The sequence below is a fragment of the Pseudomonas defluvii genome, from assembly GCF_001695625.1.
In the GTDB taxonomy this organism is placed as follows: Bacteria; Pseudomonadota; Gammaproteobacteria; order Pseudomonadales; family Pseudomonadaceae; genus Aquipseudomonas; species Aquipseudomonas defluvii.
Genome location: NZ_MBPN01000014.1, coordinates 1 through 56,740 on the forward strand (window position 1 = coordinate 1; position 56,740 = coordinate 56,740).

The window sequence follows — 56,740 nt, forward strand, 5'->3', positions numbered from 1 at the left end:
ATCGCCGATGGTAGTGTGGGGTTTCCCCATGTGAGAGTAGGTCATCGTCAAGATTAAATTCCGAAACCCCTATCTGCACATGCAGGTAGGGGTTTTGTCTTTGTGGCTTTGAAAAATTTCCGGTTTTTGCGGGCAAAAAAAACCACCCATCACGGGTGGTTTGCTGTTCGCTACGTGCGATTTAGTCGCCGTAATACTCGCAGCCGCTGGTGCAGGTTTCATGAATGCGGACCTTGGAAAGCTCCGGCAGCAACGGCTTGACCTGGTCCCAGATCCACTTGGCAATCACCTCGCTGGTAGGATTCTCCAGGCCAGGGATGTCGTTCAGGTAATTGTGGTCGAGCTGTTCATAGAGCGGCTTGAAGATCGCCTTGATCTCGGAAAAGTCGCGGATCCAGCCTGTATGAGGATCGAGAGGGCCGGTCAGGTGCAGTGCGACCTTGAACGAGTGGCCATGCAGGCGCCCGCACTTATGCCCGTCGGGTACGTGCGGCAGGCGGTGGGCGGATTCGAACGTGAATTCTTTGAAAATTTCCACGGTGTCTATAACTCTTAGAAGCGATGCTGGCGAGCAGTTTAACACCAAGGCTAGTGCAGTGGTTGCAGACGCTCATGTAGCTTGCCGGTTTCTACCCATTCAAGAAACTCGTCACCCAGACGTTGGCTTTCAGCCATTGCCTTGTGCCAGTAGCGTTGTCGCGCAGTCGCATCACCGATGAAACGTTTGAAATCGCTGCGATCGGGTAATTTGCCGTATGGCAGGCTGGCCAGGTACTGCGCTGAAGGTGCCACTAACAGCACATTTTTCAGATGCTCGGCATTGCCTCGCCGCCAAGGCAGGGCTTTGTCGAACCAGCCAGGTACAACCTTATCAGTGAAGTGCGGGTACAGGACTATGTCGTCACCGTTGTAGGGTAAGTCGAGGTGGTAATCGAGTAGGCCACCATCGCGAAAGGTCCCGCGGCCGACACCTGGTATGTCGCGTACGCCTTCCATCACCATTGGAATCGAGCCAGAAGCCAGCAGGGCTTGACGTAGATTGGTGGTGCTCAGCGGCAGCAACCGTGACGGAAAGTCGTTCAGCGGCTGTAGAGGCGGAGTAAGGCGGGCGTCATGGAGGATGATCCGTTCAAAATGCCGAGCCAAGCGCGAGCGCCCGAGTAAATTGTCGGCAATCACAGCGGATAGCCCTGCGCCCAATCGAGCGCGCTGATCGTGCGCGAGCAAGCCATGGCTCTTGACCAGCATGATGTTCAGTCGATAGAGCGGATTGTCGAGAATCTGCGCATCGCGTCCTTCAAGCAGCGCATCAAGCATTCGATGACAACTCAGGCTGACCTCCTCCTGGGTTACACCTTTTGGAAAGTCCAGGGCTGTGTACAGCGCCCCTAGACGGCGTAGCGCTTGCGCAGGCTGGGGGAGGCAGGCACTGGCGAAGCGCCAGGAGCCAATAGAGGCGCCGATCAATGACCGTTCACGCGGGGCTGAAGGTAGCCATTGCCCGAACAATGCCAGATCAAGGCCCTGAATACCGAGTGCTTTTGGGCCACCCGCAGCGCCGGGCACGATGCCCACATCCGCTGCCTGCAAGGGGCGCTGACGTAACCTGGCAAAGGCTTGCGTGCCTGCTTTGAAGGTTAGCGCCGGATACTTGATATGGATCGCACTCATACGGACCTCGCAGTCAGAGGCGCTGATTATAGAGAACGCCAGGCATTAGCGGGGTAGTGCTGCGCTATCATGGGGCCAGCCATTTTCAGTTTGAATTAAGTCCAGTTCGTTATTCTGCTCCCCGTGGACAAGATTAACCTTTATGGAGATGCACTATGAAAACGTTGACTGCCCTGTTCGCCACCGCTGCCCTTGCCCTGACCGCCAACATTGCCATGGCGAAAGACCTGGGGCCGGACCAAGCGATGAAGCTGGTTCAGGAGAACAAGATTCAGTCCTTCGAGAAGCTCAACGCTGCCGCCTTGGCCAAGCACCCAGGCGCAACAGTGACGGACACCGAACTCGAAGACGCCTACGGCCGTTACATCTATAAGGTCGAACTGCGTGATGCCCAGAACGTAGAGTGGGATGTGGACCTGGATGCAACTACCGGTGCAGTCCTCAAGGACCATCAGGACAAGTGATGAAACACGTTTCTCGAACGGGCTTGGCGCTGCTGCTCATACTTTCAGCGTACTGTGCGCAAGTGCTGGCCCGTGACCTTGATCAGGATGAAGCCCTGCATTTACGTCAGCAGGGCGTCATCCTGCCGCTCGAGCAGTTGATGCAACAAGCCCTGGGCCGACATCCCGGGGCGAGGCTGTTGGAGGCCGAGCTGGAGGAGAAACACAGCCAGTATGTCTATGAAGTGGAATTGCTGACCACCGAAGGTGTCGTGCGTGAAATCAAACTCGATGCGGCCTCCGGTGCGCTGCTCAAAGATGAGGAAGACGACTGATGCGTTTGCTACTGGTCGAGGACAATGTTCCGCTGGCCGATGAGCTGACTGCGGGTCTACAGCGTCAGGGCTACGCAGTCGATTGGCTGGCTGACGGGCGTGATGCGGTGTATCAAGGCGCGAGCGAGCCCTATGACGCGATCATTCTGGACCTTGGCCTACCCGGGCTGCCTGGGCTTGAGGTTCTGGCACAGTGGCGTTCCGGCGGGCTGGCTACGCCTGTTCTGATCCTGACGGCCCGCGATTCCTGGGCTGAGCGTATTGAAGGGCTCAAGGCTGGAGCCGATGATTACCTGACCAAGCCTTTTCACCCCGAAGAACTGCAACTGCGCATTCAGTCGTTGTTGCGTCGTGCGCGTGGCCTGGCCAACCAGCCAAAGCTGGAGTCGGCGGGTTTGCACCTGGATGAAGGTCGCCAGTGCGTGACGCGCAATGGTGAAGACGTGCAACTGACTGCGGCTGAGTTTCGGTTGTTACGCTACTTTATGCTGCACCCTCAGCAGATCCTTTCGAAGAGCCACCTGGCTGAGCACCTCTACGATGGTGAAACCGAGCGCGACTCCAATGTTCTGGAGGTTCATGTCAATCACCTGCGTCGCAAGCTCGGTCGCAGTGTGATCGAAACCCGCCGTGGCCAAGGCTACCGCTTCGGTGGAGTGGGGCAGTGAAGTCGATTCAGGCACGTTTGAGTCTCGGCCTGGTTGGCGTGTTAGTCGTCGTGGGGTTGGTGCTGGCTCAGTTGAGTTTGTGGTTGTTCGAGGTCGGGCTGCAACGCTACCTGGAAACCGGGTTGCGCAAAGAGAGTGAGAACCTTCTGGTTGCATTGGGGCGCGGCCAGTCCGGCCTGGAGCTGGATGAGCGACGGGTATCCTCTGCATACAAACGGCCATTTTCCGGCTATTACTTCCGCGTTGATTTCGAGGGCGGCAGTTGGCGGTCCCGGTCCCTGTGGGACATGGACATGCCCATGCCGAAAACCCCAGGCTTGCACGCGGGGCTTCAGCTTGGCCCTGAGGGGCAGCAGCTGCTGGTACTGCGGGCAGACTATCGACGCCTGGGCCAACTGATTTCCATCAGCGTGGCGCAAGACTATACCCCCGTACGCGATGGCTTTCGGCGCATGCAGCAGATCGGCTTGGGAATGGGGCTGATAGCCCTGTTGCTGGTCCTGATACTTCAGCGAATAACCGTTACCCGATCCCTGCGACCTCTGGAGCGTACGCGCGAACAGATTGCCCAGCTCCAGCAGGGCAAGCGCTCTCAGCTCGATACGCAAGTGCCGACAGAGCTGGAGCCTCTGGTTGCGCAGATCAACCACCTGCTGGCCCACACTGAAGACAGCCTCAGGCGCTCACGAAATGCCTTGGGAAACCTTGGGCATGCGCTCAAGACGCCCCTCGCGGTGTTGCTCAGCCTGGCCTCCAGCGAGAAGCTCAACGATCACCCCGAAATCCGTGAACAGTTGCGTGAGCAACTTGAGCAGATTCAGCAACGGTTGGGGCGGGAACTGAACCGTGCGAGGTTGGCGGGTGATGCCTTGCCAGGGGCTCAGTTCGATTGTGATGCCGAACTGCCGGGGCTGCTTTCAACCTTGAACATGATTCATGGCCAGGCGCTTATCCTTAACCATGTCTCGGCGCCGGGCCTGCTCTTGCCCTGGGACCGTGAAGACTTGTTGGAGCTCCTCGGCAACCTTCTGGACAACGCCTGCAAGTGGGCTTTCGCAGAGGTGTGCGTCACTATTCAGGAGTGTGCTGAGGGTTATGTGCTGTGGGTCGACGACGATGGCCCGGGTATCGCGGAACATTTGCGTGACGAGGTGTTAAACCGCGGTGCTCGGTTGGACGAGCAGGTCGATGGTCATGGCCTGGGGTTGGGCATTGTGCGCGATATCGTCGACGCCTGGGGCGGGCGCATGAGCTTGCAGGACAGTCCCATGGGCGGATTGCGTGTCAGTATTGAGTTGCCGCGCCAAGGCAAGCGGCAGGCGGCCCCATAGCGGCTGGGTAGCCGCTATGGGGTTTGGTTGTCACACTCGGAATTGATCCATCAGGCCTTGCTGCTGGTTGGCCAGGCTGTTGAGTGACTGGCTGACCCGCGCCGACTCATTGGCCTGACCGGCCAACGATTCGGTAACGTCGCGAATGGTTGCGACGTTGTTGTTGATTTCTTCGGCCACCGCACTTTGCTCCTCGGCCGCGCTGGCAATCTGCAGGTTCATGTCGGTGATGACCGTGACGGCATCACCGATCTGGCGCAGGGCGATGACGGCTTGGCTGACGTGTTCGACGCTGCCCTGGGCCTGGCGGTGGCTGCTGTCCATCGCGCCCACCACGTCATGCGTACCGGCCTGGAGCTGCTCGATGACCTGACGGGTTTCTTCGACCGACTCCTGCGTGCGTCGCGCCAGGTTGCGTACTTCATCGGCGACAACGGCGAAGCCGCGACCGGCTTCACCCGCTCGGGCCGCCTCGATGGCCGCGTTCAGGGCCAGCAGGTTGGTCTGCTCGGCGATCGAGCGAATCACTTCCAGCACCGAACCAATCTTTTCACTGTTTTCGGCCAGGCCTTCGACTTGACGCATGGCGGAGCTCATATCGGCCGCCAGGGTGTCGATGCTGCTGGTTGTCAGGTCGATAACTGCCAGGCCCTGGCGGGTGGCCTGATCCGCCTCGCGGGCCGCTTGAGCGGCTTGTGCCGCGCTGCGAGCGACGTCCTGCGCGGTGGCACTCATCTCGTGGGAGGCGGTAGCCACCTGGTCGACCTGGCGGTACTGCTGTTCCATGCCGGCACTGGTCTGGCTGGCAATCGCCGAAGACTGGTCGGCAGTATTACGGGCTGCCTGAACCGACTGTTTGACCTCTGCAATGGTCGGCTGCAACTTGTCCAGGAAACGGTTGAACCAGCCGGCCAACTCACCCAGCTCATCACGTTTGTCGTAGTTCAGGCGGCGGGTCAGGTCGCCTTCGCCACTGGCAATGTCCTTGAGCATCGCTGCAACACCGAGGATAGGGCGGGTGACGCTGCGGGCCATCAACCAGACGAGTAGCAGGCCCACCAGTGCCGCCAGCAGGCCAAGCCCCAGCTCGATCAAGGTGCCGCTGGTGTTGCGTTGATCCAGCTCCGCTTTAAGTGCTTCGGCCGGGCCTGTCAGTGCGCTTTCAGGCACATCCAGTAATACGCCCCATGACTTGGCGCCTGGGATGGGGGCAAACGATGCCAGTACCTTCAAGCGGTTGTTGTGGTGGATGCTGTGCATGGCGCTGGTATCGGCCAGCAGGCGAACCAGTTCGGCGCCGTTGGCGCTGTCGACCTGTTCAAAGCGCTGGGCCAGTTTGCTCGCGTCAGGGCTGTAGCCTGCCAACAGGCCGACAGGGCTGAGGATCCCGACCTGGGTACGGCCTTCATACAGGCTGCGGCTGGCTTGCTGGCTGAGCCCTTGCAGGCTGTTGAGATTGATGTCGACTGAGAGAGAGGCAACGACCTTGTCGGCCACGATCAGCGGGTAGACGATGCTGGTCATCAGCACCTGTTGACCGTTGATCTCATAAAAGTACGGTTCAACCACGCACGGTTGGCGAGTGCTGCGTGGGCAGGCGAACCAGGTGTTGGCGGGTTCCCCGCTCGGGCCGACGCTGGTGTCGTTGATGTCATGTTCGGGCAATGCCATGGACACCAGATTGCCTGGTGTTGGCTGTGACCAGTACAGCGCAAAACGACCTGTTTCGTTACTGCCCAAGTCCTTCTGGCCAATGAACAGCGCGTCTTTGTTATCCAGTGCATTGGGGTCGAAGACGAGCGACAGGCCCAGCAGTTCGGGGTTTGCCTGCAATGCCGAGCGCACTTGGCGGGTCATGTCTTCACGCAGGTCGAACGCATCCAGGAAGCGCTTTTCGGACTGCTCGCGCAGGAACAGGACCTGGCGGGCGAAACCGGCACCGTACTGGTAGGCGTCCATGAATTGACGACGGATGCTTGAGGCCTGGACTTCGCCCTGAGACTCGATGCGAGCCTGGGCAGCTTCAGTCAGCATCTGCATGCTGCTGGCCTTGACCAGGTCGGAGTTGTGTTCCATGCGGTACAACGAAAGTCCTACCAGCAGGGTGACAATGCTCGCGAGGCAAAGTCCGGCCAGCAGGGTGATTTTCCATTGAATGGAAAGTTGTCTGAGCGACATGGCGAAGTCCTTTGAATCAAAAATGATTGAGGCTATCGACTGTAACGGCCGCCAATACTGTTTCTTTATTTAAACGCTCAATTGAAAAGCGTCATTTTCGGATGTTCAGGCGACCCCGTTCGGGGCCCCTGCTTTGACAAGGCGGGGTGTCTGCTTCAGAGTGTGCGCCCTCCATAAAAATACTAATTCGTTCGGCCGGGCCATCCCGTTGCCGAAGCGCACGCTTTTTGTCTGGTTTTCAAGAGGTCTCTGGAATGAATGCAGTAATTGCCGGGGTCGGCATCATGCTGATATTGAGCCTGTCCCGCGTGCATGTGGTGATTGCGCTGATCATCGGTGCCTTGGCCGGCGGGCTGGCAGGTGGTCTTGGTATCGAGGGCACCTTGAAGGCGTTCAACGGTGGCCTGGGCGGTGGTGCAACGGTAGCACTGTCCTATGCATTGCTCGGTGCCTTTGCCGTGGCCATTGCCAAGTCGGGGTTGGCGCACGCACTGGCAGACAGGGCGCTGGCAATGTTCGATCAACAGCGTGGCAAGGAAGGCGGCAAGGTCAAATGGCTGCTGATTTCACTGCTACTGGTGGTGGCCATTTCTTCGCAGAACATTCTGCCGATCCATATCGCGTTTATTCCACTGCTGGTGCCGCCACTGTTGTATGTGCTGACCCGGTTGTCGATTGATCGTCGGTTGGTGGCCTGCGTCATGACCTTTGGCTTGATCACGCCCTACATGTTCCTGCCTGTTGGTTTCGGCAACATTTTCCTTAATGAAATTCTGTTGGCGAATGTCAGCCGCAGCGGTGTGGATGTGAGTGGCGTCAACGTGACCCATGCCATGGCCATTCCGGCGGCGGGCATGCTTTTTGGCCTGTTGCTGGCGGCGTTCTTCAGCTATCGAAAAAAACGCGCCTATGACCTGGAAAAGATCGAGCAGGTCGAGCAGGTCGCAGTACGTTACAACCCGCTGACACTGCTGGTAGCCGGCTGTGCCATCGCTGCCGCGTTCATTATCCAGCTATGGCTGGACTCAATGATCATCGGTGCCATGGCCGGTTTCCTGATTTTCTCGCTGTCGGGCATTGTCCGCTGGAAGGAGACTGACGGCCTGTTTACCGAAGGCATGAAAATGATGGCCATGATTGGTTTCATCATGATTGCGGCGTCGGGTTTTGCCGAGGTAATGAAGGCCACAGGCGAGGTGAAAACACTGGTCGAGGCATCGGCAGTCTGGATCAATCACAGCAAAGGGGTCGGTGCATTGCTGATGCTGCTGGTTGGGCTGCTGGTCACCATGGGCATCGGCTCGTCGTTTTCCACCGTACCGATCCTGGCTGCGATCTTCGTCCCTCTGTGCGTGCAGTTGGGCTTCGATCCTGTGGCTACCGTGTGCATTGTTGGCACCGCTGGCGCGCTGGGTGATGCCGGTTCGCCGGCGTCGGATTCGACCCTGGGGCCAACCTCAGGGTTGAACGTCGATGGTCAGCATCACCATATCTGGGACACGGTGGTTCCAACCTTTATTCACTACAATTTGCCGCTGTTGGCCTTTGGCTGGGTGGCGGCCATGGTGCTGTAGGTCGAACGCGACGGACCATCATTTTTGCGCGTGATACAGCGGGCAATCAAATGGACGTCTCTTTCAGACAAGACAACGGGGCCTTGGTACCTGCGCACCAAGGCCCCGTTGGTGGCCCGCCTTAGAACTGCTCGGCGGACAGCGTGTAGAGCGTCGTGCTGCCAGCGCGAATGCTGGCGTGCAGCGAGAGCACGCGTGGCAGCAGGCGTTCAAAGTAGAACGCTGCGGTGGCGAGCTTGGCCTGATAGAAGGCAGGATCCTGCGCACGGTTCTCGTGTGCGGTGGCTGCCATTCGCGACCACATGTAGGCGTAGGCTACATAGCCAAACATATGCAGGTATTCAACCGAAGCAGCACCCACCGCATTCGGGTCCTTGACGGCCTGCTGGCAAAGCCACTGGCTGGTACTTTCCAGTTGGGCCAAGGCTTGCAGCAATGGCTCGCTGAACGGTGCTGCGGTTTCGCAGAAGGCGCGGATTTCCCGGGCGAAGATCGCCAGCGACTGGCCGCCATCGGCAACTACCTTGCGACCGAGCAGGTCCAGTGCCTGGATGCCGTTGGTACCCTCGTAGATTTGTGCGATCCGCACATCACGTACCAGCTGTTCCTGGCCCCACTCGCGGATATAGCCGTGCCCACCAAACACTTGTTGGCCCAGCACGCAGCTTTCCAGGCCAGTGTCGGTGAAGAACGCTTTGGCTACGGGGGTCAGCAGTGCGACCAGGCGCTGTGCAGAATCACACTCGGCCGCGTTTTCACCGTATTTGCTGATGTCCAGTTGCTGGCCGACGTAGGTGGCGAAGGCGCGACCACCTTCGGTCAGTGCGCGCATGGTCAGCAGCATGCGCCGTACATCAGGGTGAACGATGATCGGGTCGGCAATCTTGTCTTTCGCCTGCGGGCCCCCGGCGGCGCGGCTTTGCAGGCGGTCGCGGGCGTAGGTGGCGGCATTCTGGTATGAGGCTTCGGCGCAGCCGATGCCCTGGATACCGATGGACAGACGCTCGTAATTCATCATGGTGAACATGGCGGCCAGGCCACGGTTTTCTTCACCGACCAGGTAACCAATCGCGCCGTCGAAGTTCATGACGCAGGTCGCGGAGGCCTTGATGCCCATCTTGTGCTCTACCGAGCCACAACTGACGGCGTTGGTTGCACCCAGGCTGCCATCCGCGTTAACCAGGCGTTTGGGCACCAGGAACAGTGAGATGCCTTTTGGCCCAGCCGGGGCATCGGGCAACTTGGCCAGTACCAGGTGAACGATATTCTCGGTCAGATCCTGATCGCCACCGGTGATGAAGATCTTGGTGCCGCTGATGGCGTAGCTGCCATCGGCCTGAGGTTCAGCCTTGCTGCGGATGATGCCCAGGTCAGTGCCGGCGTGAGGCTCGGTCAGGCACATGGTGCCAGCCCATTCGCCGCTGTAGAGCGGCGGCAGGTAGGTGGCTTTCAGGGCTTCGCTGGCGTGAGCGTCAATGGCCAGGCAGCAACCGGCACTCAAGGCCGAGTAAAGGCTGAAACTGCAGTTGGCGGCATACAGCATTTCCTCAAACTGCACGGCCAGCATCTTTGGCATGCCCATGCCGCCATACGCCGGGTTCCCGGCCAGGCCTACCCAGCCGCCGTCGCGGTAGGTCTGCCAGGCTTCCTTGAAGCCTTGCGGTGTGGTCACAGCGCCTGCCTCGAAGCCGACACCCTCTTCATCGCCACTGCGGTTGAGCGGGGCAATCAACTGGCCGGTAATCTTCGCCGCCTCCTCAAGGATCGCATCGGCAGTCTCTGCATCGACCGCGCCGGCCAGTGCTGGCAGGCGGGCCCAGAGGGCAGGGCCCTGGAAAACCTCATGAAGGACGAAGCGCATGTCGCGCAGTGGTGCATTGAACTCAGGCATCGCGGGTCTCGCAGAAATCGGGTGGATAGGGATCAGAGCGCTTTTGCCCAGTCACGCAGCAAGTACTTTTGAATCTTGCCGGTTGAGGTCTTTGGCAGCTCACTGAAAATCACCGTCTTCGGCAATTTGAAACCGGCCAGGTGCTCGCGGCAGAAGGCGATGATCTCGTCTTCTGTGGTGTCCTGGCAGTGGCCTTTCAGCGTGATGTAGGCGCACGGGGTTTCACCCCATTTTTCATCGGGACGAGCGACCACCGCGGCTTCAAGTACCGATGGGTGGCGGTACAGCGTGTCTTCAACCTCGATGGTCGAGATGTTTTCGCCGCCCGAGATAATGATGTCTTTCAACCGGTCCTTGATTTCGACATAGCCGTCCGGGTGCCAGACGGCGAGGTCGCCAGTGTGGAACCAGTCGCCACGGAACGCTTCTGCAGTGGCAGTCGGGTTTTTCAGGTAGCCTTTCATGACGGTGTTACCGCGCATGAAGATCTCGCCGATGGTGTTGCCATCGCGCGGTACAGGCTCCAGGGTTTGTGGGTCGGCGACCATCAGGCCTTCAAGCGTGACGTAGCGAACGCCCTGGCGTGACTTGATGCGGGCGCGCTCATACAGTGGTTTTTCGTCCCACTCGCTATGCCAGGCACACACGGTGACCGGGCCATACACTTCAGTCAGGCCGTAGACGTGGGTCACCTTGATGCCCATTTCCTCGACCGCGCCAATCACCTTGGCCGGTGGCGCAGCGCCGGCAACCATGGCATTGACGGGGTGGTCAATGGCGGCTTTGGCCGTGTCGGGCATGTTGATCAGTGCGTTGAGCACAATGGGGGCACCGCACAGGTGAGTGACCTGATGCTCGCGAATCATGGTCAGGATTTTCTGTGGGTCTACCCGGCGCAGGAATACATGGGTGCCGGCCAGTGCAGTGACGATCCACGGATAGCACCAACCGTTGCAGTGGAACATCGGCAGGGTCCAGAGGTAGACCGGGTGGTTGCCCATTGCCCAGGTGATCTGGTTGCCCAGCGAGTTCAGGTAGGCGCCCCGATGGTGGTAAACCACGCCCTTGGGGTTGCCGGTAGTACCGGATGTGTAGTTGAGCGAGATGGCCTGCCATTCGTCTTCCGGCCAGGCCCAGTCGTAGTCCGGGTCGCCTTCAGCGAGGAAGGCCTCGTAATCCAGCGTACTGACCGCACAGCCTTCGCCATACTCCGGGTCATCTACGTCAATGACCAGGGGTGGGTTCTTCAGCAGGGCCAGTGCTGCGGTGATCACCGAGTGGAACTCGCGGTCGGTGATCAGTACCTTGGCTTCGCCATGCTCAAGCATGAACGCGATGGCCTCGTAATCCAGGCGCACGTTAAGGGTGTTCAGTACGGCGCCGATCATTGGCACGCCGAAGTGTGCCTCCAGCATTGCCGGAATGTTGGGCAGCATGACGGCAACGGTGTCGCCTTTTCCGATGCCACGGCCGGCCAGAGCGCTGGCAAGGCGTCGGCACCGGGCATACGTGTCTTGCCAGTTACGGCGGATCGAGCCATGGATGACGGCAGGATATTGCCCATAGACAGCGGCCGTGCGCTCGATGAAACTCAGGGGAGTAAGGGCAGTGTGATTGACAGAGGCGGGCGCGAGGCCTTGTTCGTAGATCGACATGACAGTGTCCTGTGCAGGAGGCAGCCGCGCTTGGCGAACTGAAACCCCCGTTGGCTGATTGTTAGCTCTGATCAGGTTTCTACAGCGAGATCGTGGCCCGCTGGGTGTCGCATTTTTTACTCGAAACGCCATAGTATATGGAAGCTAGACTATAGCAATATGGTACTTATACTATAAAAAACGGACCTATTCTTGACGCTATCGACGACTGCCTTGTTTGCCAAGGACCCGCAGCCTACGCTCATACTCGATGCAGCGGCGCGGCTGCTCAGCGCTAATCCGGCGTTTGAGGCGCTGGCCCTGGGGCGCTCCCCGGCGACGGTGCTGCCCTCCAACTACGCCGCCTTGATCCAGGCCTGCCTGTTTCAGGATCGGGCTATTGCCGAGGTAGAAGCGCAGGTTGGCGAGCGTATTCTGCTATGGACGCTGATCCCTTCAGATGATTGCCGTCAGGTGATCGCCCGCTGCCGTGACGCGACCGCCGAGCGCCAGAGCGTGCGCGATGCCAGCCAGGCTCGACGGCTCTATCGGCTGATTACCGAGAACACTACCGACCTGATTTCTCGTCACACGCCCGACGGGTGTTTCCTTGATGCGTCGCCGGCATCCTACCGTTTGCTCGGTTACTGGCCTGAAGAGCTGCGTGGTGTCGCCGTGCAGAGCCTGTTTCATCCTCATGACTGCTTGCAGTCGCTACCCCAGGCTGGCGAGGCACTGGAGCAGGATGGTTATCAGACCATGACCTGTCGTGTTCGCCACCGGGATGGCCATTATCGATGGTTTGAGATTGCCAGCCGGGCGATCCGGGAAACCTACACCGGCGCGGTGGTGGAAGTGATCAGTGTTTCCCGTGAGATTACCCTTCGTGTTGAGGCTCAGGAGAACTTGCGACGACTGGCCGAGGTGGTAGAAGCCAACACGGATCTGGTGTTGTTTACCGACCCGGCGGGGCAACTCACCTACCTCAATCGTTCGGCACGGCGTGCACTGGGGCTGGTTGAACAGCAGGCGGCACCGGGCCTTCGTGATGTGCTCGATGATGAGGCCGTGCAGCGCCTGGATGCTGAAGGTTGGCAACAGGCCGAACACGAGGGCGTCTGGCAGTGCGAAGCGACCTTCAAGCCTTGCGGCGGCGGCAGCCTGTTTCCGGTGTCGCTGGTACTGTTGGCTCATCGTGCCAACGGCGGTGAGCGCTATTACTCGCTGGTGGCGCGGGACATGACGGAGCGCGAACTGCGCGAAGCTCAGCAGCGTCGACATCAGGACGAACTGGCGCATACTGCGCGCTTGGTCACCCTGGGTGAGCTGGCGTCGGGGATCGCCCATGAGATCAACCAGCCGCTGGCCGCCGTGGTGAATTACGCCAGTGCCAGTCAGCGCTATCTGCAGACACTGGAGCACGACCCCAAGGCTGTGCAGCGTGTAGCCCAGGGCTTGCAGCGGATCAATGAACAGGCCACTCATGCGGCTGAAGTGATCAAGCGCCTGCGTGCCTTTTTGCGCAAGGAGCCGCGCCGCCTGCAAGCCTTGCATATCGCCGAGGTTGCCCGTGAAGCCGTGCGCCTGTGTGCGTGGGAAGCCAATCAAGCACAGGTGACGATCGACCAGCGTATGGCGCACAATCTGCCGCCGGTTTACGCCGACCGCATCCTCCTTGAGCAGGTCTTGCTCAATCTGCTGCGCAATGCGTTCGAGGCTAACCGCGAGCAACAGCCCGGGCGGCCTTCTCGTGTGCTGCTGAGTGCTGTGCTAGAGGCAGGGTGGTTGACGATCCGGGTGTGCGACCAGGGGCCGGGTGTGGCTGCAGAGCGGCTCGACGGTATCTTCACCCCGTTCAATACCAGCAAGCCGGAGGGGCTTGGCTTGGGTTTGAGCATGAGCCGCAGTATCGTCGAGGGTTTTGGTGGAACGCTGCAGGCCAGTCCGGGCGATGGCGGCGGATTGATTCTGTGTTGTCGGCTGGCGCCGGCAGCTACTGTCTGAACAAGAGGTCTTGATGCAGGAACCGAAGGTTTACGTGGTCGATGACGATCAGGGCATGCTCGATTCCACGGTCTGGCTGTTGGAGTCGGTGGGCCTTCAGGCATTGCCGTTCACCAGTGGCCAGGCCTTTCTGGATGCCTGTGACGCGTGTCTGCCAGCGTGTGTGCTGCTTGATGTGCGAATGCCAGGTATGGGCGGGCTAAGCGTGCAGGAAGCATTGCGGGCGCGTGGGCTTGATTTGCCCATCATCTTTCTCAGCGGTCATGCCGATGTGCCGATCGTGGTACGAGCCTTCAAGGCCGGGGCCTGTGATTTTATCGAAAAGCCCTATAACGATCAGTTGTTGCTGGACAGCGTTCAAGATGCCCTGGGGCGCTCTCACCGGGCGCAGGCTGGCAGCAGTCAGCGTGATGCGGTGCAGGCACGCATTGACAGCCTTACCCCGCGTGAACGTGATGTGTTCCTGCCGTTGGTGCAAGGGTTTACCAACCGGGAAATTGCTGAGCAGTTGGCTGTCAGTGTGAAGACGGTCGACTTGTACCGCTCTCGGGTCATGAAGCGCATGCAGGCCGAACACCTGCCGGAGTTGGTGGGCATGGCGATTGCCTGTGCACAGGTCGACCCGCTGCAACTGCGCGGGCCCTGACGGTCGCGCAGTTGTTGCTTGCAGGCGTTAACCGCGACGTCCCAGCAGCAGGCCGACGATCAGGCCGACCCCGGCCGAAATCGCTACGGTCTGCCAAGGGTGGCCACCGATGTAGGTTTCAGTCGCTTCGACGACCGGTTTCGCACGCTCACCGACAGCGTTCATCGCATGGCGCGCCTGCTTGAGTTTCTGGCCGACCTGGGTTCGCAAGGTCTCGGCCTCTTCGCCAACCAGCGTGGCGCTGTCTCTCAGCAGCCTTTCCGACTCTTCAATCAGCGCCTGCAGCTCACTGAAGGCCTGATCCTTGATCTGCTCGGTATCGGCTTGCACAGTGATTTTCCTGGCCATGAACGCTTCCTCTATTTTGGTGAACATTGATCGATGGATGCTGGCGTCGCGGAAAGTTGCAGCGGTTTGGCCGACGCCAGCGGCTACAGTGTAAGATAACGCCCATTTTCAAGCGGTAGGAAGTCCTCATGAGTTTCAATCTGGCCAACAAGAGTTTTGCCGAACGGGCACAGATCGAAGACGAGAAGTCCCGGCTGTTCGAACTCTGGCAGACCAGCCTGGGCAAAGCCAAGGGCGAGGCTGCACGACTGATCGGCGAAAAGCCACGCCGCAAGGGCAAGTGGGCCGAGTGGGTGCGTACGGAGCTGGACGGCATGTCGCCGCCCGAATACGCCAACATGGTGCGCAGTGAAGTCAACAAGCTGATGGCTGCATCACGCTGACATTGGTGACAGCCGTCTCTACAACCTTGCAAAGCCTGCGGCTACCAGACACTGCTTGTGGGTTCTGGCAGGTTCAGGCGCCCGCGGTTGGTAAAGCGCACGGTACCCTGTGGCCCGCTGGCCAGTTTGCCGCGTAACTCATACGGCAGGCCATCGAGGCTGCGCGCCTGACCTAATCCATACGCCTGGCGCAGCATGGAAAAGGCGGTGATGCTTACCGGTACCACCAGTATGTCCTCGCTGTAGCGAGCAACGCTGCCGCGCTGATTACTGACACCGGCTGCCAGTGGTTGACCATTGACCTCAAGGTTCAGGGCAATGCCGTTGTAGTTGATAGGCGTTTCGTTTGGGTTCTGGATACGCAGCTTGACGGCCATGCGCAGTTCAAGCTCTTGTCCCGGTAGCGGTTCGATACCGATGACGCTGATGTTTACCGGGTCACGCCCCTGAAACAGCGCGCACGCGCTCAAGGCCAGGATCAGCAGCACGCTCAAGGTTTGACGCAAGGTACGGAACATGGGCAGTCCTCGGTAATAGGGCACAGGCTCAGTGTGGCAAATACACCGGGGTGGTGGTAGCCGATGTGAGCAGCAAACCACAGGTTTGTCGCTGAACCTGTAGTGTTCCGAGCTATCCAACGATTGGGCGCAACGCGTTGTGGAGGTGATTCGATGAACACATCATGGCTAGGCGTGCAGTTGCTTGGCTTGAGTCTGTTGCTGGCGGCAACCGCGCAGGCGCAACCGGCTGCTCCGTTGTACCTGGCTGCGCAACCCGATAACCCTTATAACAGCCCGATCCGCAGAGCCAACCCGAACAGTCGACAAGGTAGCGTGCCGGCCATGCCGCCAGTTCCTGGCCCGTCTACCCAACCCAATCCGCGCCCGCCGACCCTGGAAAACCGGGGCATCGGTAATGGCGATAACCTGCGCCGGGAACAGCAGGTGCCGAATCTGGAGCCTTCGCGTCCGCCACGCGACTCCAGACGTGTACCGTAACTGCACTGAGGGCAGGGGAAGGCTGGCGCTCAGGCACTGCACGGCGGTAGGCTTGGCGTTTTGCCTGAGACGCTCCTGATGTCTGGCTTCAGCGAAGCTTCACCGTTGCAGTTCTACCAACAGGCGGTCGCCTGTAACGGCTTTGTCGCCGATGCAGCCCAACTGCAGGCGGCGACAGCCCTGCAAGCCTGTTTCGACGCTGTAGAACAGGGTGCGTCAGCACGTGGCGTCTACCTGTGGGGGCCGGTGGGGCGTGGCAAAACCTGGCTGATGGACCAGTTTCATCGCAGCCTGAAGCAGCCGGCACGGCGCCAGCATTTTCACCACTTCATGCGTTGGGTTCACCAGCGGCTGTTCCAGCTCAACGGTACGGCTGATCCGCTACGGGCCCTGGCACGCGCCTTGGCTGACGAGATCCGGGTGCTCTGCTTCGACGAGTTGTTCGTTAACGATATTGGTGATGCGATCATTCTGGGTGGACTGTTCCAGGTGCTGTTCGATGAGGGGGTGGTCATCGTTGCCACCTCTAACCAGCCACCGCAGCAGCTCTACCACGATGGCTTCAACCGTGAGCGCTTTCTGCCGGCCATCGCGGCGATCGAGCAGCATATGCAGGTCGTCGCTGTGGACGGCGGGCAGGATCACCGCCTGCACCCTGGGGTGGCTAAACAGCGCTATTGGGTGCGCCAGCCTGGCGAGAGCAGTGTACTGGGGGCGGTGTTTGCGAGCCTTTGTGGTGATGCCCAATGGTCAGCCGAACCCCTGCGTGTAGAGCACCGCAGCGTGCAGGTAGTGCAACGCAGCGACCAGGTGCTCTGGTGTCGCTACGCCGACCTGTGCGAGCAGCCGATGGCCGCGCCGGAGTTCATGGCCTTGTGCGACCGTTTCCAGGCGATTCTGCTTGGCGAGGTGCCTGCCCTCGGCGCGGCTCAGCGCCCGGCAAAAATTGCCCGGGGCACTGAGGACGGGGTTGAGCGGGTTGCTGCAGGTGATCGCGAGTTGCCACAGTTATCGGTGCAGGATGATGGTGTGCGGCGTTTCATTGCATTGGTCGATGAATGTTACGACCGTCGGGTGGCGTTGTACCTGGAGGCGCAGGTACCGCTGGAAGCGCTCTACACTCAAGGGTATCTCGAGTTCCCGTTCCGGCGTACGTTGAGTCGCTTGCGGGAGATGCAACTGCAACGCTTCTGTTGAGGAGCCGATCATGGCCGAGCCACTGTCGCACCACCTGCTGACCATGGCCTACAACAATGCCTGGGCCAATCACCGCTTGTACAAAGCCTGTCAGCAATTGACTCAGGATGATTTCGTCGCGCCACGCTGCGGTTTTTTTCCATCGATCAAGGCAACGCTTGAGCACATTCTGCAGGTCGACACGTTCTACCTTCAGGCCTTGGAGCGTGAGCACCGTGGTGAGCCGCCGGACATCGAGGCAGAAGGGCTCTTCGAGCCACTGGAGGCGTTTGAGGGCTGTGACCAGTTGCAGCGCGAGCAGGCGCAGGTCGATCATCGGCTGATCGCCTACTGCAGCCAGTTGCACGATCATCAATTGCAGCGTGAAGTCAGTATCGTGCGGCCTGACCGTGTGCAGTGTGAGCAGCGCTTGCGTCTGCTGGCGCACCTGTTTCAGCACCAGATCCACCACCGTGGCCAGGTGCACGCGATGCTTGCCGAAACCGAAGTGCCGCCACCGCAACTCGATGAGTTTTTCTGTGCGCAGGAGTCTGAGCTAAGGGCTCAGGACTTTGCCGAACTGGGCTGGACAGAGGAGCAGATCTGGGGCTAGTGCCGTGCCAGTATCAACGGTGTATCCAGCCAAGGGTGAGCAGCGCAAGTATCAGGTAGCGACCACCCTTGGCCACACTGACGAGTAACAGGAAGCGCCAGAACGGCTCACGCATTACCCCGGCAATCAGGGTTAGCGGGTCGCCGATCACCGGCATCCAGCTCAGCAACAGTGACCATTGACCGTAACGTTGGTAGCGCTGCTGGGCCTTGTCCAGTTGCTCGGGTTTGAACGGAAACCAGCGTTTGTCGCGTAGCTGTTCGATACCGCGGCCCAGCAACCAGTTGACGATCGAACCCAGCACATTACCGAGTGTGGCAATCAGTAGCAGGCTGAGCACCGCATCGGGCTCGCCAATCAGCAAACCCACCAATACGGCTTCGGACTGCATGGGCAGCAGCGTCGCTGCCGCAAAAGCACTGAGAAACAGCCCCCAGTGGCTGAGCATGAACACGCGATCAGTACGTGGCGATCACTTCGTCAGTGCCGTCCTTGGTCAGGCCGATGACTTGGTAGGCGTCTTTGTGGTCTCCCATTTCCATGCCGGGTGACCCCATTGGCATGCCTGGGACGGCCAGGCCTTTCAGGTCGGAGCGCTTGGCCAGCAGTTTGACCTGTTCGGCGGGTACGTGGCCCTCGACGAACTTGCCGTCGATCACACCGGTGTGACATGAGGCCAGGCGGGGGGCAACGCCCAGGCGTTCCTTGACCGCGCTCATGTTCGGCTCGACATGGTCATTGACCGTGAAACCGTTGTCACGCAGGTGGCTGATCCATTCCTTGCAGCAACCGCAGTTGGGGTCGCGGTAGACATCAATGGTCTGGCCGGCTTGAGTCAGGGTGCTGAAGGCCAGCAGGCCAAACAGGGCGATTTTCTTGGTCAGCATGGTTAATCTCCAGATCCAGACGCTGGTGTGTCACGTGTGTTCGAGTGCCCAGCGGTTAGCCGGCAGAATAGCGGAATTGGCGTTCAGGTGCAGCGTGGCCTGTTGCCGCTGGCTCATCCCCCGGTGTGGCGAAGCGGGAGACAGCGATCACGCTGAGGGCTCGATTCTAGCCCGTTTGGCCTGTCAGAAAGCTGAGCGTTGGATTACAGGTTTGTAAGGTGTTGTCAGCGGCCTGATCGGGGCGTTAGCCTTAATTAAGCAAAGGTTATTTGGGCAAGGGGTTTTCATGCAGCAAGTCATCGTCATAACCGGCGCAAGCCGTGGCATCGGTGCCGCTACCGCACGTCTTGCGGCGCTTCAGGGCTATCGGGTTTGCATCAACTATCACGCCGACGATGAGGCGGCCGAGCGTGTGTTGGCTGAGGTCCGTGAGTTGGGTGCCGAGGCGATTGCCGTTCGCGCCGATGTCAGTGTCGAAGATGAAGTCATCCAGTTGTTTCATCGGGTCGACAGTGAGTTGGGGCGGGTGACGGCGCTGGTCAACAACGCCGGGACCATCGGGCACACCAGCCGGCTTGAGGACATGTCCGAGTTCCGTCTGCTCAAGCTGATGAAGACCAATGTGGTGGGGCCTATGCTCTGCGCCAAACATGCGCTGCAGCGCATGTCGACCCGCCATGGCGGGCTGGGGGGCAGTATCGTGAACGTATCTTCAGTGGCCGCCCGGCTCGGTTCGCCCAACGAATATGTCGATTATGCCGCCTCCAAAGGTGCGCTGGACACGTTTACCGTGGGGCTGGCCAAGGAGGTCGCGAGTGACGGTGTGCGGGTCAACGCCGTGCGTCCTGGCTACATTCACACCGATTTCCACGCGCTCAGTGGCGACCCGGACCGGGTCAGCACGCTGGAGGCCAGCCTCCCCATGGGGCGCGGCGGGCGGGCTGAAGAAGTGGCCGAGGCCATTATCTGGTTGCTGTCGGACAAGGCGTCCTATTCCACCGGCAGTTTTATCGAGTTGGGGGGTGGGCGCTGACGCGCCTGCAGATCAGAACGAGCGGACGATTCGCCCCAGTGTCTCCATGGCCTTTTCCGATTGCTCGGTCCAAGGGCTGCCGTAGTTCAATCGTATGCAGTTACGAAAGCGCTGAGTGGCTGAGAAAATCGGCCCCGGTGCAATGCTGATACCTTGTGCCAAGGCCATCTGAAAGAGCTTCAGAGAGTCCATCTGCTCCGGCAATTCCAGCCACAGGAAGTAGCCTCCATCCGGGTGGCTGACCCGCGTTTGTGCCGGAAAATGCCTGGCAATGGCCGCGAGCATGGCGCTCTGCTGTTCTTCCAGGGCATAGCGCAGTTTGCGCAGGTGGCGGTCATAGCCGCCGTGCTGCAGGTAGTCGGCAATGGCTGCCTGCGCCGGCATTGAGGCGCACAGCGAGGTCATCAGCTTGAGCCGTTCGATCTTCTGGGCGTAGCGTCCGGCGGCCACCCAGCCGATGCGATACCCCGGTGCCAGGCTTTTGGAGAAGGAACCGCAGTGCATCACCAGGCCATCGGTGTCGAACGCCTTCGCCGGTTTCGGTGCCTGTTGGGCATAGTAGAGTTCGGCGTAGACGTCATCTTCAATCAGTGGCACCTGATGCTGACGCAGCAGTTCCACCAACTGTTTCTTCTTCTCCTCCGGCATGCTGGCGCCCACCGGGTTCTGGAAATTGGTCATGCACCAGCAGGCTTTTACCGGATGCCGCTCCAGTGTCTGGGCGAGGACGCCAAGGTCGATGCCTTCGCGTGGGTGAACGGGAATTTCCACGGCCTTGAGTTTCAACCGTTCAAGAATCTGCAGGCAGGCGTAGAACGCAGGTGCCTCGATCGCTACCAGATCGCCGGGTTCGGTGACGGCTTGCAGGCACAGGTTCAGCGCCTCCAGGGCGCCGTTGGTGATCAGCAGCTCCTCCATCGGCAGCATCAAGCCGCCGACCATATAGCGCAGGGCTATCTGCCGCCGCAGTTGCGGGTTGCCTGGCGACAGGTCGGTGACCACCATGCGTGGGTCCATTTCCCGGCTGGCGCTGGCCAGCGAGCGGGCCAGGCGCGGCAGTGGGAACAGGTTCGGGCTCGGGAAGGCCGAGCCGAAGGCGACGGTTTGCGGGTCTTTGATCGAGTCGAGGATGGAGAACACCAGTTCGCTGACGTCAACTTCGGTGGACTCGGTGGCCTGCTCGATGATCTGCGGCTCATTGAACTGGCGTGGTGCGTGGGCGTTAACGAAATAGCCGGAACGTGGCCGGGCGCGGATCAGCCCGCGACGCTCCAGCAGGTAATACGCCTGGAACACCGTGGACGGGCTGACGCCGTGGGTCTGGCTGGCATAGCGCACCGACGGTACTCGCTGGCCAGGGCCGAGCACCCCGGAACGGATCAGTTCGGCAATATCGTCGGCGAATTTCTCGTAGCGTTTCATCATGGCTCGGCAGGTTCTGGGTACACGGAGTGTATGTGATCAGCGGTTCAAAGGCGCAACAAAGCGGCTGCGGGCCACGCTGCGTACGCTGGGTTCATCGCTGTCGACAACCTCGAAACTGATCTCCTGGGCGCTGCTGTCCGGACGGTCGGCGAGCATGGCCACCGAGACCGGCAAGTCGCTGATCTCGCCCGGTGCCAGGTTGAACTCGGTCTGGCCGTGGAGCACGAAGCCTTCGCTGTCGACCAGGCGCAGGCGGTAATGCTGGCGCTGTTGGGTTTTGTTGATGACCTTGAGGGTGTAGATGTTCTCGATCTGCCCCAGGTTGTTTTCCCGGAACAGGCCGCGGTCCTTGCTGACATCGAGCGAGACCATTGGGCGCTGGTTCAAGGCAATCACCAGGGCACCGATCATCACCACCAGCACGGTGCAGTAGCCGAGCAAGCGTGGGCGCAGCCAATGGGTTTTGCCCCCTTGCAGGGTGTGTTCGGACTTGTAGCCGATCAGGCCACGGTCATAGCCCATCTTGTCCATGATCGAGTCGCAGGCGTCGATGCAGGCCGCACAACCGATGCACTCCATTTGCAGGCCATCGCGGATGTCGATGCCGGTGGGGCAAACCTGTACGCACATATGGCAGTCGATGCAGTCGCCCAGGCCCTTGGCCTTGTGGTCGACGTCTTTCTTGCGTGGGCCGCGTGACTCGCCGCGTCGCGGGTCATAGGCGACGGTCAGGGTGTCTTTGTCGAACATCACGCTCTGGAAGCGGGCGTAGGGGCACATGTGCATGCAGACGGCTTCACGTAGCCAGCCAGCATTGATGTAGGTTGCCCCGGTGAAAAACAGCACCCAGAACAGGCTGACGCCGCCCAGTTGCAAGCTGAAAAGTTCTTCGGCCAGTGGCCGGACCGGCGTGAAGTAGCCAACAAAGGTCAGCCCGGTCAGTACGCTTATGGCCAGCCACAGGGTGTGCTTGGCTGAACGGCGGGCCAGCTTGTTCAGGCTCCAGGGCGCAGCATCCAGTTTGATTCGCTGGTTGCGCTCGCCTTCGGTGATCTTCTCGCACCACATGAAGATCCACGTCCAGGAGCTTTGCGGGCAGGTATAACCGCACCAGATGCGCCCGGCAAACACGGTAATGGCGAACAGGCCAAAGGCGCAGATGATCAGCAATGCCGAAAGCAGGATGAAATCCTGCGGCCAGAACGTGGCACCGAAAATATGGAACTTGCTTTCGGCCAGGTCCCAGAGCACGGCCTGACGACCGCCCCAGTTCAACCAGACCGTGCCGAAAAACAGCAGGAAAAGAAAGCCGGCACCACCGATGCGCAGGTTGCGGAACAGGCCGGTGAAGCTGCGGGTGTGGATATGTCCGTCGCTGCTGGCGGCCTTCTTCTTGAAGGGGGAGGGCTCGGCAATCTCAACGATCTGGACGGGGATTCTATCGCTCATGGTTCGTCGCTCATCAGGCCTCGATCAGGCCAGAGCACTATGGCGAGCGTTCTGTTTGCATAACAGGCTCAGGTATTGCGATAAAAACCGTATCAGATTCAGTTGGGTGGGGGCGCAGGCCGCAGATTGCCTGGCTCGGGCCGTTGTGCGCGACGTGCCTGCGACTATCCACCGCACCCGTTGCAGAGGCGTGGATCTGTGGGCGATTTTTGAGGAGGCAGGAAGCACTGAGGGGAGCCTAGGCTCCCCTCAAAGATTGTTGCGTGCTCTTTTTATTATTGTGAGGGTGGCCTTTTGTTGTTTTTGTCGGCCACGACCTCTGTGTTGCGGGCGATCCCCATCCGGGATCAAGAGCAAACGTATTTTTTTGAGCGCTGATCTGCTTTCATCATTGCTGATACAACCTGACGGGCGCTACCTTGGGGTAGTTTTATTGTTCTCTGCCTGGTCGTGGGGGCACGCCCCCGAAAAGCACATCATCTCCAAAAAAATCTGTTAGCTGCGTCTCTGCCGTGGTTGTTCTTGTTATGCCAGAGTCGTTGCGTCTTATTTTTATTGGGTTGTCGCATTTTTTATTGTTGTTGTACCGAACATATAGCAGGTGGCGTGCCAACTTTTTAAAACTCAATAAAATCAATGGTTTAGAGATTTTGTTGAAAAGGTTGGCCGGGAGAATCTGTCGATTTGTTTCTGTGTTACCCGTTTTTTCCCTGAAAAATGTGGGGGCGGTAACACTGGCTGCGAGGCCGGCTGTTACCGTCACGGGATTACTGGGCGTTACGTGCACGCGCAACACGTGAACCGCTGGCGCGGCCCAGAACGTTGCTGATCCGCTGGCCGGCTGCAATCAGTGCGTCCAGGTCGATACCGGTCTTGATGCCCAGGCCCTGAAGCATGTACAGCACATCCTCACTGGCCACGTTACCGCTGGCGCCCTTGGCATAAGGGCAGCCACCCAGCCCTGCGACCGAGCTGTCGAACACGGCAATCCCTTCCAGCAGGCTGGCATAGACGTTGGCCAGTGCCTGGCCATAGGTGTCATGGAAGTGCCCGGCCAGTTGTGCCCGTGGTACCTGCGCACCAACCACCTCGAACATCCGGCGGGTTGCGCCTGGGGTGCCGGTACCGATGGTGTCACCCAGCGAGACTTCATAGCAGCCCATGTCGTAAAGCTCGCGGGCTACCGGGGCCACTTGCTCGGCGCTTACCGCACCTTCATAAGGGCAGCCCAGTACACACGACACATAGCCGCGTACACGCACGCCGTGCTGTCGTGCGGCTTCCATGATCGGTACGAAGCGTTGCAGGCTCTCGCTGATCGAGCAGTTGATGTTTCGCTGCGAGAAGGCTTCAGAGGCCGCCGCGAATACCGCGACCTCCTTGACTCCGGCGGCCAGTGCGTCCTCGAAACCGCGCAGGTTCGGTGCCAGGGCGGCGTAGGTCACGCCGGCTTTTTGTTTGATGTGCGCGAACACATCGGCGGAACCCGCCATTTGCGGTACCCACTTCGGTGAGACAAAGCTGCCGACTTCAATGTAACCAAGCCCCGCAGCAGTCAGGTCATCGACCAGCTGTACCTTGTCTGCCACGCTGATCGGCTGGGCTTCGTTCTGCAGGCCGTCGCGTGGGCCGACTTCGACCAGGCGGACATTCTCGGGCATTGTCATTGGGAGGGTTCCTGTGAGGCCTCAACGGCGCTTTTCTGATTGTTCAGGGTGGTTGCCAGCGCCTGTATGCAGCGCTCTTCGGCGGTGTCCAGTTCCAGTTGCATCTGTTGGATGTCGAGTAACTGCTGCTCAAGCTGGGCGCGCCGCTCGGCAATCTTTGCCAACATGCTGTTGAGCTGCTTCTGGTTACCGCTGCTGGGGTCGTAGAGCTCGATCAGCTCGCGGCACTCTGCCAGCGAAAAGCCGATTCGCTTGCCACGCAGGATCAGCTTCAGGCTGACTTTGTCGCGAGCCGTATAGATACGCTCCAGGCCCCGGCGTTCGGGGCTGAGCAGTCCTTGCTCCTCATAAAAGCGAATGGCACGGGTGGTAATGTCCAGTTCGCGGGAAAGGTCGGAAATACTGTAGGTCTGGCTACTCATGGCAAGGCTCGGCTAGGTGCATGCGCTAAACCTAAAGGCAGCTTTACGTATACGTCAAGCTGGATTGTGATTGTGCATGCGACAGGGTTTGAGTTCAGGCGTGTACGGGCTGCGTTTCTTGCGCGACGACCCGTTGGCACAACTCGATGATCTGCTCGCGCATCCAGCGGTTGGCGGGGTCCTGGTCCGTGCTCTCATGCCAGTACAGGTGGGTTTCCAGCGGCGGAACATCGTTGACCGGCAGTGGTGTGAAATTCAGATGATGGAGCCGAGCAAAGCGTTCTGGCACGGTCATCACCATGTCGGTCTGTTGCAACACCTGCGAGGCCATCAGGTAATGTTGTGAACGCAGGGCGATCTTGCGTTGCAAGCCCATCTTGCCCAGTGCCAGGTCGACATAGCCCAGCCCGTTGCGGCGGCTGGAAATGTGGATGTGGGTCAGGCCCATGTATTCATCCAGGCTGAGCGTGTCTTTGGCCAGCGGGTGGCCCTCGCGCATGGCGCAGACGTACTGGTCTTGCATCAGTTTTACATGACGCACTTGCGGGTCTGTGTTGAGCGGCGCGTCGACGGCGAAGTCAAGGCGCCCGGCCGCCAGCTCCTTGGTGGTCTCTCGGCGTTTGCAGAGGAAACTTTCGATGGCCACTGCCGGGGCCAGACGCCGCAGGCGTTGGAACAAGGGGGGCAGAATCACCGCTTCGGTCAGGTCCGTCATGCTGATACGAAAGGTCTTGTTCGCCTGCAGGGGGTTGAAGATCCGGCTCTCCTGTACCGACACACGCAGCAACGACAGGGCGTTACGCACCGGGCCGATAATGTTCTGGGCCATGGGGGTAGGCACCATGCCCTGAGCGGTACGCACGAACAAGGGATCGTTGAAGGTATCACGCAGCCGTGCCAGGGCGTTGGAGACCGCTGGCTGGGTAATGCCGACGATCTGCCCGGCGCGGGTCAGGTTGGCTTCGGTGTAGATCGCATCGAAGACGATAAACAGATTGAGATCGACCTTGTTCAGGTTCATGGGCGCTGCTCTTGTAGGTGTTATCTGCTGATCATATATCGCTTATGAATGTTTATACACGGTGAGAATAGGCTAGGTGGATTTTGGCCGGTGAACTACAGTCTGCTCAGCCCCTTTTTACGCAGAAGGTACTGCCGATGGATTTCGCCTATTCACCCAAGGTCCAGGCGTTGCGCGAGCGCGTCATGGCGTTCATGGATGCCTATGTTTACCCGGCCGAAGCGGTCTTCGAGCGTCAGGTCGCCGAGGGTGATCGCTGGCAGCCGACTGTAATCATGGAGGAACTCAAGCGCAGGGCTCAGGCTGAAGGCCTGTGGAACCTGTTCTTGCCTGAGTCGGAACTGGGGGCGGGGCTGACCAACCTGGAATATGCGCCGTTGGCCGAAATCATGGGCCGCTCATTGCTGGGGCCGGAGCCATTCAACTGCTCTGCGCCGGACACCGGCAACATGGAAGTGTTGGTGCGCTATGGCAGTGAGGCGCATAAGCAGCAGTGGCTGGTGCCCTTGTTGCGTGGCGAGATTCGTTCTGCGTTCGCCATGACCGAGCCGGACGTGGCATCTTCTGACGCCACCAATATGCAAGCTACGGCGGTGCGCGATGGCGACGCGTGGGTGATCAATGGGCGCAAATGGTGGACCTCCGGCGCCTGTGATCCGCGTTGCAAGGTCATGATCTTCATGGGCTTGAGCAACCCGCAAGGGCCACGTCATCAACAGCACTCGATGATCCTGGTACCTACCGATACCCCCGGGGTGAACATTGTCAGGCCGTTGCCGGTGTTCGGTTATGACGATGCGCCCCATGGTCATGCTGAAGTGCTCTTCGAGAATGTCCGCGTACCCTACGACAACGTATTGCTGGGCGAGGGCAGGGGTTTTGAGATTGCCCAGGGCCGTCTCGGCCCAGGCCGCATTCACCACTGCATGCGTTCGATCGGTATGGCCGAGCGTGCCCTGGAGTTGATGTGCAAGCGTTCAGTGGCGCGCAACGCCTTTGGCAAACCGCTGGCGCGGCTGGGCGGTAACATCGACAAGATCGCTGATTCGCGGATGGAGATCGACATGGCCCGACTGTTGACCCTCAAGGCGGCCTACATGATGGACACGGTGGGTAACAAGGTGGCCCGCAGCGAGATCGCCCAGATCAAGGTGGTGGCACCAAACGTTGCGTTGAAGGTGATCGATCGGGCCATTCAGATACATGGCGGGGCTGGCGTTTCCGGTGACTTCCCGCTGGCCTACATGTACGCCATGCAGCGCACGTTACGATTGGCCGATGGCCCGGATGAGGTCCACCGCGCCGCGATCGGCAAGTACGAGATCGGCAAGTACGTACCGCGCGAGCCACTTCGCAGCGAGCCTCAGTAAACCCAGACCTCGACCCGGCGGTTGCGGATTCGGCCTTCGTCCTGGTCGTTCGCCGCTACCGGCAGTTCGGCGCCCAGGCCAAGGATCTCCCGAGCGGTCACGCCTTGCCGGGCCAGCTCGCGGCGCACGGCCATGGCGCGCAACTTGGACAGCAGGGTGGCGCGCGCCGGGTCGCTCTTGGCATCGCCGAACCCCACCAGGCTGATCTTCTGGTCGAGCTTGCCGGTGCGCTTGAGGTACGCGACCACCCGTTGCAGATCGGCTTGCGCCTTGTTGTCCAGCGTGGCGCTGCCTTCGGCGAAGCGAAAGTTCACCGAGAGCCGTTGTGCCTGTTCAAGCAGACCTCGATAAGCCGCAGGCATCTCGGCATTGGCCCGTACCGGCATCGCCTGGATGGTCTGGGCAATGAAGCCGCTGGCGGTGACGATGGCCTGGCCGGGTTCGCTTTGTGCAAAGCGAATCAGCGCCTGGGCCCAGGGGTTGTGCTGGCCGGGTGGCAGGTAGAAATACAGCCGACGGGCCAGCGGATAATCTTCGCTGGCGATCAGCCCGGGTGTCGGCAACATCGCACTCGCCGCGCCGTCGGCGATGGCCAGGACTTTGGCGCCGTGCACTGAGCTCAGGCTGCTGAAACCGATTGCCTGACGATCACGACGAACTTCGGCGGCCAACTGCTCACCCGACTCAAACCGTGTGGTACTGGTTGCCAGCGTCAGATCATGGGGGTCGAGTACCAGGCTCTTGAACGTCTCGAACGTACCGGAGCGATCGTCGCGAGCGTACAAGCGGATCGGCCCGCTGCCGAGACCTAGCGCGTCCCAGGTCGTAATGCGGCCAGCGAAAATTTTTGCCAACTGTTCGGTGGTCAATTGTGGCAAGGGATTGTCCGGGTGGACGATTACCGCCATGCCATCAAGGGCGATCACCTGCTCGGCATCGGCACTTTTCAGATCGCCAAGCGCTTCCAGGTCGACCAGTTCGCTGTCTTTGATCGGGCGCGAGGCCGCCGCCAGGTCGGCGTCACCGTTTTTAAGCGCGGTAAAACCGGTGCTCGACCCGTGGGCCGCAATGTTCACCTGGATCAACTCGCCCTGAGCAGTGTGGCCTTGTACCTGGACTTCGTTGGCAACCGTGCCGGGCAGGATCTGGATGTCCTGCACGGCTTGCGCTTGCAGCATGCCGCGCACCAAGGCTGGCGCCAGCACGCTGCCGATAGTGTTGGAACCCTGCAGGCGTAGTACCGTTTGCCCGGCGTGCGCGGCGATGGGGAGGGCGGCTAACAGGCTGAGGAGCAGCCGAAAAACAAGGGGGAACATGCCAGTGGGTGCTCGCGGCTATAGGTCGTGCCGGGAGATTAAGACAATACGATGACCGCAAGATGACGAAGGGTCAGAGGATCTTGGCTGAATGGTACGCCGGCAACATTGCTACTACCCTCTGAGAAACACGCATTTTGCGTGGTTCCCTGTGGCCAAACGCCTGACGTGAGGATCGACCGATGCTGCAACGGTTAAGCGTGACGTTACTGGTTTCTTCCTTTGCACTGCTTGCGGCGTGTGCGACGCACGTCGACAGTACCAGTGAAGCATCATTTTCTGCGTCGATGGTGGCCATAAGTCAGGGCTTGGACCTGGAGCAGAAAGCGGCGTTTGATCGGGCGCTGACAGTGGTCAGGGAAGCATATGGGCTTGACCGCGCGCGAATGGCCAAGGCGTTGGATGGCAAGGACGCCGAGGATGTCCTGGACCTTGCTGCGGATATCCGTGAAAAACAGGATGAGGCGGCCCTGGCGCAAGCCGAAAAGGATCAGGCGGCTCATCTTGAGTCATCGAAGGCGAACCTTGCGCAGTACACGGAACACTGTGAAGCGCTTGAAGCCAAGCGCCTGGCCGAGGATCCGGACAGCCGCGGCCCCAGTCGTTTTGAGGCACACGTGTGTGCGTCCGCAGACAGCTATGAACGCACGGTCGACAATCTTGAAGAGATGACGGCGCAGCAGTACAAGGACGCTGATAAAGACACGATCAGCCAGCTCAAGCTGGACTGAACATCGGCGTTGTCTGCCACCGGGTGTCGGTGGGGTGCCTTGGCGTTCGCGGTGTTTGCATCGCGGGCAAGCCCGCTCCCACATGTGGGATGCAGGCAAGCCAGGGGCGGGGCTTAGCTCAATTCCAGCCAGATCGGTGCGTGGTCCGAGGGCTTTTCCATGCCGCGCAGTTCGTAATCGACGCCTGCATCCTTGAGCCGTGGCAGCAGCCCTTGAGAGGTCATGATCAGGTCGATGCGCAGGCCACGCTTGGGTTCATCCTCGAAACCACGGCTGCGGTAGTCGAACCAGCTGAAACGGTCGCAAACGTCAGGGTTCAGGTGGCGGAAGCTGTCGACCAGGCCCCAGTTTTTCAGCCGTGCCATCCACTCGCGCTCTTCCGGCAGGAAGCTGCATTTACCGGTCTTGAGCCAGCGCTTGGCGTTGTCCGGGCCGATACCAATGTCGCAGTCTTCCGGGGAGATGTTCACGTCGCCCATTACCACCAAGGGCTGCTGGTTCTGGAACTGGCTTTCAAGCAGGGTTTGCAGGTCGCTGTAGAAACGCTGTTTGGCCGGAAATTTGGTGGGGTGGTCGCGACTTTCACCCTGGGGGAAGTAGCCGTTCATGATGGTGATCGGTGTGCCATCGACGTCGGCGAAGGTGCCCCAGATGAAACGGCGCTGGGCGTCTTCCTCGTCGGTACTGAAGCCCTTGAACAGGCTCAATGGCGCTTGGCGCGAGAGCAGGGCGACGCCGTAGTGGCCCTTTTGACCATGGAAGTTCACGTGGTAGCCCAGCGCCTGAACTTCAGCCAGTGGGAATTGCTCGTCAGCCACTTTGGTTTCTTGCAGGCCGATCACGTCCGGTTGGTGCTTTTCGATCAACGCGGCCAACTGATGGGGCCGGGCGCGCAGGCCGTTGATGTTGAACGAGACGATCTTCATGGAAGCAACAATCCTGGTAAAAGTCAGGATGCTAGCTGACATCGTCGGCCACGACCAGCGTGGCGGCCCTGTCGATCGCCTGCTAACGTGCTTCACGAGGGCGCGCCAGCGTAGCGAGTACCTCACTGGCAATGAATGCCCAGGCCTGGAGGTTTTCACGATGTCCGAATCGACTGCTGTTACGGCTGAAGTCCGCTTGCTCGATGGGGGCTACAGTCATGAAACCCGCTCGTTGCTTTACCATGCCTACCGCCGCGAGCCGACCTTTGCCTACCTGTTCGAAGCGGCGCGCCCTGGTTACGACCACCGCATCCGCGCCACGGTGCGAGAGCTGGTGCAGCAGCACTTCTATCAAGAACTGCCCGCGTTGGGGTTGCTGATCGGGGAGCGTTTGATTGGCGTTGCACTGATTGCACCACCACAACGTCGGCTCAGCGTCACGGAAAGCTGGGCCTGGCGTATGCGCATGTTGCTGAGCACCGGGTTCAACTGCACGCGCCGTTACCTGGATTACCAGGCGGCACTGATGGCCTGCCTACCCACTGACGCGGTTCACATGTTGCCGCTGCTGGGTGTCCATCCGCAGTTTCAGGGCCAGCACTTTGGTGAACAGTTACTGCAGGCGTTGCACGACTGGTGTGCCGAAGATGAGCACTCTCAAGGGATTGTTCTGGACACCGGCAATGAGCATTACCTGGCGTTTTATGCGCGGCAGGGCTATCAGGAGATTGGTGAAATTGCGGTAGGGCCTGTTCGTGAGCACGTTTTTTTTCACCCGAACCCCCAGCATTCCCGGCAAATCGGGGCGTAATCGAGCAATGAGCGATGGCCGCGGTCGCCCGGCTGCCGTAAAGCTCTGGTAGCATCGGTGCTTATGACGTATTTAGCACCTTTTACCTGTGGTTTGATTCTATGCATCGCCAGCTTCGCCGTTTGTGCACAAAGTGAACTGGTCGTTCGGATAAAGCCTGCCAACAGCGAGCTCAAGGACAATATCGAAGGTTACATTGGTAGCCTGGGTGACCGTGACGAAGAGGCTTTGATGCGCTTCAGTCGCGGTGCCGTCGAGCAGGCCAGAAAAGCGGCCCAGGCCTTGGGTTACTACCAGCCCCATATCGAAACCGAGATCAAACCCCCGGCCAAGGCGAACAAGGGGCCACGCCTGGTGATGACCGTTGAGCCGGGCGAGCCAATCCGGATTCGCGACATCACGGTACGTATTCAAGGGCCGGCCAGTGAACTGAAAGCCTTTCGGATTCCAAATAGCCGTTACTTGCGCTCGGGCGAAGTGCTCAATCATGGGCATTATGAGGACGCCAAGCGGCTGATTCAGAACCAGGCTTCCCGCTATGGCTTCTTCAGTGGCCGGTTTCTCCGGCAACGTCTGACGGTCGATCCACTGGCTGGGGTCGCTGATATCGAGCTGGTCTACGACAGTGGCCCGCGCTACGCCCTGGGCAAGGTCCAGTTTACCGGTGACAGCCCGTTCGATGAGGACCTGTTGCGCAGGATGGTGCCGTTCCAGGAAGGTGCGCCCTATGATTCTGAGCTGATCGCCGAGCTCAACAATGCGCTGCAGTCCAGTGGTTACTTCGAGAGGGTGCGTGTCGATGCGGCACCGACGGCAGCCGTCGGCCAGACAATCCCGGTGGCGGTTCAGTTGCAGACCCGCAAGCCCCGTACCATGGGCTTGGGCCTGGGTTTTTCGACGGACGTCGGGCCTCGTGCCAAGGCTAACTGGACGCGCCATTGGGTTAACCCTGAAGGTCATAGCTACGGTATCGAGACCGAGGTATCGGCCCCCCGGCAGAACGTCGGCCTGTGGTACGACGTGCCTCTGGATCCTCCGCTGACCGACAAGTTTCGTTTTGCCGGCGGTTACCAGAACGAAGAAATCGCCAATACCGACAGCCTCAGTAAGCTGCTGACGGTAGGCCCGGAATGGCACAGCAAGTTGCCCAGTGGTTGGCAGCGGGTGATCTCGCTGAAATGGCAGCGTGAAGAGTATCGCCTGGGTGACGACTCCGGGTTGAGCAACCTGCTGATGCCCGGTGTCAGTTATGCCTACCTGCGCAGCGACAACCGCATTGATCCGCACAATGGCTACCGCCTGCAGTTCGACACGCAGGTCGCGAAGGAAGGCCTGCTCTCGGACACCAATCTGGTGCATGGCAATGTCCTGCTCAAGGGCTTGACCACCCTTGGGCGGAACCACCGTTTCCTGGGCCGGGTACAGTTTGGCGGCAGCGCCACCAACGGCTACAAATCAATGCCGCCGTCGTTGCGGTTTTTCGCCGGTGGCGATCAGAGCGTGCGCGGTTACGACTACCAGACGCTGTCGCCGAAGAACTCGGACGGTGACCGTATCGGTGGCCGCTACCTGGTGGCCGGCAGTGTTGAGTACCAATACTCGATTGCCGAGAAGTGGCGCGTGGCGACCTTCGTCGATCAAGGCAACTCATTCAACAGTCTGGAACTGCCTAGCCTCAAGACCGGCGTCGGTCTTGGTGTGCGCTGGGTATCTCCGGTGGGCCCACTGCGCCTGGACCTCGCCCACGCGCTGGATGACGAGGGCGGTATTCGTTTGCACTTTTCCATGGGGCCGGAACTGTGAGTCGTGTGTTTAAAGGGATTGCCATCGGCCTGGTCGGCCTACTGCTGATTGTGGTCTTCGGTGTGGCCGCTGTACTGGGTACGCAGGCGGGCAGCCGTTGGGTACTGAACCGGGTGCCAGGGTTGCAACTGGACGAGTTCCAAGGGCGGCTGGCAGGGCAGTGGCAGGCCAAGCGCCTGTTGTGGGAGCAGTCGGGTAACCGGGTCGAGTTGACGCAGCCGTTGCTGGCGTGGTCGCCCGCCTGCCTGTTGCGAATGACGTTATGCGTAACCCAGCTACGCGCCGAGCGGGTGGACCTGGCGTTTGCCCCCGGCGAGCCCTCGACAGACAGCGGCCCGCTGCAGTTGCCGGCCTTGGCATTGCCGCTGAACATCGAGCTGGGTGAGCTACAGATTGGTCGACTGACGCTGGATGGCAATGAGCAGTTGAGTGAGTTGCAACTGGCGGCGCGTTGGAGCGTCGAGGGCCTGCGTATTGATCGCCTGCAGGTTCAGCGCGAGGATCTGCACCTGGCCCTGCAGGGGATGCTGAAGCCTGAAGGCGACTGGCCCATGCAGGCCAGCGGCCAACTGCAATTGCCTGTAGTGGATGGGCAGCCGTGGCAATTGGCCCTGAAGGTGGACGGTGACCTGCAGCAGACGTTGCGGGTAAGCGCGGACAGTACGGGCTATTTGCAGGGACGACTCGATGGGCAGTTGCAGCCGCTGGCGGCGAACCTGCCGGCCAAGGTGCGTATCAGCGCCGACGCCTTCAAGGCGAGCGCCGACCTGCCGGATACCCTGCAGCTCAATCAGGTGTTGCTGACCGGTGAAGGCGACCTGAGCGCGGGTTACCGGCTTGCGGGCAATGCCAGCCTGCCGGCCTCGCAGGGCCCGATCGCCCTGGCCCTGCAAGGCCGGGTCGATGCCCGTGGTGCCGAACTGTCAGCGCTCGACCTGAACGCTTCCGCAGAACAGTACCTCAGGCTCAAGGCCACCGCCGACTGGCAACAGAGCATCAAGGCCAGCGCTCAGCTTGAGTGGCTGGACTTCCCCTGGTTGCGCCTTTACCCGCTGGATGACGCGCCGCAGGTCACCCTGCGTCGTTTCAATGGCCAGGTCCGTTACCAGGAAGGCCGTTACGAAGGGGATTTTGCCGGTGACCTGGACGGCCCGGCCGGTGCGTTCAAGATCAGCAGCCCGTTCAAGGGCGATCTCACGGCTATCGACTTGCCGCAGCTTGTTCTGAGTGCGGGGCATGGTAAGGCCGCCGGTAACCTGCGGGTGCAGTTCGCTCAAGGCATTGCCTGGGATACGGCACTGGAGTTGTCCGCGCTTAATCCTGCGTATTGGCTGGCCGAGTTGCCCGGTACATTGGCTGGGCCGTTGCGCAGCACGGGCGAGTTCAAGGATGGCCACCTGCGGCTGGATGCCGACGTAAACCTCAAGGGCCGCCTGCGTGGCCAGCCGGCGCTGCTTCAGGCCAAGGCTGGCGGTGCAGGGGAACAGTGGACCTTGGGCACCCTGGACATTCGGCTGGGGGACAACCGTATCAACGGTAGCGGCAGCCTTCAGCAGCGTCTGGCCGGCCAGCTCGACCTCGACATGCCCCGTTTAGGGCAGCTCTGGCCGCAACTGCAGGGGCGTTTGAAAGGGCGCCTGGACGTTGCGGGCACACTCAAGGCCCCACAAGGGCAATTGACCGTGCAAGGGCAGCAGTTGGCCCAGGCCCAGAACCATCTGCAACGCCTGGATCTCAGCGCGCAGATGGACTCGGCACAACGTGTACGGATTGAGTTGGAGGCCGGTGCGATCCAGTTGGGTGAAACGGGATTGGGTACGCTTACTGCCAAGGGGCAGGGCGACAGGCGTCAACAGCAATTGCGCCTGGGCCTGAAGGGGCCGCAACTGGTGCTTGACCTCGAACTGGACGGTCAGCTGGACAAAGACAACTGGCGGGGGCGCCTGGCCAGTGGGCGTATCCAGGCCGGAGGCCAGGATTGGCAGTTACAGGCCCCAGCCCGGCTACAGCGCCTGGCGAATGGCCAGATTGACTTCTTTGCTCATTGCTGGCGTTCGGGTGATGCCAGCCTGTGCGGCGAAGACCAGCGCCTGGCCCCCGAGCCCAAGCTGCGTTATCACCTCAAGCAGTTCCCGTTGCAGAGCCTGGCCCAATGGTTGCCGAAAGACTTTGCCTGGAGCGGCCAACTCAATGCCGATATCAACCTCGACCTGCCGGCCAGCGGGCCCAAGGGACGGGTTCAGGTTGATGCCAGTGGTGGCACCCTGAGGTTGCGCGAGAAAGGCCAGTGGCTGGATTTCCCTTACCAGACCCTGCGCCTGGACAGCACCTTGGGCCCACGGCGGGTAGATTCCCGTTTGGCGTTTCGTGCCGAGCGACTGGGTGAGCTGACCCTGGACACGCGTCTTGATCCGCTTGCGAAAAACAAACCTGTCAGTGGCACGTTCAGTTTGAATGGCCTGGACCTTTCCATCGCCCGGCCTTTTGTTCCGATGGTCGAGCGCTTGGCCGGCCAGTTGAATGGCAGCGGCAGGTTGTCCGGCACGTTGCTGGCGCCACAGGTCAACGGTAGCCTGACCCTTTCGCAGGGCGAGGCCAGCGGTGCAGAACTGCCCATCAGCCTGCGTGAGCTGACCTTGCGTGCCGTGATCGCCGGTGAGCAGGTTCAGTTGCAGGGTGACTGGAAAAGTGGCGAGACTGGCCAGGGACAGTTGAGTGGTCAGATCGGCTGGGCGCGCGCGTTGGCGGTCGACCTGCGTGTTCATGGCCAGCGCTTGCCAGTCAACGTCGAGCCCTACGCCGTGCTGGAGGTAGCCCCGGACCTGAACATCGGCCTGCAAGGCGACAAGCTGGCAATCACAGGCAAAGTGCTGGTGCCCAAGGGCAAGATCAGCATCCGCGAGTTGCCGCCATCCACCGTCAAGGTATCCGATGATACGGTGATCGTCGGCCACCAGACCGAAGCGGGTCAGGCCCCCTTGGCGATGGCCATGGACGTCGACGTCGAGGTAGGGCAGGACAAGCTGTCGTTCAGAGGGTTTGGTTTGAGTGCCAACCTGCGGGGTGCCGTGCATATCGGCGACAACCTCGACACCCGTGGTGAGCTGAGCCTGGTTGATGGCCGTTATCGCGCCTATGGCCAGCGCTTGACTATCCGCCGTGCGCGATTGCTGTTTGCAGGCCCTATCGATCAGCCGTATCTGGACATCGAGGCCGTACGCAAAACCGATGACGTGATCGCGGGTATTCGCCTCAGTGGCAGTGCTGAACAGCCGACCACCCAGGTGTTTTCCGAGCCGGCCATGAGCCAGGAGCAGGCCTTGTCGTATCTGGTATTGGGGCGGCCATTGGGCAGTACCGGTGAGGACAACAACATGCTTGCACAAGCGGCGCTGGGCTTGGGGCTGGCGGGCAGTTCGGACCTGACCGGTAGCCTGGCGAAAAGCCTCGGTATCGACGACTTCCAACTCGACACTCAGGGGAGCGGCGCCAGCACCAGCGTGGTCGCCAGCGGCAACCTGACGGAACGCCTGAGCTTGCGTTATGGCGTGGGCGTATTCGAACCGGCCAACACCATTGCCTTGCGCTACCTGTTGAGTAAAAAGCTCTACCTGGAAGCCGCCAGTGGGATCGCCAGTTCGCTTGATCTGTTTTACAAACGCGACTTCTGAGTCAGCGAACGGTTGCAGCGGCGATGAACTCGTTGTCCGCGGATGGCGGTGCAGGATCGGGCTGGCGGCAGGGGGTAATCAGTTGGGTGTACTCTTCGATCAGACGATTCAATGCCTCGGGCGGTTCGCAGGCCTGAAACTGCATACGAATCTGTACTTCGTCCGGGTCACGATGATCGCCTTGGCGCTTGTTCTGAGCGCCTACGGTGACCATGAACCGTTCGTGCTTGAGTGCGCTGTTTTCCAGTACATGGCTTGCATCGGCCAGTTCGGTGTTCTGGATCTTTACCGAGAGGTCGACTTGCATCCGCTCCAGGGCCAGGCCGCGTGGTGACACCAGCGTGATCAGGGGGATGCTCAAGGTATGTCGGTCATCCATGGCGACATCAACCATCTTGGCTTTCATCGGGGCGCCCAAGGCTTCGGCGTCATAGTCAAAAAACTGGTCAAACAGCTTGATGTACTGTTGTGCGATCAGGTTGTTCGCCGCCGCTGCGGCGTCCTGCAGACCTCGGGTAATGTCAGCCAGGTCGCAGGTGGCAAGGGGCTCTTTGTCGTTAGGACTGCGTTCCAAGAGGCTGGGCTCCTTTGGCGAGGGACGGGGAGGCTCCGCTCATCAGAGCGGAACCTGTTGTCGCGTGTCAGTTAGTGGTTTGTTGTACCTGGTCTGGCATTGGCAGTTTGGATTCAGGCAAGGCGTCCTTGTTCTGCGCCTCGGTGTTGGGAAGCATGACCGGCTTGGTGGCGGCATCGGTCAGGAAGTCGATGACGCGCATCAAGGCTTCTGGCGGATCCTGGCGTTTGACGCGGGTGTTGAACGCGTAACGCGCGCGGGTGTCGGTCTTGCGAGTTTGTGTTGACTTGTGGCTGACCTGGCCTTTGACGCTCATCTTGAACGGGCCCCAGCCAATGGAAGCGCCAAACTCAGCGCTGCCACCGGTTTCAGAGCTGCTTTCGGCCTGCTGGCTGATGGTCAGCTCGAACTCGATGTTACCTTCTTCAATGGCGATGTTCGGGTGGGTGATGGCCGCCAGCAGAGGGATCTGCATTTTCTTGGCGACGGTACCCTGATAGACACCCTGTTCGTCCGTGAGAGTTTCTTCATAGTCGAATTGGATGGCGACAGCCTTGCCATCCTGGATACAGACGCCCATGAGGAAGTCTGCGTAGGATTTACTGGCGCTAACCTGCGCCTGAATCATGGCCTGCAGTGGCCCGGAGATCATCCGGTCCAGTGGCAGTGCGTTCATGACCGAGCCGATGAGGCTGTTATCGATAGTTGCCATGGTGAGATTTCCTTATCGTGAAGTGCGCGTGAGTGCGCGGTTACCGTTACGCGGTGTGGCGGGCGTGAGCCTCTTGACGCCGGATATTGCCGATCTGGCGCAGGCTCAGGCCGTATTTGTCGGCCAGCACGCTACGGGACAGGCCGTGCGAGCTTTCCTGTTGAATCTGTTGGTTGCGCAGTTGCCGGTTGAAGTGGTCGGGTTTGGGAATCTCCAGGGCCGTACCGGCATAGCGTTTGATCAAGGCCTCAAGCTGTTCATTGGGCAGTACATCGGCCAGCGTGGTGCGGCCTGGGTGCTTGGGAATGTACTTGGGCCTGCCGCCGTAGATGCAGGTCAAGCGATACGCGCTTTCCAGCCCGACACACGCGATCAAGGCTTGCAGGGAATGAGGCAGTTGGGTGATGTCGATACGGTTCAGGTCGCAGAGTTCCATGATCACTTCCTTGTCAATGAGCAAGCCATTTGGGCCTGCGGTAGGTGTTAGCCGTCAGCATTCAGCGTGATCAGCAGTGCCGTATCGGCTGGCTGCGTTGGTCGGCGTCATGGGTTGATTCTCGGGCACTGCGCGACAAAAGATCTAGGTAGCAAGCGGGTCTGTACCAGTAGCTGTTCCTGCTTATGTTCGGTGGGAAAAATGGCGAAGGGATGTGGGTATTCCGCGGCGCAACGGGCGCAAAGCCCCGGTTTTCGGCCCGCCACCACAACGGCATAGCCGCTGCTTGGCGCTACCAGCGTCAGTCGCAAGGGTGGGTGACCAACAGGCTGACCTGAGCCATCAATGCGGTTTGGCGAGGCAGCGCATTGTCGGGGAAGGAACGCCAATCAACCCATAGGCAGACAGCGGTGAGTGGGCTGTTGCCGCGTGCGCCGACGACCTGAGGTGCGAAGTCGCGTCGGTACAACGCCTGGGTTTTTTTCAACCCTTGAACCCGTTCAGCCGATGCCAGCGTGGCTTTTACCAGTGACGGTATTTCCTGCATGGGGATGGTGAAGGCTTCGCGTGTTTCCGGGCTACCCAGGTGCCCGGCCTGTCGAGAACGTTGCCACAATTGCTGCCATTGGCTGTTGCCTGCGCTGTTCGCCAGGCCGGTTCCGAGTGCTTTCAGGTGCGAGGGGTCGAGGTCTATGGTTTGCAGTGCTTGAGCCTCAATACAGACCAGCAGGCCGACTGTACTGAGCAGGTGGGGTATGCGCATGAGGATGCTCCGCGAGGGACGTTAGTGCTTGAGCGCTCATGTTTGCAAGTTGGTCGGTAGGGCAGAACCGGGAAAATATCCTTGTGAGAGGATTGGACGTTGTATTATTCGCGTTTGATTTTTGTCTTCCACGCGTCAAGGAAACCCACATGACTCAAGGCCAACGCCTTAAATACTCCATCCTGTTGTCCCTGCTGGTGCTGGCAACCATGCTGGGGCTGTCCTACCTGCAGAAAGACGGTGTGATCAGCGAAAAGGTGTTCCAGTACATCGCCATCGGCGTGGCGGTCGTCGTGGTCATCGTCAACGGCATCATGCGCCGCAAGGTCAAACTCTGATTCCAGGTCGGCCAGCGCTGAGGCTGGCCGACACCGGCGGTTACAGGGTCAGGTCACGCAGCAGGAGGCCGTACTCCAGGTTGACCTGCTCAGGAATCGGCAGGTAGACGGTATGGCCATCGCCAGGGGCAACCTCGATCGGTTGGCCCTGGCGATTGCGCAACTGATGCAAGTCGAAATGGTAGTTGCCACGTGGCGTCATCAGTTCAAGGTGATCGCCAAGGCCAAAGCGGTTTTTCACCTGCACTTCGGCCAGCCCATCGACCCGCTCACCGGTCAGCTCGCCAACGAACTGCTGGCGCTCAGACTGCGAGTTGCCACGTTGGTAGTTCTGATACTCGTCATGCACATGGCGGCGCAGAAACCCCTCGGTGTAACCCCGTTGCGCCAGTGACTCCAGATTGAGCATCAACGAGCGGTCGAACTCGCGGCCTGCTACGGCATCATCAATTGCCTGGCGGTAGGCCTGAGTGGTGCGTGCGCAATAGAAGTGCGATTTGGTGCGGCCCTCGATTTTCAGCGAGTGAACGCCCATCTTGGTCAAGCGCCCGACGTGCTGTACCGCCCGCAGGTCCTTGGCGTTCATGATGTAGGTGCCATGCTCGTCTTCGAATGCCGGCATCTCTTCGCCAGGACGGTTGCTTTCTTCCAGCAGGAAGACTTCATCGGTCGGCGCGCCCAGGCCCAGTGTCGGCTCGACTTCGCGGACGATCTCACCGGTTACATTTTCCGTGGCCGGTGTGGCGCTGTACTTCCAGCGGCAGGCATTGGTGCATGAGCCCTGGTTGGCGTCACGCTTGTTGAGGTAGCCGGACAGCAGGCAGCGCCCGGAATACGCCATGCACAGCGCGCCGTGAACGAACACCTCCAGTTCCATTTCGGGAACCTGGTGGCGAATTTCCTCGATCTCCTCCAGCGACAACTCGCGGGACAGGATGACCCGGGTCAGGCCCAGCCCACGCCAGAACTCCACGCTGGCCCAGTTCACCGTGTTGGCCTGTACGGAAAGATGAATCGGCATCTCGGGGAAATGCCGACGAACCAGCATGATCAGGCCGGGGTCGGACATGATCAGTGCATCCGGGCCCATGGTGATCACCGGCTCCAGGTCCTTGAGGAAGGTTTTCAGCTTGGCGTTATGCGGTGCGATGTTGACCACCACATAGAACTGCTTGCCCTGGGCCTGGGCTTCCTTGATGCCGATGGCCAGATTCTCATGGTCGAATTCGTTGTTGCGCACCCGCAGGCTATAGCGCGGTTGCCCGGCATAGACCGCGTCGGCGCCATAGGCGAAGGCATAGCGCATGTTCTTGAGGGTGCCGGCAGGGGCAAGTAATTCGGGTTTGGCGAGGCTGGTCATGGGAGATCGGGTCGCAGCTGAAAAAGGCGCAGAGGCTACCTCACTGCGCCGCTGCTTTTATTGATCTACAGCAATGCCCGGGTGCGGGGCCACAGGATCAGGTGGCCCCACTATGGGTAATGGTTCAGTGCAGGCTGTAGGACACGCCAACGTAGGCCCCGAAGCCCTCGCCGGGTGTCGAGCGGGCGATGTCTTTGCCGTGGTCGTTGTAGCCCGGCGTCACGGTGGCGGCATACCGCTTGTTGGTCAGGTTGCGCAGGTCCAGCCAGGTTTGCCAGTCGTTTTTCGGCGCGTTGAAGCCAAATGTCGCCCCGAGCAGTGCATAGGCATCGGCGGGGTAAGAGTTGGCGTAGTCGACCTGTACCTTGGAGGCCATCTGCGTATTGAGCCCGGCATAGAAGCCCGTCGGGTGATCGAAGCGCACCTCGGCCTGGTAGAAATGCATCGGAATGCCGGGCAAGCGGTTGTCACCGAAGGCGTCGTCATCACGGTAGTGGAAATCGCTGAAGGTGTAGGCCTGACGCAATGACACCTTACCCACGGCAGCACGCTCCCAGAGCAGGCTGTCCAGGCCGGCTTCGATGCCCTGGTGGATCGTAGGGCTGGCGTTGATTTCGGTGGGCGGATTGCCAGGCACCGTTTCGACTGCCAGTAGTTCATGGCGTACCGCTGCGTAGTACCAGGCCAGATCCCAGCGCCCCAGTGCCGAGTCGCCACGAGCGCCGAGTTCAAGGGTGGTGGCGGTCTGATTCTGCAGTTCGACGGGGGTTTTCTGAAGTTTGGCGGCCGGGCCGCTGGTGAAGCGTTCGTTGGCACTCCAGATCAACGCCCATGGGTGTGGCGGCTCGACCGAGCGGCTGAGGTTGCCGTAGACCTCCAACTGCGGGTTGAAGGCGTAACGCAGACCGACGCGCGGGGCATAGTCCCAGTCGTGCTGGCTGACCTTGCCGCCATCGGCGGGATAGCTGACATCGCTTTCCCGGCGGGTGTAGATCAGCGCCAGGCCGGTGGTCAGCCACAGGTCCGGCACCAGTTCCAGTTCGTTGCTGGCGTGCAATACGTTGTCGGAGCCCTGATAGCTGAAGTCGCAGGTTTTCGTACCGATTGGGGTGTTGAGGTTAGTACCCTGTTGCACCCGTACATACTCGGATGCGCCGCTATTGGGCAGATGCTTGGTCGAACGCCAGCCGATCGAGGTGTTGCTCTCGCGGTCGAACAGGGTGTCTCGACGGAAGTAGTTCAACGTACCGCTGACATCGGTGTAGGCCACTTTCAGGCGGTTCAGGCCTTCACGCAGGTCCATCGGGTAGTCGTGATACACCAACCCGGCCTCCAGGCGTGAATCGTCATCCAGAAAGAAGGTGGTCTTGTTCGCCAGCCAGGTGCTGCCCGGCTGTGGGCGGCTGGCGTCACGGGAGAGGTAGACCGGGTTCGCAGCACGTGGATCATGCTTGATCTGTGCTTTGGTCAGGCGACCGGCCAGGTCGTTCTCGGTTTCCCGATAACGCAGGTAGAAGCGGGTTTCCAGGTTCGGGTTGAAGCGGTAGCCGACGTTGGCAGCGATGCCTTTGCTGCTGCCGCTGCTGTGATCCTGATAACCGTCGTATGCCGAGTCGGTAGCCGCCACGTAGTAGTCCAGGTCGCCCAGCACCTGGCCGGAACTGATCTGGCGCTTCATGTAGCCACGGCTGCCGGCTTCAAAACGAACTTGCAGGGGCGCAGCGTCATACCCGGTGTGGGTGATGTAGTCGATGGCTCCGCCCAATGCCAGCGCGCCCTTGTCGAAGCCATTGGCGCCGCGCAGCACTTCGGCGCGGCTCAGCCACAGCGGTTCGAACAGTTCGTAGGGGGTACCACCGGGGCCAGTCAGTGGCAGACCGTCGAGCAGGGTGTACACCCCCGAACCGTGGCTGCCCGGTGCGCGGTTGATGCCCGAGCCTCGAATTGACAACTTGACCCCATCATTACCGGCGGATTGCGCAAATACACCGGGCTGGTAGGCCAGCACATCCTGGTTGCTGGCAACCCTGCCTTGCTCGATCTGCTGCATATCCACCAGATTGGTCCCGCCCGGCACCCGCTGCAGGCGCTCTTTGGCCGACGCCAGTTCGCTCTGTTCCTGCTCCTGAATCAGCACCTGACCCAGTTCGACAGCGTCGTCGGCCTGTACCGTGGTGGCGCAGACGAACAGCAGCGCCAGTGGAGAGCGGGGGAGGGTGGATCGCATTATCAAGAATTCCAGGTTATGAGGCGGCTATCTGACGCCGCAACTACAAGACGAAGCACAGTCGTTGCCCGGAAAACAAAACACCCCGCCGAGGCGGGGTGTCTGTTGTTACTGAAGCGATTGTTACCTGGGCGATCAACCGATCAGCTGAAACCCGGCGTGTTGGACCATGTCCAGCAGCGGCTGCGGGTACACGCCCAGCACGAAGGCCAGGATCGCGATGGCCAGCAGCATGACGCCGCCAGTGCGCTGTTCCCAGTTCAGCGGGGCATCGTGACGACGCAGGTTTGGTTCGATCAGGTACAGGGTAACCATGACACGCAGGTAGTAGAACACGCCGATGGCGCTGCCCAGTACCAGGGCGCCGACCAGCCACCACAGCTGCGATTCGACACCGGTCGCAATGATGTAGAACTTGCCGATGAAGCCTGCGGTCAGCGGGATACCTGCAAGCGACAGCATCATCACGGTCAGTACGGCGGTCAGGTACGGACGGCGCCAAAACAGGCCGCGATACTCGTACAGGGCGTCAGCGTCACGGCCGTTGTACGGCGACGACATCAGGGTGATCACACCGAAGGCACCGAGGCTGGTGATCACGTAGGTGACCAGGTACACGCCGATGGCTTCCATCGCCAGGCCCTTGCTGGCCACCAGGGCAATCAGCAGGTAACCGAAGTGGGCGATGGACGAGTAACCGAGCAGACGCTTGAGGTTGCTCTGGGTCAGCGCCAAGAGGTTACCAATCAGGATCGAGGCGACGGCGATCACCGACAGCACGGTGGTCAGTACGCCGCTGCTGGCCGCCGGCGAGATCAGGAACAGGCGTACGACGACGGCGAACACTGCAACCTTGCTGGCGGTGGCCAGGAACGCTGCGACCGGTGCTGGCGCACCTTCGTAAACGTCCGGGGTCCACAGGTGGAACGGTACCAGCGACAGTTTGAATGCCAGGCCAACCAGCATCATGCCCAGGCCCAGCTGGGCCAGCAGGCTTGGCATGCCAGTGGCTGCCAGTGCCTTGCCAATACCGGTGAAGGTCAGGCTGCCAGCGTCAGCGTACAGCAGGGCCATACCGAACAGCAGGAAGGCCGAGCCTGCGGCCGACAGCACCATGTACTTGATGCCGCCTTCCAGCGAACGCTTGTTGAAGAACGCGTAAGCCACCAGGCCATAGACCGGTACCGAGAGCAGCTCCAGGCCGATGAACAGGCCGGCCAGGTGCTGTGCACAGACCAGTACCAGGCCACCGAGGGCTGCCATCAGGATCAGCAGGTACAGTTCTTCACGGTTGCCCGGGTAGCCTTTACCGCTTTTGCCTTCACCCAGGTAGGCGTGGGCGAGGGTAACGCAAGCCAGGGTGGCGACCAGGATCAGCGCCATGTACAGGCAGGCGAAGTTGTCGACGGTCAGCAGCGGGGTAACCGCCAGGGGTGTGACTTTCAGGGTTGGAATAATCGACAGCAGGGCCAGGTTCAGGCCCACGGTCGACAGCAGGAAGGTTTGCGAGTGATTGCGGCGCCAGGCGATGGCCAGCATCACCACAACAATGGTGATACTGGTAATCAGCAGCGGCGCAAGCGCGATAAAGTGTTGAATCGTCAGGTCCATAGCGCTCTTACCGGGCCGAAGCGAGTTGAGTGAAAGCGGTGCCGAGCCACTGCTGCACACCACTCATGGTAGCGGCAGAGGTGTCGAGGAACGGCTGCGGGTAAACGCCCAGCAGGATCAGCAGGCCAGCCAGGCCCAGCACCATGATCATTTCGCGAGTGTCCATACCAGCCAGGACTTCATCGGATTTCGCCGGACCGAAGTAGGCACGGTGGATCATGATCAGCGAGTAGACAGAACCGAAGACCAGGCCGCTGGTAGCGATCACAGTCACCCATGGCGAGCTGACGAAGCTGCCGATCAGGATCAGGAATTCACCAACGAAGTTACCGGTACCTGGCAGGCCCAGCGACGCGGCGGCGAAGAACAGGCTGATGGCTGGCAGGTAAGCGATACGGTGCCACAGGCCGCCCATCTGACGCATGTCACGGGTGTGCAGGCGTTCGTACAGTTGGCCACTCAGGATAAAGAGTGCCGCAGCCGACAGACCGTGTGCGAGCATCTGGATCACTGCACCTTGCAGCGCTTGCTGGCTGCCGGAGTAGATACCGATCAGCACGAAGCCCATGTGCGAGACGCTGGAGAAGGCGATCAGGCGCTTGATGTCGGTTTGGGCGAAGGCCAGGAATGCACCGTAGAAAATACCGATCAGACCGAGGGTCATGGCGATTGGCGCGAATTCCGCCGAGGCATTCGGGAACAGCGGCAGGGCGAAACGCAGCAGACCGTAGGCAGCGGTTTTCAGCAAAATACCCGCCAGGTCCACGGAACCTGCGGTAGGTGCCTGGGCGTGAGCGTCAGGCAGCCAGGAGTGGAACGGTACAACCGGCAGTTTCACCGCGAAGGCGATGAAGAAGCCCAGCATCAGCAGGTACTCGGTACCGGCTGGCAGTTCGGCCTTGAGCAGTGTGCTGTAGTCGAAGGTCAGTACGCCGGTGGTGTTGTAGTTCACCAGTACCAGGCCCAGGATCGCCACCAACATGATCAGGCCGCTGGCCTGGGTGTAGATGAAGAACTTGGTTGCTGCGTAGATCCGGGTCTTCTTGCCGTCTGCCGAGCTGTGACCCCAGAGCGCGATGAGGAAATACATCGGCACCAGCATCATTTCCCAGAAGAAGAAGAACAGGAACAGGTCCAGGGCCAGGAACACCCCGACCACGCCGCCCAGGATCCACATCAGGTTGAGGTGGAAGAAGCCGACGTGGCGCTGGATCTCTTTCCACGAGCAGAGGACCGAAAGCACACCGAGCAGGCCGGTGAGCAAGATCATCAGCAGCGACAGGCCGTCCAGGCCCAGGTGCAGGCTGATGCCGAAGCGCTCGATCCAGAGCACTTTGTATTCGACAGTCCAGGCAGGCTCGGTACCCGGTGCCGGGGCGAGGGTGTAGTCACCGTGTGCCCACAGCCAGAGGCCGATACCGAGCAACAGGGACATGGTCAGCAGCGCAATCCAGCGTGGCAGGGTGGCGCCGAAGCGCTCACCCAGCCAGCACAGCAGGCCGCCGATGAAGGGGATCAGGATCAGCCAAGGCAAAATCATGACGGGCTCAATTCCTTTCGCAAAGTCGCAAGGTTCATATCAGACCGCAGCCAACAACACAGCGCCGAGAACAATCACGGCACCTGCGGCGATCGAGGCGGTGTACCAGCGCAGCTGACCGGTTTCGGTACGGCTCATGGCAGCGTGGCCACCACGTGCCAGACGCGGCACCAGACCAATGCTGCGGTCAACCGGGTCCTTGCGCAGCACATGGCTGATCAGCAGGTAAGGTTTGACGAACAGCTTGTCGTAGATCCAGTCGAAGCCCCAGGCAGCGAACCACCAGGCCGACAACACGCGACCGATGCCGCTGTTGGCGATGGCTGTTACCAGGCGACGTTTGCCCAGGAACAGCACGGCTGCCAGCAGGATGCCGGCGATGGCAATGGCGCCCGAGGCGATTTCCAGGCTGTGCTTGGCTTCGCCACCGGCATGGCCGGCGCTCTGCGGCAGTACACCGGCCAGTGGTGGATGAATCCAGGCACCGACGAAGGTGGACAGTACGATCAGCACGCCCAGCGGCAGCCAGTGGGAAATCCCGTGGCCAGCATGGGCTTCGGTCTTGGCTTCGCCGTGGAAGGCGATGAAGATCAGGCGGAAGGTGTACAGCGAGGTCATGAAAGCACCGACCAGGCCGGCGTACAGCAGACCGTTGTTACCACTGGCGAAGGCTTCCCAGAGGATTTCGTCCTTGGAGTAGAAACCGGCGGTCAGCAGCGGCAGGGCAGCCAGGGCGGCACCACCGACGATGAAGCTGGCGTAGGCCAGCGGCAGCTTCTTCCACAGGCCACCCATCTTGAAGATGTTCTGCTCGTGGTGGCAGGCAACGATGACCGCACCGGAGGCAAGGAACAGCAGGGCCTTGAAGAAGGCGTGGGTCATCAGGTGGAAGATCGCGCCTTCCCAGGCGCCAACGCCCAGGGCCAGGAACATGTAGCCGATCTGGCTCATGGTCGAGTAGGCGAGGATACGCTTGATGTCGGTTTGAACCAGCGCGGCGAAGCCGGCCAGTACCAGGGTGACACCGCCGACCACGCCGACCAGGTGCAGCACGTCCGGCGCGAGGGCGAACAGGCCGTGGGTACGGGCGATCAGGTAGACACCGGCGGTCACCATGGTCGCGGCGTGGATCAGTGCCGAAACCGGGGTTGGGCCCGCCATCGCGTCAGCCAGCCAGGTCTGCAGTGGCAGTTGGGCGGATTTACCGACCGCGCCGCCCAGCAGCATCAGGGTGGCCATGACGATCCAGAAGTCACCGGCCTTGAAGTGCTCCGGTGCGCGTACCAGCAGTTCCTGGACGTTCAGGGTACCCAGTTGCTGGAACAGGATGAACAGGCCGATGGCCATGAACACGTCGCCGATACGGGTCACGATGAAGGCTTTGAGTGCGGCGTTACCGTTGTTGCGGTTGCTGTAGTAGAAACCGATCAACAGGTAGGAGCACAGGCCCACGCCTTCCCAACCGAAGTAGATGAACAGCAGGTTGTCGCCCAGGATCAGGAACAACATGCTGGCAATGAACAGGTTGGTGTAGGCGAAGAAGCGCGAGTAGCCCGCTTCACCGCGCATGTACCAGGAGGCGAACAGGTGGATCAGGAAGCCGACGCCGACCACCACACCCAGCATGGTGACCGACAGGCCATCCAGGTACAGGGTGAAGTTGGGTGCGAAGCCGTCTACCGACATCCACTGCCACAGCAGCTGGCTGTACGCACCGCCTGCAGGCGGTGCAACGTTGAACTGCCAGATCACGTAGGCCGCGACGATGGCCGAGAGGCCTACCGAGCCAACGCCGATCAGCGCCGAGAGGTTCTCCGAGAACCGTCCGCGCGAGAACGACAGCAGCAGGAAGCCGATCAGGGGAAATACGAAAGTCAGAAAGAGAAGGTTCATCCGCGCATCTCACTGGCTGCATCGATATCGAGAGTGTGGAAGCGGCGATACAGCTGCAACAGGATCGCCAGGCCAATACTGGCCTCGGCCGCTGCCAGGCTGATCACCAGGATGAACATGATCTGTCCATCCGGCTGCGCCCAACGGCTGCCCGCGACAATGAACGCCAGTGCCGAGGCGTTCATCATGATTTCCAGGCTCATCAGCACGAAAAGAATGTTGCGGCGCACCATCAGCCCGACCAGACCGAGGCAGAACAGGATGCCGGCGACGGCCAGGCCATGTTCGAGAGGAATTGCAGGCATGTCGTTACTCCTTCGCCTCGTTGCGGCCGAGGTGGAATGCCGTTACCGCTGCAGCGAGCAGCAGCATCGAGGCCAGTTCCACCACCAGCAGGTAAGGGCCGAACAGGCTGATGCCGACGGCCTTGGCATCGACAGTGGTGTGGCCGATGCCAACACCACTTTGATTGCCGAACAGCACATAGAGCAGTTCCAGCAGCAGCAGGGCGCCGAGGAACACCGGCCCCGCCCAGATACCGGGCTTGAGCCAGTCGCGCTCCTGGCGAACCGAAGCCGGCCCCAGGTTGAGCATCATCACCACGAAGACGAACAGCACCATGATGGCGCCAGCGTAGGCGATCACTTCCAGTACGCCGGCAAACGGCGCGCCGAGGGCGAAGAAGGTCATCGCCACGGAGATCAGCGAAATGATCAGGTAGAGCAGGGCGTGTACCGGGTTGGTGTTGGTGATCACCCGAAGGGTGGACACCACAGCGACACCGGATGCGAAATAGAAAGCGAATTCCATCTTTCTTCCTTAAGGGAGCAAGCTCTTCACGTTGATCGGCTCGGCTTCGTTCTGCGCAGCGCCTTTCGGCTTGCCGGCAACCGCCATACCTGCAACACGGTAGAAGTTGTAATCAGGGTTCTTGCCGGGGCCGGAGATCAGCAGATCTTCTTTCTCGTACACCAGGTCCTGACGTTTGAACTCGGCCATTTCGAAATCCGGCGTCAGCTGGATCGCGGTGGTCGGGCAGGCTTCCTCGCAGAGGCCGCAGAAAATGCAGCGCGAGAAGTTGATGCGGAAGAACTCGGGGTACCAGCGACCGTCGTCGGTTTCGGCTTTCTGCAGCGAGATGCAACCGACCGGGCAGGCCACGGCACACAGGTTGCACGCTACACAGCGCTCTTCACCATCGGGATCGCGGGTCAGGACGATGCGACCACGGTAGCGCGGTGGCAGGTAGACCGGCTCTTCCGGGTACTGCAGGGTGTCGCGTTTGCGGAACCCGTGGGAGAACACCATCACCAGGCTGCGCAGCTGGGTGTAGGTGCCTTTGATGATGTCAAAAATGTACTTCATGCTCTATATCCTCACTGAACCGCGCCGGCCGGCGTGTTCAACAACACGAGCGCGGCGGTCACCAGCAGGTTGATCAGGGTCAGCGGCAGGCAGAACTTCCAGCTGAAGTCCATCACCTGGTCATAGCGCGGGCGCGGGATCGAGGCGCGCAGCAGGATGAACAGCATGATGAAGAACGCGGTCTTCAGGGCAAACCAGAGGAACGGCAGTTGCGGCAGGATGCCGAACGGGCCGTGCCAGCCACCGAAGAACAGCGTTACCAGCAGCGCCGAGATCAGGATGATGCCGATGTACTCACCGACGAAGAACATGCCCCATTTCATACCGGCATATTCAATGTGGTAACCGTCGGCCAGTTCCTGTTCCGCTTCCGGCTGGTCGAAGGGGTGACGGTGAGTCACGGCAACGCCAGCGATGAAGAAGGTGCAGAAGCCAAAGAACTGCGGAATGATGAACCACAGGTTCTGCGCCTGGTAGTCGACGATGTCGCGCATGTTGAACGAGCCAACCTGCGCCACGATGCCCATCAGCGCCAGGCCCATGAACACTTCGTACGACACGGTCTGGGCCGAAGCCCGCAGGCTGCCGAGCAGTGCGTACTTGTTGTTCGACGACCAACCGGCGAACAGTACGGCGTAGACCGACAGGCCGGCCATGGCGAAGAAGAACAGCAGGCCGATGTTCAGGTCCGCGACACCCCAGGTCGGGGTGATCGGGATGATCGCGAAGGCGATCAGCAGAGCACTCATGGCCACGACCGGCGCCAGGGTGAAGATCACCTTGTCGACGAAGGGTGGGTTCCAGTCCTCCTTGAAGAACATCTTCAGCATGTCGGCAGCGATCTGGAACATGCCGAATGGGCCGACGCGGTTCGGACCGTAACGGTCCTGCCACCAGCCCAGCAGGCGCCGCTCGACGAAGCTGAGCAGCGCGCCGCAGACCACCACGGCCAGCAAGACCACGATGGCCTTGACGACGGTGATGATCACATCGATCACTTCAGGGGTGAACCAGGTCATTGTGCTGCCTCCTGCAGGCCTTCGACGGTGTGACCGAAGATGGCTGGCGGGATACCGGCCAGGCCTTTCGGCAGGGCAACCAGGCCAGCGCCCAGTTCCTCATTGATACGCAGCGGCAGACGCAGGGTCTGGCCGGCGACGTTCAGGCTGAGCATGGCGCCGTCGTTGACACCCAGGCGGTCGGCTTCGGACTTGGCCAGGGCGACGTAGGCTTGCGGGATACGCTCTTGCACCGGTGCTGCGCGCGAAGAGTTCTCTTCACTGCCGAACAGGTGATAGAACGGCACCGCTTGCCAGGTACCACGAGCCGGTGCGAAGGCGCCAGGAATGTTGGCGAACCAGTTCAGCTTGTCGCCCTGGCTTTCGATCAGGCGGGTGCCCGGATCGCCAGCGCGCAGGTGACCACCGACTTCGTCCTGGAACTTGTTCCAGGCTTGTGGCGAGTTCCAGCCCGGTGACCAGGCAAACGGCACTTGCTGACGCGGTTCAACCGAACCCGAATAACCTTCCATGGAGAAGGAAAACGCGGTGTCCTGGTCTTGTGGGGTACGCGGCTCGTGTACGCTGATGTTGGCGCGCATGGCGGTACGACCGGAGTAGCGCAGCGGCTCGCGGGCCAGTTTCAGGCCTTTGATACGGAATGCCGCCGACGGTGCCGCGTTGACGATGCCCGCCAGTTGCGGGGCCGCTGTTGCGCAGGCGCTGGTGACATGGTCCAGTTGGGTCCAGTCCACCGGCTTGTTCAGCAGGGTCGAGCGCAGGGCGTGCATCCAGCGCCAGCCTTCGTGAACCAGGATCGAAGCGTCCATGTAGGTCGGATCGAACACCTGGAAGAAACGCTGGGCGCGGCCTTCGAGGCTGACCAGGGTACCGTCGCCTTCAGCGAAGGTAGCCGCAGGCAGCACCAGGTGGGCGCGGTCAGTGGTCGGAGTCTTCTGGTGGTCTGCAACGATGACAACCTTGGCGGCCGCCAGCGCAGCATCGACCTTGGCCGCTGGCAGGCGGCTGTACAGGTCGTTTTCCAGTACGACGATGGCGTCGGCTTTGCCGGAAATCACGGCATCCAGCGCGGCATCGGCCGAGTCACCGCCGAGCATGGCAAGCCCGAGGCTGTTGGCTTCAGGGACGACCAGGCTCAGGGAGCCGTTCTTCTCGCGCAGCTTCAGCGCCTTGGCGATGTTGGCGGCGGCTTCGATCAGGGCCTTGGAGCCCAGCGAAGTACCGGCAACGACCAGTGGGCGGTTGGCAGCGACCAAGGCATCGGCAATGCGCTTGGCCAGGGCCAGGGCTTCGGCGTCCAGCCCTTCAACGGCAGGGGCGCTTGGGTCGATGGCGTGGGCGACGGCGAAACCGAGGCGAGCCAGGTCATCCGGGGATGCGTGTACGCATTCTTCGGCGACGTCATCGAGCTTGGTTTCGGCCAGGCTGGCGATGAACAGCGGGTACATGGCGTGTTGGCCGATGTTTTTTACCGCAGCGTCGAGCCAAGGCTGAACACGCATGGCGTCGGCCATGGCCTCGGCCTTGCCCTTGACCGACTGGCGCAGGGCCAGGGCAACGCGGGCAGCCGTTTGGGTCAGGTCTTCACCGAGGACGAACACGGCGTCGTGGTCTTCCATCTCGCGCAGGGTTGGCACCGGCAGCGGGCTGTCGTTCAGCACCTGCAGAACCAGGCGCACCTGCTCAAGTTCAGCGGCTTCCATACCCGAGTAGAAGTGTTCGGCACCGACCAGTTCGCGCAGGCCGTAGTTGCTTTCCAGGCTGGCGCGTGGCGAGCCGATACCGACGATGTTGCGACCACGCAGCATATCGGCCGCTTGATCGAGGGCGGCGTCCAGGCTCAGTTTCTGGCCATTGGCGAGCAGCGGCTGGCGTGGGCGGTCTTCACGGTTGACGTAGCCATAGCCGAAGCGGCCACGGTCGCACAGGAAGTACTGGTTAACGGAGCCGTTGAAGCGGTTCTCGATACGGCGCAGTTCGCCATAACGCTCACCCGGGCTGATGTTGCAACCGCTGGAGCAGCCATGGCAGATGCTCGGGGCGAACTGCATGTCCCACTTGCGGTTGTAGCGCTCGGAGTGCGTCTTGTCGGTGAACACGCCAGTCGGGCAGACCTCGGTCAGGTTGCCGGAGAATTCGCTCTCCAGGGCACCGTCTTCGACGCGGCCGAAGTAGACGTTGTCGTGGGCACCGAAAACGCCCAGGTCAGTACCGCCTGCGTAGTCCTTGTAGTAACGCACGCAACGGTAGCAGGCGATGCAGCGGTTCATCTCGTGAGCGATGAACGGGCCGAGTTCCTGGTTCTGGTGGGTACGCTTGGTGAAACGGTAGCGGCGCTCGTTGTGGCCGGTCATTACCGTCATGTCTTGCAGGTGGCAGTGACCGCCTTCCTCACAGACCGGGCAGTCGTGCGGGTGGTTGGTCATCAGCCATTCGACGACGCTGGCGCGGAACACCTTGGCTTCTTCGTCGTCAATGGAGATCCAGCTGCCATCGGTGGCGGGGGTCATGCAGGACATGACGATACGACCACGCTTGTCGTTCTCGTCGGTGTACTGCTTGACCGCGCACTGGCGGCAAGCACCGACGCTACCGAGCGCCGGGTGCCAGCAGAAATAAGGAATGTCGAGGCCGAGCGACAGACACGCCTGTAACAGGTTGTCTGCGCCGTTGACTTCGAGCTCTTTGCCGTCTACGTGGATAGTGGCCATGGTTCAAAGTTCTTCGTTGGCCCGCGTCTGCGGGCGTGGCTAATGGAAAACTGTGTGCTTGCAGCCCGCGACAGGCGGACCCGGGCGAGCTGTGCAAGCAGCGGGTGGCACGGACCACCCGCGTTCTATTCGTTATGCGCCGACGACAATCGGCTTCGCCAGGTCCGGGCGCACGCCTGCGTTCGCAGCAATGCCAGCCTCGAATTCCGGGCGGAAATATTTGATCGCGCTGCCCAATGGCTCCACGGCACCCGGTGCGTGCGCACAGAAGGTCTTGCCTGGGCCGAGGAAACCGACCAGACCCAGCAGGGTCTCGATGTCGCCCTGCTGGCCCTGGCCTTTCTCGAGGGCGCGCAGGAGCTTGACGCTCCATGGCAGGCCATCGCGGCACGGGGTGCAGAAACCACAGGATTCACGGGCAAAGAACTCTTCCATGTTGCGCAGCAGCGAGACCATGTTGACGCTGTCGTCCACGGCCATGGCCAGGCCAGTACCCATACGGGTGCCAACCTTGGCGATGCCACCGGCGTACATTTGTGCGTCCAGGTGCTCTGGCAGCAGGAAACCGGTACCGGCACCACCAGGCTGCCAGCACTTGAGCTTGAAGCCGTCGCGCATGCCACCGGCATAGTCTTCGAACAGTTCGCGAGCGCTGACGCCGAAGGGCAGTTCCCACAGGCCAGGGTTCTTCACCTTGCCGGAGAAGCCCATCAGCTTGGTGCCGTGGTCTTCGCTGCCTTCGCGGGCCAGCGATTTGTACCAGTCGATACCGTTGCCGACGATCGCCGGCACGTTGCACAGCGTCTCGACGTTGTTAACGCAGGTCGGCTTGCCCCACACGCCAACGGCGGCAGGGAAGGGCGGCTTGGAGCGCGGGTTGGCGCGGCGACCTTCGAGGGAGTTGATCAGTGCGGTTTCTTCACCGCAGATGTAGCGACCGGCACCGGTGTGGACGAACAGCTCGAAGTCGAAGCCGCTGCCGAGGATGTTCTTGCCCAGCAGGCCGGCGGCCTTGGCTTCTTCGACCGCACGGTTCAGGTGCGCGGCTGCGGTGACGTATTCGCCACGCAGGAAGATGTAGCCACGGTAGGCTTTCAGCGCGCGGGCGCTGATCAGCATGCCTTCGATCAGCAGATGGGGCAGTTGCTCCATCAGCATGCGGTCTTTCCAGGTGTTGGGTTCCATTTCATCCGCGTTGCACAGCAGGTAGCGGATGTTCATGGATTCGTCTTTGGGCATCAGGCCCCATTTGACGCCGGTCGGGAAGCCCGCACCACCACGGCCCTTGAGGCCGGAGTCCTTGACGGTCTGGACGATGTCGTCCTGGGACATTTGCCCCAGCGCCTTGCGGGCGGCAGCGTAGCCGTCCTTGGCCTGGTACTCGTCGAGCCACACCGGCTGGCCGTCATCGCGCAGACGCCAGGTCAGCGGGTGGGTCTCGGCGGTGCGGGCAATGCGGTTGGCAGGCCCGAAGGAGGTAAGGGTCATACGTAGCCCTCCAGCAGTTTGGAGACGCCAGCCGGCTGTACGTCACCGAAGGTGTCGTCGTCGATCATCAGCGCCGGGGCCTTGTCGCAGTTACCCAGGCAGCACACCGGCAGCAGGGTGAAGCGACCGTCCGGGGTGGTCTGGCCGAGGCCAATGCCCAGCTCGCTCTGGATCTGGCTGACCACCGACTCGTGGCCGCCGATGTAGCAGACCATGCTGTCGCAGACGCGGATGATGTGCCGGCCGACAGGCTGACGGAAGATCTGGCTGTAGAAGGTTGCGACGCCTTCGACATCGCTGGCCGGAATGCCCAGGATCTCGCCGATGGCGTAGACCGCACCGTCAGGCACCCAGCCACGTTCTTTCTGAACGATCTTCAGGGCTTCGATGGACGCCGCGCGCGGGTCCTCGTAGTGATGCATCTCGTGCTCGATGGCCGAGCGCTCGGTTTCGCTCAGGGCGAAACGGTCGGTTTGGATAAGCGTGCTATTCATGCTTAGCGGTCCACGTCAGCCATAACGAAGTCGATACTGCCCAGGTACGCAATGAGGTCCGCGACCATGCTGCCGCGGATCACCGAAGGGATCTGCTGCAGGTGCGGGTAGCTCGGGGTACGAATCCGGGTGCGGTAGCTCATGGTGCCGCCATCGCTCGTCAGGTAGTAACTGTTGATACCCTTGGTCGCTTCGATCATCTGGAAGGATTCGTTGGCCGGCATGACCGGGCCCCACGAAACTTGCAGGAAGTGCGTGATCAGGGTTTCGATGTGCTGCAGGGTGCGCTCTTTCGGTGGCGGCGTGGTCAGCGGGTGATCCGCCTTGTACGGGCCTTCCGGCATGTTGCGCATGCACTGGTCGATGATGCGGATACTCTGGCGCATCTCTTCAACGCGGACCATGCAACGGTCGTAGGCATCGCCATTGTGAGCCAGCGGCACTTCGAACTCGAAGTTCTCGTAGCCCGAGTAAGGGCGGGCTTTACGCAGGTCGAAGTCCAGGCCGGTGGAACGCAGGCCAGCACCGGTGACACCCCACTCCAGGGCTTCCTTGGTGTTGTACTGGGCAACGCCGATGGTACGGCCGCGCAGGATACTGTTCTGCAGGGCGGCTTTCTCGTACTCGTCCAGGCGCTTGGGCAGCCATTCGACGAAGTCCTTGACCAGGCGGTCCCAGCCACGTGGCAGGTCGTGGGCGACGCCACCGATGCGGTACCAGGCCGGGTGCAGACGGAAGCCGGTGATCGCTTCGATCACGGTGTAGGCACGCTGGCGGTCGGTGAAGGTGAAGAACACCGGGGTCATGGCGCCGACGTCCTGGATGTAGGTACCCAGGAACAGCAGGTGGCTGGTGATCCGGAAGAACTCGGCCATCATGATGCGGATGACGTCGACCTTCTGCGGCACCTTGATACCGGCCAGCTTCTCGACGGCCAGTACATACGGCAGGTTGTTCATCACACCGCCGAGGTAGTCGATACGGTCGGTGTAAGGAATGAAACTGTGCCAGGACTGACGCTCGGCCATCTTCTCGGCACCACGGTGGTGGTAACCGATGTCCGGAACGCAGTCGACGATCTCTTCGCCGTCCAGCTGCAGGACGATACGGAAGGCACCGTGAGCCGAAGGGTGGTTCGGGCCCAGGTTGAGGAACATGTAGTCCTCGTTGGCACCGGAACGCTTCATGCCCCAGGCTTCAGGGTTGAAGCGCGCGGCTTCTTCCTCGAGCTGTTGCTTGGCCAGGTTCAGGCTGTACGGATCGAACTCGGTGGCGCGGGCAGGGAAGTCCTTGCGCAGCGGGTGACCTTCCCAGGTCGGTGGCATCATGATGCGGGTCAGGTGCGGGTGGCCGGCAAAGTTGATGCCGAACATGTCCCAGACTTCACGCTCGTACCAGTTGGCGTTCGGCCAGATACCGGTGACGGTTGGCAGGCTCAGGTCGTTCTCAGACAGGGCGACCTTGATCATTACGTCACTATTACGTTCGATCGAGAGCAGGTGGTAGAACACACTGAAATCGGCGCCCGGCAAGCCACGGCGCTGGGTGCGCAGACGCTCGTCCACACCGTGCAGGTCATAGAGCATGACATACGGTTTGGGCAGGTTGCGCAGGAACGTCAGTACTTCGATCAGCTTGGCGCGGGTCACCCACAGCACAGGCATGCCGGTGCGGGTTTCCTGGGCGGTGAACGCCTCTGGGCCAAAACGATTGTTCAGTTCGACGACCACATCCTGGTCGTCAGCCTTGTAAGGCGGGATGTAAATAGCGGTGTCCGCTGTCAT

At 60.6% G+C, this 56,740-nt stretch carries 51 protein-coding genes and 1 pseudogene; 18 read left to right on the top strand and 34 right to left on the bottom strand.

Annotated elements, in window-relative coordinates:
- Positions 1-181 precede the first annotated feature (181 nt).
- Together queD and EKA13_RS06020 are read right to left on the bottom strand one after the other, a co-directional pair.
- Entirely contained in the window at positions 182-538 is a 357-nt protein-coding gene (queD, locus tag EKA13_RS06015) for a 6-carboxytetrahydropterin synthase QueD (protein WP_083199754.1), read from the bottom strand.
- Positions 539-588: 50 nt separating this feature from the next.
- The gene (locus tag EKA13_RS06020) at positions 589-1,671 is read right to left on the bottom strand and encodes a hypothetical protein (RefSeq protein WP_065758493.1); all 1,083 of its coding nucleotides are present in this window, start codon (positions 1,669-1,671) and stop codon (positions 589-591) included.
- A gap of 155 nt (positions 1,672-1,826) precedes the next feature.
- Between EKA13_RS06020 and EKA13_RS06025 the strand changes: the two genes are divergently transcribed.
- The 4 genes from EKA13_RS06025 to EKA13_RS06040 are packed head-to-tail and all read left to right on the top strand — an operon-like array spanning position 1,827 to position 4,448.
- Positions 1,827-2,135, top strand: a complete 309-nt coding sequence (locus tag EKA13_RS06025) for a PepSY domain-containing protein (RefSeq protein WP_065758494.1) — start codon at positions 1,827-1,829, stop codon at positions 2,133-2,135.
- A complete protein-coding gene (locus EKA13_RS06030) occupies positions 2,135-2,449 on the top strand; it encodes a PepSY domain-containing protein (protein WP_065758495.1) in 315 nt (104 codons plus the stop codon). The genes EKA13_RS06025 and EKA13_RS06030 overlap by 1 nt, the downstream gene beginning before the upstream one ends.
- A complete protein-coding gene (locus EKA13_RS06035) occupies positions 2,449-3,117 on the top strand; it encodes a response regulator transcription factor (RefSeq protein WP_065758496.1) in 669 nt (222 codons plus the stop codon). The genes EKA13_RS06030 and EKA13_RS06035 overlap by 1 nt, the downstream gene beginning before the upstream one ends.
- Entirely contained in the window at positions 3,114-4,448 is a 1,335-nt protein-coding gene (locus EKA13_RS06040) for an ATP-binding protein (protein ID WP_065758497.1), read from the top strand. The genes EKA13_RS06035 and EKA13_RS06040 overlap by 4 nt, the downstream gene beginning before the upstream one ends.
- Before the next feature lie 30 nt (positions 4,449-4,478).
- On the opposite strand, the gene EKA13_RS28770 is transcribed toward EKA13_RS06040, so the two are convergent.
- Both EKA13_RS28770 and EKA13_RS28775 read right to left on the bottom strand, forming a co-directional pair.
- Positions 4,479-5,234, bottom strand: coding sequence for a methyl-accepting chemotaxis protein (locus tag EKA13_RS28770; protein WP_371917235.1), 756 nt, complete (start codon positions 5,232-5,234; stop codon positions 4,479-4,481).
- A gap of 102 nt (positions 5,235-5,336) precedes the next feature.
- A pseudogene (locus tag EKA13_RS28775) lies at positions 5,337-6,626 on the bottom strand (methyl-accepting chemotaxis protein); the annotation flags it as partial.
- Between the two features lie 254 nt (positions 6,627-6,880).
- Between EKA13_RS28775 and EKA13_RS06050 the strand changes: the two are divergent.
- The gene (locus tag EKA13_RS06050) at positions 6,881-8,200 is read left to right on the top strand and encodes a Na+/H+ antiporter family protein (RefSeq protein ID WP_065758499.1); all 1,320 of its coding nucleotides are present in this window, start codon (positions 6,881-6,883) and stop codon (positions 8,198-8,200) included.
- Between the two features lie 121 nt (positions 8,201-8,321).
- On the opposite strand, the gene EKA13_RS06055 is transcribed toward EKA13_RS06050, so the two are convergent.
- The gene (locus tag EKA13_RS06055) at positions 8,322-10,091 is read right to left on the bottom strand and encodes an acyl-CoA dehydrogenase C-terminal domain-containing protein (RefSeq protein WP_065758500.1); all 1,770 of its coding nucleotides are present in this window, start codon (positions 10,089-10,091) and stop codon (positions 8,322-8,324) included.
- Positions 10,092-10,123: 32 nt separating this feature from the next.
- Entirely contained in the window at positions 10,124-11,746 is a 1,623-nt protein-coding gene (locus tag EKA13_RS06060; protein ID WP_065758501.1) for an acyl-CoA synthetase, read from the bottom strand.
- Positions 11,747-11,938: 192 nt separating this feature from the next.
- Here EKA13_RS06060 and EKA13_RS06065 point away from each other — a divergent pair, with 192 nt between their 5' ends.
- Positions 11,939-13,729 carry a PAS domain S-box protein gene (locus tag EKA13_RS06065; protein ID WP_065758502.1) on the top strand — a complete coding sequence of 597 codons (1,791 nt, stop codon included), beginning with the start codon at positions 11,939-11,941 and terminating at the stop codon, positions 13,727-13,729.
- Positions 13,730-13,742: 13 nt separating this feature from the next.
- A complete protein-coding gene (locus tag EKA13_RS06070) occupies positions 13,743-14,375 on the top strand; it encodes a response regulator transcription factor (RefSeq protein ID WP_065758503.1) in 633 nt (210 codons plus the stop codon).
- A gap of 27 nt (positions 14,376-14,402) precedes the next feature.
- Here EKA13_RS06070 and EKA13_RS06075 read toward each other — a convergent pair whose 3' ends face one another.
- Positions 14,403-14,723 carry an ElaB/YgaM/YqjD family protein gene (locus EKA13_RS06075; RefSeq protein ID WP_065758504.1) on the bottom strand — a complete coding sequence of 107 codons (321 nt, stop codon included), beginning with the start codon at positions 14,721-14,723 and terminating at the stop codon, positions 14,403-14,405.
- A 128-nt stretch (positions 14,724-14,851) separates the two neighbouring features.
- Between EKA13_RS06075 and EKA13_RS06080 the strand changes: the two genes are divergently transcribed.
- Positions 14,852-15,106, top strand: coding sequence for a hypothetical protein (locus EKA13_RS06080; protein WP_065758505.1), 255 nt, complete (start codon positions 14,852-14,854; stop codon positions 15,104-15,106).
- A 41-nt stretch (positions 15,107-15,147) separates the two neighbouring features.
- Here the strand turns inward: EKA13_RS06080 and EKA13_RS06085 are convergent, their stop codons facing one another.
- Complete coding sequence (locus EKA13_RS06085; protein ID WP_065758506.1) at positions 15,148-15,624, bottom strand: LEA/WHy family protein; 477 nt, start codon at positions 15,622-15,624, stop codon at positions 15,148-15,150.
- Between the two features lie 153 nt (positions 15,625-15,777).
- Here EKA13_RS06085 and EKA13_RS06090 point away from each other — a divergent pair, with 153 nt between their 5' ends.
- From EKA13_RS06090 to EKA13_RS06100, 3 genes are all read left to right on the top strand, one after another.
- Positions 15,778-16,104 carry a hypothetical protein gene (locus EKA13_RS06090; protein WP_065758507.1) on the top strand — a complete coding sequence of 109 codons (327 nt, stop codon included), beginning with the start codon at positions 15,778-15,780 and terminating at the stop codon, positions 16,102-16,104.
- Between the two features lie 78 nt (positions 16,105-16,182).
- A complete protein-coding gene (zapE, locus tag EKA13_RS06095; protein ID WP_065758508.1) occupies positions 16,183-17,301 on the top strand; it encodes a cell division protein ZapE in 1,119 nt (372 codons plus the stop codon).
- A gap of 10 nt (positions 17,302-17,311) precedes the next feature.
- Entirely contained in the window at positions 17,312-17,893 is a 582-nt protein-coding gene (locus tag EKA13_RS06100; protein ID WP_065758509.1) for a DinB family protein, read from the top strand.
- A gap of 13 nt (positions 17,894-17,906) precedes the next feature.
- On the opposite strand, the gene EKA13_RS06105 is transcribed toward EKA13_RS06100, so the two are convergent.
- Together EKA13_RS06105 and EKA13_RS06110 are read right to left on the bottom strand one after the other, a co-directional pair.
- Positions 17,907-18,341, bottom strand: coding sequence for a YqaA family protein (locus EKA13_RS06105; protein ID WP_065758510.1), 435 nt, complete (start codon positions 18,339-18,341; stop codon positions 17,907-17,909).
- 10 nt (positions 18,342-18,351) lie between these two features.
- Positions 18,352-18,780, bottom strand: coding sequence for a DUF411 domain-containing protein (locus EKA13_RS06110; protein ID WP_065758511.1), 429 nt, complete (start codon positions 18,778-18,780; stop codon positions 18,352-18,354).
- Positions 18,781-19,066: 286 nt separating this feature from the next.
- Here EKA13_RS06110 and EKA13_RS06115 point away from each other — a divergent pair, with 286 nt between their 5' ends.
- Positions 19,067-19,813 (top strand): SDR family oxidoreductase, encoded by a 747-nt coding sequence (locus EKA13_RS06115; protein WP_065758512.1) that lies wholly within the window; start codon positions 19,067-19,069, stop codon positions 19,811-19,813.
- Positions 19,814-19,825: 12 nt separating this feature from the next.
- Here the strand turns inward: EKA13_RS06115 and mapR are convergent, their stop codons facing one another.
- From mapR to EKA13_RS06140, 5 genes are all read right to left on the bottom strand, one after another.
- Positions 19,826-21,235: a GntR family transcriptional regulator MpaR gene (mapR, locus tag EKA13_RS06120; protein ID WP_065758555.1), complete on the bottom strand. Its 1,410-nt coding sequence runs from the start codon at positions 21,233-21,235 to the stop codon at positions 19,826-19,828.
- 39 nt (positions 21,236-21,274) lie between these two features.
- Positions 21,275-22,687 carry a cytochrome c oxidase accessory protein CcoG gene (gene ccoG / locus EKA13_RS06125; protein ID WP_065758513.1) on the bottom strand — a complete coding sequence of 471 codons (1,413 nt, stop codon included), beginning with the start codon at positions 22,685-22,687 and terminating at the stop codon, positions 21,275-21,277.
- A gap of 767 nt (positions 22,688-23,454) precedes the next feature.
- Positions 23,455-24,354 (bottom strand): hydroxymethylglutaryl-CoA lyase, encoded by a 900-nt coding sequence (locus EKA13_RS06130; RefSeq protein ID WP_065758514.1) that lies wholly within the window; start codon positions 24,352-24,354, stop codon positions 23,455-23,457.
- A complete protein-coding gene (locus EKA13_RS06135; RefSeq protein WP_065758515.1) occupies positions 24,351-24,776 on the bottom strand; it encodes a MerR family transcriptional regulator in 426 nt (141 codons plus the stop codon). Before EKA13_RS06135 ends, EKA13_RS06130 begins: the two co-directional genes overlap by 4 nt.
- A 94-nt stretch (positions 24,777-24,870) precedes the next feature.
- Positions 24,871-25,797 (bottom strand): LysR family transcriptional regulator, encoded by a 927-nt coding sequence (locus EKA13_RS06140; protein ID WP_065758516.1) that lies wholly within the window; start codon positions 25,795-25,797, stop codon positions 24,871-24,873.
- Between the two features lie 137 nt (positions 25,798-25,934).
- On the opposite strand from EKA13_RS06140, the gene EKA13_RS06145 reads away from it, so the two are divergent.
- Positions 25,935-27,167, top strand: coding sequence for an acyl-CoA dehydrogenase (locus EKA13_RS06145; protein ID WP_065758517.1), 1,233 nt, complete (start codon positions 25,935-25,937; stop codon positions 27,165-27,167).
- Here the strand turns inward: EKA13_RS06145 and EKA13_RS06150 are convergent.
- Positions 27,161-28,483 (bottom strand): substrate-binding domain-containing protein, encoded by a 1,323-nt coding sequence (locus tag EKA13_RS06150; protein WP_065758518.1) that lies wholly within the window; start codon positions 28,481-28,483, stop codon positions 27,161-27,163. The two genes, EKA13_RS06145 and EKA13_RS06150, sit on opposite strands and share 7 nt — an antisense overlap.
- A 308-nt stretch (positions 28,484-28,791) precedes the next feature.
- Between EKA13_RS06150 and EKA13_RS06155 the strand changes: the two genes are divergently transcribed.
- The gene (locus tag EKA13_RS06155) at positions 28,792-29,214 is read left to right on the top strand and encodes a hypothetical protein (RefSeq protein ID WP_125862916.1); all 423 of its coding nucleotides are present in this window, start codon (positions 28,792-28,794) and stop codon (positions 29,212-29,214) included.
- 113 nt (positions 29,215-29,327) lie between these two features.
- Here the strand turns inward: EKA13_RS06155 and xthA are convergent, their stop codons facing one another.
- On the bottom strand, positions 29,328-30,140 hold the full coding sequence (gene xthA / locus EKA13_RS06160) for an exodeoxyribonuclease III (RefSeq protein ID WP_065758520.1): 813 nt from the start codon (positions 30,138-30,140) through the stop codon (positions 29,328-29,330).
- A 160-nt stretch (positions 30,141-30,300) separates the two neighbouring features.
- Between xthA and EKA13_RS06165 the strand changes: the two genes are divergently transcribed.
- The 3 genes from EKA13_RS06165 to EKA13_RS06175 all read left to right on the top strand — a co-directional run bounded on the left by EKA13_RS06165 (position 30,301) and on the right by EKA13_RS06175 (position 36,425).
- Positions 30,301-30,951 carry a GNAT family N-acetyltransferase gene (locus EKA13_RS06165; protein ID WP_065758556.1) on the top strand — a complete coding sequence of 217 codons (651 nt, stop codon included), beginning with the start codon at positions 30,301-30,303 and terminating at the stop codon, positions 30,949-30,951.
- Between the two features lie 63 nt (positions 30,952-31,014).
- On the top strand, positions 31,015-32,754 hold the full coding sequence (locus EKA13_RS06170; protein ID WP_065758521.1) for an autotransporter assembly complex protein TamA: 1,740 nt from the start codon (positions 31,015-31,017) through the stop codon (positions 32,752-32,754).
- The gene (locus EKA13_RS06175) at positions 32,751-36,425 is read left to right on the top strand and encodes a translocation/assembly module TamB domain-containing protein (RefSeq protein ID WP_065758522.1); all 3,675 of its coding nucleotides are present in this window, start codon (positions 32,751-32,753) and stop codon (positions 36,423-36,425) included. The genes EKA13_RS06170 and EKA13_RS06175 overlap by 4 nt, the downstream gene beginning before the upstream one ends.
- 1 nt (position 36,426) lies before the next feature.
- Here EKA13_RS06175 and EKA13_RS06180 read toward each other — a convergent pair whose 3' ends face one another.
- From EKA13_RS06180 to EKA13_RS06195, 4 genes are all read right to left on the bottom strand, one after another.
- Positions 36,427-36,999 carry a DUF2589 domain-containing protein gene (locus EKA13_RS06180; protein WP_065758523.1) on the bottom strand — a complete coding sequence of 191 codons (573 nt, stop codon included), beginning with the start codon at positions 36,997-36,999 and terminating at the stop codon, positions 36,427-36,429.
- A 67-nt stretch (positions 37,000-37,066) separates the two neighbouring features.
- Complete coding sequence (locus EKA13_RS06185) at positions 37,067-37,711, bottom strand: DUF2589 domain-containing protein (protein WP_065758524.1); 645 nt, start codon at positions 37,709-37,711, stop codon at positions 37,067-37,069.
- 46 nt (positions 37,712-37,757) lie between these two features.
- Entirely contained in the window at positions 37,758-38,147 is a 390-nt protein-coding gene (locus tag EKA13_RS06190) for a Mor transcription activator family protein (RefSeq protein WP_065758525.1), read from the bottom strand.
- A gap of 301 nt (positions 38,148-38,448) precedes the next feature.
- Positions 38,449-38,910 carry a hypothetical protein gene (locus EKA13_RS06195; RefSeq protein WP_065758526.1) on the bottom strand — a complete coding sequence of 154 codons (462 nt, stop codon included), beginning with the start codon at positions 38,908-38,910 and terminating at the stop codon, positions 38,449-38,451.
- 149 nt (positions 38,911-39,059) lie between these two features.
- On the opposite strand from EKA13_RS06195, the gene EKA13_RS06200 reads away from it, so the two are divergent.
- Complete coding sequence (locus EKA13_RS06200; protein WP_065758527.1) at positions 39,060-39,248, top strand: hypothetical protein; 189 nt, start codon at positions 39,060-39,062, stop codon at positions 39,246-39,248.
- A gap of 40 nt (positions 39,249-39,288) precedes the next feature.
- Here EKA13_RS06200 and trhP read toward each other — a convergent pair whose 3' ends face one another.
- From trhP to nuoC, 13 genes are all read right to left on the bottom strand, one after another.
- On the bottom strand, positions 39,289-40,608 hold the full coding sequence (gene trhP / locus EKA13_RS06205) for a prephenate-dependent tRNA uridine(34) hydroxylase TrhP (RefSeq protein WP_065758528.1): 1,320 nt from the start codon (positions 40,606-40,608) through the stop codon (positions 39,289-39,291).
- A 124-nt stretch (positions 40,609-40,732) separates the two neighbouring features.
- A complete protein-coding gene (locus EKA13_RS06210; RefSeq protein ID WP_065758529.1) occupies positions 40,733-42,835 on the bottom strand; it encodes a TonB-dependent receptor family protein in 2,103 nt (700 codons plus the stop codon).
- Between the two features lie 135 nt (positions 42,836-42,970).
- Positions 42,971-44,446 (bottom strand): NADH-quinone oxidoreductase subunit NuoN, encoded by a 1,476-nt coding sequence (nuoN, locus tag EKA13_RS06215; RefSeq protein WP_065758530.1) that lies wholly within the window; start codon positions 44,444-44,446, stop codon positions 42,971-42,973.
- Positions 44,447-44,453: 7 nt separating this feature from the next.
- Entirely contained in the window at positions 44,454-45,986 is a 1,533-nt protein-coding gene (gene nuoM, locus EKA13_RS06220) for an NADH-quinone oxidoreductase subunit M (RefSeq protein WP_065758531.1), read from the bottom strand.
- 39 nt (positions 45,987-46,025) lie between these two features.
- The gene (nuoL, locus tag EKA13_RS06225) at positions 46,026-47,879 is read right to left on the bottom strand and encodes an NADH-quinone oxidoreductase subunit L (RefSeq protein WP_065758532.1); all 1,854 of its coding nucleotides are present in this window, start codon (positions 47,877-47,879) and stop codon (positions 46,026-46,028) included.
- Positions 47,876-48,184 carry an NADH-quinone oxidoreductase subunit NuoK gene (nuoK, locus tag EKA13_RS06230; protein ID WP_028944232.1) on the bottom strand — a complete coding sequence of 103 codons (309 nt, stop codon included), beginning with the start codon at positions 48,182-48,184 and terminating at the stop codon, positions 47,876-47,878. Before nuoK ends, nuoL begins: the two co-directional genes overlap by 4 nt.
- A 4-nt stretch (positions 48,185-48,188) precedes the next feature.
- Positions 48,189-48,689, bottom strand: a complete 501-nt coding sequence (gene nuoJ / locus EKA13_RS06235; protein WP_065758533.1) for an NADH-quinone oxidoreductase subunit J — start codon at positions 48,687-48,689, stop codon at positions 48,189-48,191.
- A 9-nt stretch (positions 48,690-48,698) separates the two neighbouring features.
- Complete coding sequence (nuoI, locus tag EKA13_RS06240; RefSeq protein ID WP_065758534.1) at positions 48,699-49,244, bottom strand: NADH-quinone oxidoreductase subunit NuoI; 546 nt, start codon at positions 49,242-49,244, stop codon at positions 48,699-48,701.
- A gap of 11 nt (positions 49,245-49,255) precedes the next feature.
- Positions 49,256-50,263 (bottom strand): NADH-quinone oxidoreductase subunit NuoH, encoded by a 1,008-nt coding sequence (gene nuoH / locus EKA13_RS06245; protein WP_065758535.1) that lies wholly within the window; start codon positions 50,261-50,263, stop codon positions 49,256-49,258.
- On the bottom strand, positions 50,260-52,974 hold the full coding sequence (nuoG, locus tag EKA13_RS06250) for an NADH-quinone oxidoreductase subunit NuoG (RefSeq protein ID WP_065758536.1): 2,715 nt from the start codon (positions 52,972-52,974) through the stop codon (positions 50,260-50,262). Before nuoG ends, nuoH begins: the two co-directional genes overlap by 4 nt.
- A gap of 132 nt (positions 52,975-53,106) precedes the next feature.
- The gene (gene nuoF / locus EKA13_RS06255; protein WP_065758537.1) at positions 53,107-54,462 is read right to left on the bottom strand and encodes an NADH-quinone oxidoreductase subunit NuoF; all 1,356 of its coding nucleotides are present in this window, start codon (positions 54,460-54,462) and stop codon (positions 53,107-53,109) included.
- Positions 54,459-54,956 (bottom strand): NADH-quinone oxidoreductase subunit NuoE, encoded by a 498-nt coding sequence (nuoE, locus tag EKA13_RS06260; RefSeq protein WP_065758538.1) that lies wholly within the window; start codon positions 54,954-54,956, stop codon positions 54,459-54,461. Before nuoE ends, nuoF begins: the two co-directional genes overlap by 4 nt.
- A 2-nt stretch (positions 54,957-54,958) precedes the next feature.
- Complete coding sequence (gene nuoC / locus EKA13_RS06265; protein WP_065758539.1) at positions 54,959-56,740, bottom strand: NADH-quinone oxidoreductase subunit C/D; 1,782 nt, start codon at positions 56,738-56,740, stop codon at positions 54,959-54,961.

Bases quoted from the DNA above. Each gene is read 5' to 3' on its own strand.
- EKA13_RS06190 (WP_065758525.1), bottom strand. From the start codon at position 38,147: ATGGAACTCTGCGACCTGAACCGTATCGACATCACCCAACTGCCTCAT.
- EKA13_RS06080 (WP_065758505.1), top strand. From the start codon at position 14,852: ATGAGTTTCAATCTGGCCAACAAGAGTTTTGCCGAACGGGCACAGATC.
- EKA13_RS06200 (WP_065758527.1), top strand. From the start codon at position 39,060: ATGACTCAAGGCCAACGCCTTAAATACTCCATCCTGTTGTCCCTGCTG.
- EKA13_RS06070 (WP_065758503.1), top strand. From the start codon at position 13,743: ATGCAGGAACCGAAGGTTTACGTGGTCGATGACGATCAGGGCATGCTC.
- EKA13_RS06115 (WP_065758512.1), top strand. From the start codon at position 19,067: ATGCAGCAAGTCATCGTCATAACCGGCGCAAGCCGTGGCATCGGTGCC.
- ccoG (WP_065758513.1), bottom strand. From the start codon at position 22,687: ATGAGCGATAGAATCCCCGTCCAGATCGTTGAGATTGCCGAGCCCTCC.
- EKA13_RS06090 (WP_065758507.1), top strand. From the start codon at position 15,778: ATGAACACATCATGGCTAGGCGTGCAGTTGCTTGGCTTGAGTCTGTTG.
- mapR (WP_065758555.1), bottom strand. From the start codon at position 21,235: ATGAAACGCTACGAGAAATTCGCCGACGATATTGCCGAACTGATCCGT.
- EKA13_RS06035 (WP_065758496.1), top strand. From the start codon at position 2,449: ATGCGTTTGCTACTGGTCGAGGACAATGTTCCGCTGGCCGATGAGCTG.
- nuoC (WP_065758539.1), bottom strand. From the start codon at position 56,740: ATGACAGCGGACACCGCTATTTACATCCCGCCTTACAAGGCTGACGAC.
- EKA13_RS06060 (WP_065758501.1), bottom strand. From the start codon at position 11,746: ATGTCGATCTACGAACAAGGCCTCGCGCCCGCCTCTGTCAATCACACT.
- EKA13_RS06100 (WP_065758509.1), top strand. From the start codon at position 17,312: ATGGCCGAGCCACTGTCGCACCACCTGCTGACCATGGCCTACAACAAT.
- EKA13_RS06030 (WP_065758495.1), top strand. From the start codon at position 2,135: ATGAAACACGTTTCTCGAACGGGCTTGGCGCTGCTGCTCATACTTTCA.
- xthA (WP_065758520.1), bottom strand. From the start codon at position 30,140: ATGAAGATCGTCTCGTTCAACATCAACGGCCTGCGCGCCCGGCCCCAT.
- EKA13_RS06145 (WP_065758517.1), top strand. From the start codon at position 25,935: ATGGATTTCGCCTATTCACCCAAGGTCCAGGCGTTGCGCGAGCGCGTC.
- EKA13_RS06185 (WP_065758524.1), bottom strand. From the start codon at position 37,711: ATGGCAACTATCGATAACAGCCTCATCGGCTCGGTCATGAACGCACTG.
- EKA13_RS28770 (WP_371917235.1), bottom strand. From the start codon at position 5,234: ATGGAACAGCAGTACCGCCAGGTCGACCAGGTGGCTACCGCCTCCCAC.
- nuoG (WP_065758536.1), bottom strand. From the start codon at position 52,974: ATGGCCACTATCCACGTAGACGGCAAAGAGCTCGAAGTCAACGGCGCA.
- EKA13_RS06210 (WP_065758529.1), bottom strand. From the start codon at position 42,835: ATGCGATCCACCCTCCCCCGCTCTCCACTGGCGCTGCTGTTCGTCTGC.
- nuoF (WP_065758537.1), bottom strand. From the start codon at position 54,462: ATGACCCTTACCTCCTTCGGGCCTGCCAACCGCATTGCCCGCACCGCC.
- EKA13_RS06170 (WP_065758521.1), top strand. From the start codon at position 31,015: ATGACGTATTTAGCACCTTTTACCTGTGGTTTGATTCTATGCATCGCC.
- EKA13_RS06165 (WP_065758556.1), top strand. From the start codon at position 30,301: ATGTCCGAATCGACTGCTGTTACGGCTGAAGTCCGCTTGCTCGATGGG.
- nuoH (WP_065758535.1), bottom strand. From the start codon at position 50,263: ATGACCTGGTTCACCCCTGAAGTGATCGATGTGATCATCACCGTCGTC.
- EKA13_RS06105 (WP_065758510.1), bottom strand. From the start codon at position 18,341: ATGCTCAGCCACTGGGGGCTGTTTCTCAGTGCTTTTGCGGCAGCGACG.
- nuoN (WP_065758530.1), bottom strand. From the start codon at position 44,446: ATGGACCTGACGATTCAACACTTTATCGCGCTTGCGCCGCTGCTGATT.
- nuoL (WP_065758532.1), bottom strand. From the start codon at position 47,879: ATGAACCTTCTCTTTCTGACTTTCGTATTTCCCCTGATCGGCTTCCTG.
- nuoK (WP_028944232.1), bottom strand. From the start codon at position 48,184: ATGCCTGCAATTCCTCTCGAACATGGCCTGGCCGTCGCCGGCATCCTG.
- EKA13_RS06020 (WP_065758493.1), bottom strand. From the start codon at position 1,671: ATGAGTGCGATCCATATCAAGTATCCGGCGCTAACCTTCAAAGCAGGC.
- EKA13_RS06135 (WP_065758515.1), bottom strand. From the start codon at position 24,776: ATGAGTAGCCAGACCTACAGTATTTCCGACCTTTCCCGCGAACTGGAC.
- nuoE (WP_065758538.1), bottom strand. From the start codon at position 54,956: ATGAATAGCACGCTTATCCAAACCGACCGTTTCGCCCTGAGCGAAACC.
- EKA13_RS06110 (WP_065758511.1), bottom strand. From the start codon at position 18,780: ATGCTGACCAAGAAAATCGCCCTGTTTGGCCTGCTGGCCTTCAGCACC.
- nuoI (WP_065758534.1), bottom strand. From the start codon at position 49,244: ATGAAGTACATTTTTGACATCATCAAAGGCACCTACACCCAGCTGCGC.
- EKA13_RS06085 (WP_065758506.1), bottom strand. From the start codon at position 15,624: ATGTTCCGTACCTTGCGTCAAACCTTGAGCGTGCTGCTGATCCTGGCC.
- EKA13_RS06025 (WP_065758494.1), top strand. From the start codon at position 1,827: ATGAAAACGTTGACTGCCCTGTTCGCCACCGCTGCCCTTGCCCTGACC.
- EKA13_RS06195 (WP_065758526.1), bottom strand. From the start codon at position 38,910: ATGCGCATACCCCACCTGCTCAGTACAGTCGGCCTGCTGGTCTGTATT.
- trhP (WP_065758528.1), bottom strand. From the start codon at position 40,608: ATGACCAGCCTCGCCAAACCCGAATTACTTGCCCCTGCCGGCACCCTC.
- EKA13_RS06055 (WP_065758500.1), bottom strand. From the start codon at position 10,091: ATGCCTGAGTTCAATGCACCACTGCGCGACATGCGCTTCGTCCTTCAT.
- EKA13_RS06130 (WP_065758514.1), bottom strand. From the start codon at position 24,354: ATGACAATGCCCGAGAATGTCCGCCTGGTCGAAGTCGGCCCACGCGAC.
- nuoJ (WP_065758533.1), bottom strand. From the start codon at position 48,689: ATGGAATTCGCTTTCTATTTCGCATCCGGTGTCGCTGTGGTGTCCACC.
- EKA13_RS06140 (WP_065758516.1), bottom strand. From the start codon at position 25,797: ATGAACCTGAACAAGGTCGATCTCAATCTGTTTATCGTCTTCGATGCG.
- zapE (WP_065758508.1), top strand. From the start codon at position 16,183: ATGTCTGGCTTCAGCGAAGCTTCACCGTTGCAGTTCTACCAACAGGCG.
- EKA13_RS06075 (WP_065758504.1), bottom strand. From the start codon at position 14,723: ATGGCCAGGAAAATCACTGTGCAAGCCGATACCGAGCAGATCAAGGAT.
- EKA13_RS06050 (WP_065758499.1), top strand. From the start codon at position 6,881: ATGAATGCAGTAATTGCCGGGGTCGGCATCATGCTGATATTGAGCCTG.
- nuoM (WP_065758531.1), bottom strand. From the start codon at position 45,986: ATGATTTTGCCTTGGCTGATCCTGATCCCCTTCATCGGCGGCCTGCTG.
- EKA13_RS06150 (WP_065758518.1), bottom strand. From the start codon at position 28,483: ATGTTCCCCCTTGTTTTTCGGCTGCTCCTCAGCCTGTTAGCCGCCCTC.